A 52,347-nucleotide genomic window follows, 5' to 3' on the forward strand; every position below is an offset into this window, starting at 1 on the left:
GGCGTGGGAGGCACCACAGGCTTGAATTTCGGTGCGTTGAACTTTGGTACCGCCAACACCCTGTATACCGAGGCTGATGGGCAAGTGCTGGGCGGCGGCGGGGCGCCTTTGTCTATTCAATGCTCGGCGGGTACTTCGCCGGTATTGACCATCACGTCCGGCGCCAATGATGGCAAATCCACCGGTGGAACGCGTGCCCTGGCAGACGGTGCCGGCCACTTTGCGCCCTATGACATCTACACCGACGCCGCCCACACGCAAATTCTTGCCAACAACGGCACTATCAATCTCGCGGCCAGCACCGGGGTTGCGCAAACCGTGAATATTTACGGTAAATCCCCAGGTAAGGTGGGTTTGCCGGCCGGCACTTATACCGACACGATTGCGGTCACGCTGACGTTTTGAATATGAGGTATATCGCTTGCGGCAATCTTCAGATGCCAAGGGAAATGATTTATTTGCTGTTCCATTTTGAACTCCGTCTTCCATTTTTGAGCGGGAGACGGCATAGATTTATTGATTTTTAAATTGATCTCTACCTGTATCGCATTCACACCCCTAAAGACATCTACGGGATGACAGGAGTTGGATGATCAGGTGCATGCATCATGTTAATATCGCCACCCCTCGTGACCGAGGGGCCTCTGGCGGGCAGGCTGGTCGAGAGAAAATCCACTTGTTTCCTGAGATTTATAGCTTGATGTGCCATTTTTAACGTTCATGGCATGATTTCATGGGCGTTAATCAGCCGATATCCATTTTTCCATTTAAAGCTGCGCTTGCTATGGCAGCAGTTCAGAAACTATACGCCTCAAAAGGAAGAGTCATGGCCGTACCACGCATTATTTTCCCAATAGCCATTGCTGTTGTCGTGCTCGGAGCCGGCACGCTGATCTATCAGGGCCTCAACGGCACAAGCAGCTCGCTGAGCTGCGCAGATGATTTCTCGCAAGCCACGGTTATCGAGGGTGTTAAAGGTACAGTTGCCGGCGACACTACACTAGCCACCAGCCAGGCTGGTGAGTCTGGACATATTCCTTTTGCCAAGCCTTACCATTCGGTCTGGTGCAAATGGACTTCGCCAGAAGATGCAAGCTTCACATTTGATACCACAGGCTCAAAATTCGACACCGTGCTTGCCGTTTATAAAAGCACGAGCCTGAATTCGATGCCGGTGGCCGGCACGAACAATAACCAGTCGGAAAATGATGTAACCAGTGCTGTGACTTTTTCAGCCAAGAAGGGTGAAACCTATTCGATTGCCGTCGATGGGTTTGAAGGTGCTTACGGTAAGTACATCCTCAACTGGGCCAAGAAATAAGCGAACATGGCAGCTGTCGGCGGCCATTGGCTAAGGTGAAGGGGGACGACAATCCTCCACACCAGAAAACCCCGTAGATTAACGTCTACGGGGTTTTTTATTGTCTGCCGGTAAGTACGATGGGCGAAAAAACCGCAATCGCGGGCCTTCTCGCAGGGCAGCCCGACTTACTTGAACAAGCCGCCAATTGCGTTGATCGCATCCGCAGCCTTGTTCACGTTTTGCTGGCGCTGAGGGTTAGTGTCCACTTGTGCCTGGGTGTTGTAGGTGCTGTTGCTGCAGCTCTTGTTGGTTTGTGTCAGTGCTGCCTGGAACGCGGTCGCGCGCAACGTATCGCCCTTGGCATTGGCCGCATTGATATTGGTCTGCAGGTCGCGGATCTGTTGCTGGCAGGAGGCACTGTTGGCGTTGACGGTGTTGTTGCTGTTGCCGGCACCCCCCAAGGCAGATGACAGGGCACCGGCGAGGGCAGACAGGTCGGCGGCGTGGGCGGGCAAAGTGAACAGGCTGAACAGGGCGGCGGCTGGGGCGAGTTTGGAAAGACGCATGGCAAACCTCAATGTTTTATTGCCTGCGCATCTCCGGGGGCCCGAGCAGGCGCAGAACAATATCCGTATAGAGGTGAGCGCTCGGGTGGGGCGAAATATATTTGGTCAAATTTTGACCTTCAACCGTGAAACTCCATAAATGTGAGTTGTTTCACGTTGTTTGTCTGGCATTGACGACGTATCAAGGTGAGGGCACGAGCCCGAGTGATGCGCGATGCAAGCTGAAACGCCTGGGTGCTTCACTTGGCGCAACAAATACCCGATAGCTTCACCAGCAGTGTCAGCGCGACGATTGCCCAGCCAAAGTTGAGTGCGACAAACATCCATTCCGGCGGATTTGTACCCAGGGAAATCGTCGAGGTCACCGTCAAGAAAACCATCAAAAAACCAACCGGCACCCAGAACCAGAGGTGTTTCTGGCGCTGGCACACCTCTATGTGCAGTGGGCTATCTTCATGGAGCGTCATGTGTTGTCGGCCTCGGTAACCTGCTGCTTCCCTGCCGATGTTCAGCTCAAGAGCGCTATCCTGAGCAATGAGTCCAGGTGATGCAAGGCTCATTCGCCGTTAGTGTCAATATGAATGGACTCCGGTCCTGCGTATAAGCGTATGGTGGATGTTAAACACGGTTTGAGGTACCCACCATGGACGACAAGCTCGGCGCCCGCCTGAAAGAAGAACGCAAGGTCCTTGGGCTTTCCCAGCAGGAGTTTGGTGCGATTGGCGGTGTCGCCGCCAATGCCCAGGTGCATTACGAAAGTGGAGTGCGGCTGCCCAAGTCCGATTACCTGATTGCCCTGCGGCGCAAGGGGGTAGACGTGATTTACGTGCTGACGGGGGAGAGGGCGGCGATCAACCAGGACGACCTGAGTGAAAAGGAGACATCGATTATCAACCAATACCGCACGCTGGACTGCCTGGATCAGGAGGCGATTGCGCAAATCACTTCGTCGCTGTCCGCTGATTAATGGCACAGGGCAAGGAACCGCTTGGTGTATAGCTGGCAGTGCATGTGCGCTATTACTGTTTGTTGAATGCCCGGGCCTGATGAAGTGTATGCCCGTATCTCCCGGTAGCTGTACGGGGCGAATACCGACGCAACGTTCTACTGTCTTGGCCACAGTACTTCGTTCGGATGTTGCCCATGTTCATGTCTTCAAGCCTGTTGTCAGCCTTTGCGCTGTTCGCCTTTGTCTCCTCGATTACGCCCGGCCCCAATAACACCATGTTGCTGGCGTCCGGGGTGAACTTCGGTTTTATTCGCTCGATCCCCCATGCACTGGGGATCAGCATTGGCTTCATGTTGTTGGTGATCGCCGTGGGCCTGGGCCTGGGCGAAGTGTTCAAGGCGTTGCCGTGGGCCTACACCGTATTGCGTTATGTGGGGGCGGCGTATTTGCTGTACCTCGCCTGGAAAATCGCAACGTCCAGCGCGATGTCCGATGACACCGATAACAAGCGCAAACCCATGACGTTTCTCGGCGCGGCGGCCTTCCAGTGGGTCAACCCCAAGGCCTGGGTCATGGCGCTGGGCGCGATCACCACCTACACGCCTGCCGAGGGTTATGTCACCAACGTGCTGTTGATTGCTGCGGTGTTTGCCTTGGTAAACCTGCCCAGCGTTTGCGTATGGGCCGGCTGCGGCAGCGGCTTGCGCAATGTACTGCGCGAGCCACGCTGGTTGCGGATGTTCAACTGGTCGATGGCGGGGCTGTTGGTGCTGTCGTTGTATCCGATGTTTTTTGCCGGCTGACACGCCCTCTGACCTCCAGCGGGTTGCGTCAGCAGGCCATGGATCCTAGACCGGTGAGATGGTGGCCAGCAGACCAATTGCGATGGTCAGCGCAAGAAAACCGAACAGGAAAAATGCCATCTTAGCCATAAGGCCTCCGAAATGAACGGGCCGGCAGGACGGTTCCTGCCGGGCTCCACGGGCGTGTCGGGAGTGGGAGTATTGTCAGGGCAGGGCGGTTTTCGATACAGGGGCAGATGCAGTAGAAAAAAGCGTATCAGATGGGCCGGGGCGCCGCAGGAGCAGGAAAGCCGGGGATGATCATTTTGGGGTATCAGGGAATAAACAGCGGCTCAGTAACTTGTGGGCGGGACTGCTGAAGGAACTAACCTTTTGCGTGGAGTATCGTATCCACGATTTTCGTGGGAGGTTGAAGGCGAACTGCGTCGTGCGTGGCTATTCTCAAGCGGCGCTGGGAGGGTTCCTTGAAGTGATTTCATCGGGGCGAGTAGGCAAATGGGCAAGACATTGGCTGCGCTGTCGTTTTTGATGACCCTGGTTTGGGTTTCAGTGGTTATTGCGGTAATGACTTATTTTTCCTGATGCAGGTGGGGCACGGGTGCGGCACCTGGTGAAGCGGTCGGTATCGCCATTGCCCACTCCCGCCTGCAAAATCTGTAGATGACTGATCTGGCGAGCTTTTTTGTTTGCCAGGGCGCCGCTTGATTGTTTGAAAAAGCCCGCGCCCGACCTTGCATCGAGGGGGCTGGATCTATATATTCCCTAGCCTGCTGCAACGCTCAAGGGCTTTTAACGCTGCTTGGCCTGCTGCATAGCGCTACCGCCCGAATGGCGAAACTGGTAGACGCATGGGACTTAAAATCCCCCGCTCGTAAGGGCGTGCCGGTTCGATTCCGGCTTCGGGCACCATAATATTCAAGGGTTTGCGGGGTTTTAGGACCTGGCTGGCTCTTTGTGTTTTTCCGCAATATTCTTCTCCTTTCCGCAATTCACTTCGTCGGCGTAACTTTTTTGCCGATACGTTTGCGGATGTAGTTCTCTGTCATCACCACGGTCGTGTGTCCAAGCTGATCTCTGGCTTGCAGAATATCTCCGCTTGATTCCGCCTTATCGGTACCAGCTTTTGCGCGCAGGTCCCGCATCTGAAAGTCTGCCTTTTTTACGCCGGCAGCTTCTCTCGCAGCATCAAATCTCCCCCGTAACATACTGCTGGTCATGGGCTGCCCGTTGTCCATAACGATGAGTTTGCTGGACCGGATTTTATGACTGTCTTTCCTGGCCAGTATTCGGTCGATCACAACCTTCAACTCCCCAACGATTTCAATTCGTCGCTTGGCCTTGGTTTTTCCCTGCTGCACAGCAAGGCGATCCTCCCTGATATCGCGCTCATCCATTTTTAGGGTGTCAGCGATACGCTGACCTGTCAGGTAGAACAGATCGAGCGCGTCTTTTAGCGGCTGGTCTGCGTGCAAATACACCATCGCGAGCATTTCATCTTCGACGTAGATGTCACGTCCGCTTTCCTTATTGCCTTTAACACCGGCGCAGGGATTGGCCAAGGACGTGTAGCCGCTGGTCCTGGCGAAGTTCCAGATCGAGCTGAGCAATGCTTTCTCGCGATTTGCACGAACAGGTGCGGTCTTTCCTCGATGTCTCAAGTACTGAGCAACGTGCTGGGGCTCAATAGCTTCCAACGGGGCCGGAGGGTCATTGAAAAAGGCAAGTAGCTGCTTCAGCTCTCTGGCGTTGTCTTTCTGCGTCGCCGGCGCTTTAGTTGGAACAACTTCCAGCATGTATTTTTCAGCGACATAGGCGAAAGTCAGTACATCCTGCGCCATGGCCTGGGATACACGGCTTTTTTCGAGCTTTGCATACTCCAAAATTGCCAGCCCGTAGTCCTTGCCCAATGGTATTTCTTTGCGTGGTGTCCCGCCTGTGTCGTAAAGGTAATACGTCGTGTCGCCACGCTTCCTTTCGCGTAGCCGGGGAATGCTCCCAGGCCGGGTTGGTTTTCGTCCCATCTACCCCACCAGCCGCGGTTGCCATTTCGGTTTTTCCATCACGCCGGCAGCCTCGCCAGTGAGTGCAGATGCGATGACGCAAGGCCACCCGCTGCGTTTGATGGTGTGGCGAATGCCGTTTCTTTTGAGAACTTGCACCTGGCCTGCTTTCGTTTTCGCGCCGGTAAGCGTGCAAACCTCTTCATGCGACAGGAAGTGAATACCGTCCATAACTACCTCCCGCCGGCCGCCGTGGGCCGGGCTGTCTTGATGATGTGAATGACCAGGCTGAAGGTGATCAGCATCCAGCCGCAGGTGCCGGCGAAGGCGTAGAGGATGTCGGCCGTTTCGCCGTCGGCCAGAAGGCGTGGGCCGAGCCAAAAGAACCAGCAGCCGCTGCCGACCAGGTACAGCAAAGCGCCCAGCAGGATCAGGGTGAGTTTGATTGCGAACATGTGGTGTCCTTGCCGCGCTGGGCGGCAGAAGGTGGGTTAGGGTTATGCTCTTTCGCAGAGGTCCAGGCCGATCTGGCTTACGCGATCGACACAGGCGGGGTTAAGCCAGATGCATTCGGTTCGGTTGGCGGTGCCGCGCCCTGCGCTGATGCGGGCGGATGTGCTGTAGCTGGCCCAGCCGGGTAGCAGCTCCGCGTACAGGTCACTCGGGTAACCCGATAGCACGACCATTCCTTCTAGCTCGAGCAAAACGCCGAGTAGATCTCGATGTGCGGCGTCATCCATCTCGTGTCTGTAGTACCGTCCGCTCGACGCGCCCTTGTACCTGGTGTCATGCACATAGGGCGGGTCGACGTAGTGCAATGTCTGCGGCCCGTCATGCGCCTTGATCACCTCGATCGCGGGGCGGTTTTCGATTAGGACGCCGCTCAGCCTCTGGCCAACCTCGGCGAGCTGCTCTGGATAAGTTGCCCAAAGTGATTGCGCGGTGCCGTACTGGCGTTTGGTATCGATGCGAAAGCCGGTGGCGCCCTTGGTGGCACCGGCGGAGCCGAAGCCCATTTGCGCCCTGATGATTGTTCGTCTTGCACGCTCGATCGGCTCGGTGCTCGGTTCCCAAGACAGTTCGAACTCTTCGCGGGAATAGGGCGTGAATACCAGGCTCTCAACAAGTCCCGATCGCGAATCCTGATCCTGCAAAACCCTAAACAGATTCACGATGTCGCCATCGAGGTCGTTGTACACCTCGGCATACGACCGAGGCTTTTGCATCAGCACGCCAGCGGCGCCGCCGAACGACTCTACGTAGCAGGTGTGCGGTGGGAAGTGTTGCAACACCCACGGCGCAAGCCGGAACTTGGCGCCGTGGTACCGGATGACCGGGGCGGTGATGGTCATAAATATTTTCCAGGCGTGCGCCCGCCGCTCACCGGCAGGCATGTAGGGGAATGGAGTAATGGCTCTTTGCTCGGGTTTCTCAACCCTTTGGATGGGTGTACAACAGGTGTTCAAGTCGTTGCGACTGTGGGAGGACGCGTGTCACACAACCTCGATGTGCCGATCGCTCATGAGTACCGAGGTCACACGGTATTCCTCAAGTTCGTCTGGAAAAGACCTAACGATCGGGTGCCTGCATCCGCGACAATCATCGAGCCCGCGAACACGCACGGAATGGGTGAAGTCGCGGCTGAGCTGGCAGGGCCGTGGGCCGATTACCCGGCCGCCCTGGACGAAGCAATGTCAGCGGCAGAGCGCTGGGTTGATAGTCAGCTTCCGTAACGTCGTCCGCCAGTCACCGCGGGTGGCGATCATGGCGTCACCCGCTTGAACTCGACCACCCAGACCCACGGGTTGGCGTTCCAGCTGTGCGGTGATGCCTGGTATGCAGCTGCTCCCTTCGGGAATGATCCGCCGGCAACATGGCACCAGAGCGACTCGAACGACTCCTTAGGAGTGCGTACGCAGAACGTGCCGTCGCCGCTAAGGTGGTAGTTACGCCAGAACTGATGTGAGCCTTCCGTGGTTTTCGGTACCGGGATTATTCCCTCGGCCTGCGCCTGCTCGTCGCTGATGTCCTGCAGCCGCTCGCCGCGAACGGCGGTGACCTCCAGCAGAATGCGGCTGTCACGGCGTAACATGTGGATGCCCGGTTTCCAAGGGCCTCCGTAGTCCGTGCGGTTGTCGCACTCGCGGTACACAACCCACTCCTGGTCAGGCGCCTGGGCTACCCGGATGCGCGCCCAGGTCTCGCGCACCCAAAGCCGGTCGCCGGGCTTGCCGTAGGGGCAGCAGTCATTGACGAAGTGCTTGGTCACAGGTTTGCCGTAACCGTCCTGGCCGTAGTTGGAGCCGCCTACGCAGAAATTGCCACTGGCGTCGATATGTGGCTGAACCTTGATTGCCCGCCGCGTGACCGTCTTACGGCCTTCCAGGATGGCGCGCACCATCGGCGCCGAGAACAGGATGGGGCGTTCCTTTATTTCAGGCATGACTTCGTCCTAGGCCGCAATTCGGTTATGCGGCTGTGTGTATGTGGATTGATGTGGGTATGCGAGAATATCTGGCGTTATAAAAGACAAGGAACAGTGCTGTGAAATGGTCTGAAATGCTCAGTGTTGCGAGCTCAATCGCGACATTGACAGGGGTATCGCTTGTTTGGCTCAGCACGCAACAGGCGCTGCAGAACGTTTCCATTCTGAAAATGATGTTCCAAGGGGTTGTTGGTTTAATAGCCTCTCTCGTTACGATCGGATTATTTTTTCTCTTGGTAAGCGGATTCGTAGCTGTCCTAAATGATTGCAAGCAAAAGGACGTTGTTTACGTATGGACTTTTGGGCTGGCTCTATGGATCGCTGGGGGCGCTGCTGTAATCTGGTTTGTGTGGGGCGTAGCCGTTTTTCTCTGGTCGATCAACTAATTTGTTCTCGTTGCCAGATCATGGGCATTCACAACCGTCATGCCGAGGCGTTCGGCGATCAGGACTTCCAGGCGGGCACCCTTTGAATGCTCCCAGCCGGGCAGGGTGGCCACGGTGTCGCAGTCCATCAGGGCTGCAATGTCGCGGCGCATGCAGTCATTTCAGGTGCCGCCGTCGGCGTTGAGCTCGGCGGGGTTGGTGACGGTGTGGCCGCCGGCGCGCAGGTTGGTCGTCATTGCGTGGAAGGCGGCGAAGTTGAGGCCGGGCAGGCCGGTCATGGGGCCGCTCAGGTAGATGCGCTTCATGCTGCCTCCGCGATGGGTTGGCGAAACACTGGAAGGGCGCTGGCCTGTTCGCGTACAGCCTTCATGCCTTCCGCGTCGTAACCCCAAATGTTGCTGTCGTCGAACCGCTCAGGCCCGAGGTAACCAGGGTGCATTGGCTCCCCGGTGCGGATGTAGTCCCGGAACCCCTCAACGAGCGAACGAAGCGTGCCGCCATGGCTGAAGCCTCGCCACCGGCCACCCCAGGTTGTTTTGTGCGTGAAGATCCGCCGCGCGCTGTAGTCGTCAATGAACCAGACCTTGCCGCGCTGATCCACTTCCATGCTGGCGTAGCGATCAGCGGCCTGGTTGAAGAAGAAGCGCCGGCCGTGAGTGCCGATGATCCGGATCACCTGATTCACCTGCTCGGCTCGCTGTTGTTTCAGGGTGAGTTTGTTTTCTGTAGGCATGGGGAGTCCTTACCGGGCCATGCCCGGGTGATGTAGGAATATTTTATAAGGTGTTTACTTCAGATATGATTTCCGTCCCGACAGAGGACGTCCGATGAACCGATCCGATTTTGAAGCCGCTATCTCCCAGTTCAAACAGGGACACCGCCCCTGGACGTTTGTAAAGCCTGATTGGCATCTCGTTGCGGCCGATGGCGAAATTTATCCGTTGAAATACATCTATGCGATGGCCAGAGGTATTGATCCAGTTGAAACACATACTGATATGGCACAAGTTGCGGCTCTCGATGCGGGATACGAACTAACTAATTTAAAGAACTCTCAAAGCAAATCCCCGTTGCGTCGCCCCCCTAATTACTGGTGGGTCATCCACAAGCGTACATATAAGCTGGAGATACAGAGGGGGTTTATCTGGTCTCCAAAAACTAATAGGGACGGAGGCCGCAGTGAAGCTTATGAGAGTATGAAAAAGATTCGCAGAGGTGACGTAGTCATTTCCTACTCTAATACCAAGGTGCGAGCGATAGGTATTGCCAGAGGGGACTATACAGAGGCTCCAATTCCCGATGGTTACGAAAGTGAATCAGATTACTGGGATACGTTGGGTTGGCAGGTACCTATCCAGTGGGCACTATTGTCGGACGCCATTCGGCCAAAGCAATACTTAGATAGAATTGTGCCGCTGCTTCCAACGAAATACTCTCCCTTGCGGGATACAGGGGATGGAAACCAAGGGCGCTATTTGTCATCCATCTCAGAAGAGCTTGGTCTCGTGATACTGGATATTTCAAAAAATAAAAGTCCAGAGTCATTCAAATCTTTACCCATTCCTATCGAGCTCGAAGAGGAGATTGATCGACGAGTTGAGGATCGGCAGGAGAGCGCCATTAGTAATAACTCGGAACTACTAGAAACTGAAAAAAAGCAGCTTATTAACGCTCGCATAGGTCAGGGTAAGTTTCGGTCAAACACTTACGCTGTCGAGCCGAAATGTCGACTCACTGACGTCTCTGATTTGGATTTTTTAAATGCAAGCCACATTAAGCCCTGGAAGGACTGCAGCAATCAAGAGCGCCTGGACGGGAGCAATGGACTAATGCTTGCTCCACATGTTGATAGGCTTTTTGATCGCGGCTGGATATCGTTCGAGGACAATGGTGACGTGATTGTATCGAAACGTGCCATGCCAGTTTTCAGGGCTTGGGGTCTAAGTGAAACGAAAAATACCGGTGAATTTACTGCGCCTCAGCGCGTTTTTTTGTCATATCACCGTCGAGTTTTACTTAAAAGCTGATTGCTTTCGAATGGCGGTATTTGTTGATATGGGGTATTACGGGTGACCGGCATGGAGCCGAATAAAGGGGGTCGAGTTGGATACTAGTGGATGGGCTAACGTAATTTCTGTTGCTGCTTTTTTTGTTTCCGTTGCCGCTGGGGTGTTTGCTTGGAAATCTTCTAGTGAGGCGAGGATTGCAAACAAAATAGGCCTGCACCTGTATCAGCGTGAGTTATTAGAAGGGTTCTTGTCATCGCTTCGGCACTTGGAGCTTAAGCGGAGATATATTGATCGCGAAACCATTATTGTTTTCGAGTCTCAGGCTAGAACAGCGGGGCTATACGTTAGTAAAAACTTGGCAGCGCTAATAGGAAATTATTACGATAACTGTCTCAGTATAATCAGTTTGGAGGAGTCTTTCATAAACTATGCTGAGACATTGCGTCAGGCAGAGAGTGAGTACAAATCGATTTATGCTGGCGATGCGGCTAAATTAAAAGTGGAGAGTGCTAAAACTGCTTGCAATGGCGTGACTCAAGAGTTGGATAGGATGGTGGAAAGTACGCGAACGTTAGGCCAGCAAACAAGCGAAAAAATTATTGACGAAGCGAAGATACTATAAGAATAAAAAATTCTAGTTTTATTTTCTCCACTCCAGACTCTCTAAAACTTTTAAGTTGTCGCGGACGCTTTTCTGTTGTGAGAGTCTCAGGCCGTGACACCATGGCGAATAGGGCTGAACGATTGGGTCGGGTCAGGTCGCTTTGCGCTGGCCCAACACCTTCTGCCGCGCCGCTTCAAATTCGCTGCCGAGAATCTCGGTGGCGCCTTCAATCTGCTCGGCGTCATTTTCGAGCCGAATGCCCAAGTTCAAATAGACCGCGCCGTCCAGTTCGAAGAATACGCCGCCGCTCATCCATAAGGCGCCCGGGTTCAGGCCGATCGCCTCCCAGGCTTCGTCCATGTCGATGCTGGCCGGGCAATGCTCCTTCCACAGTGCCGACAGACGCTCATGCTCGGCGACCTGGGCGGCGCGTGCTTCCTTCGGCGATCCTTTCGCGTGCTTGGCGCTGGAGCGGAGCGAGCGGTACCCGTATTGGTCGGGGCGGCACCAGTGCACGTCCAGCTCGCGGCTATCACTGATTTTCACGCCGCCGACGTAGCTCCGATTGCCTGACCGCATCGGCGAGGCCGCACAACCAAACACCTGGCCAAGCTTGGCGCGCTGGGCGTCCCACTCTTTGCGTTTAGCCTCCCAGGCGATTACCGCGGCAACCACGGCCGGGGCAGTGGTCTTGTACATGTAGTTGCTCATGGATGATCTCCAGTCAGGCGCCGCCATCCGTGACCGGATGCGGAAGTGAATGTGAATGTGAATGTGAATGGTAGATTTTTGTATGCTGGCTATGCGACATTGCTCAACTTGGATCATGTCGCATGGAGCTGAAAATGAAGGTTTTTGTAAGCTGGTCTGGTCAGCGCAGTAAGGCAGTAGCTGAGTTAATTAGCGATTGGATAAAATGTGTTCTTCAGGCCTCCCATCCTTGGATATCCACTCGAGATATCGATAAAGGGGCTATTTGGTTCTCGGAAATATCCGATCAATTGAAGGACACGGCTGCAGGAATAGTCTGCTTAACGCACGAAAATAAAGATAAGCCATGGATTCTTTTTGAAACAGGTGCTTTGGCTAAAGGCTTGAACACTAATCGTGTGTGTACTTTTTTGATTGACCTTCTACCGAGTGATATAGAAGATCCTTTGGCGCAGTTTAATCATACGCAGCCAGACAAAACGAGTATGTGGGGGTTGATATGCTCTCTAAATGGATGCTTAGAAACTCAGAGATTAGAGGAAAAGATATTGCGGCAGGTATTTGATACTTACTGGCCTCAGTTCGAGCAGAAATTCGCCAAAGCCTTAAAGGACACGCCGCCAACTGAAGTGGCTGAACCGAGGAGCGAAGAAAGCATCCTTACGGAAATTCTTAAACATACACGTTCGCTCAGTAGTCGAGTGAGGGGGATTGAGGATCGATTCGAGTTTGATAAAGCACATGTTTCGTCAGGTGCATTTAGTTCGGATGCTATGTTTATGTCGAAAAATGGTGTTCTAGTAGATACTGATCCCTTAATTGATGCTTTGTTGGCGAGTGAGCAATCTCCCCTTGTTGTCGTTTCCGAGTTGGAGAAGCGCGGATACCCTCAAGAGTGGATTAAGGAACAGCTATTTAAGCGAGGTATTATTGTTAGCGAAAGAAGTCCATCGACTACATCTCTTGGAAAGAAAGGAAAGCTTTTCTCCTAATGTACGTAACGAGTGTAGATTTTGGCTGAATGAAATTTCATCGCATATTTAATCTGGATGAATAGTTTAATCGTCCGGATCACGCTTCAGCTCAGCCAAACTCTCATCTCGAAACATCCGCGCCACCTTTTCGCTAATAACGATCTCGTGGGGCGGATAACATAAGAAGGCCGCAAGCTCGTCATCGGTCATCAAGTCCATCTTCATGATGGCGATCTGCAGGACCTCGCTGATGATTGGCACCTGTCCTCGCAGCCGGATACGTTCCATGGCCTGCTCGATGCCGGGTCTGACCTTGTGTCGCAATTCCTTCTCGGCGACCGCCAGGCGCTTCTGCGCAGCCTTGGCCGACCGTTCCTGTACTGATTTGGCCATGTCCTACCTCTTCTATTCCGCTGGCCGGCAGTGCGAGCCAGGTTTGACGTTTGCGTTGCTGGGTGCGGGCTATGCGGCGCATCGAGTGGCCCTCCGGACCAGCTTTGGATAGTCGATCCCGTGCGCCGCGATGATCCGCTCGAATGCTTGTTGCCGATCGCCAGCTTCCCGCAGCACTGCCGGCGGGAGATCCCCAGCTCCTTGAAGGCCTTGATGCGCTCGGCGAACTTCGCGTCGCGCTCCTTATCGACCGTGTTGTGCACCAAGTTCCGGGCGCCGCCTCTCGTTGGCGCCTTGAACGTGATGTCGTACCGGGCGGCGTAGTTGTAGATGAGCCGACGGCTGACACCGAGTGCAGCAGCTACTTCGGTTTGGGTGTGCGTAACGCCGAGTTGACGTATTTGCTCAGCCAGCTTGAGTCGCTCCTGGGTGCGGATGTCGTCCTTATCGAGGGGCAGGGGAGCCGCTTCAACCCGACGCCGAACAAACGGCTTCGGCGCCGGCGGCATCTGGTTGCTGTAGGTGATGGGCTTCGGTTTGTAGCCGACGGGCGCCGCTTCTTCGATCTGGCCGCCGCTGGCCAGGAACTGGGCGACCTGGGCCGCCAGTTCATCCGAGGCCGGGCGTAGCGCCTCGACCAGGCTGAGGTAGTTGCTGATCATGAGGGCCTCACTTAATGCGGATTGAACTGTCGCCTCGCTCCAGGTGAGCCCAGGCTGGTTCGGGTAAAAGTTCGTGCTCCGCATCCTCACCGGCCGCCATACGCTTTCTTACGGCTGCGTTGTGATCTCGGATTTCCTTGAGCTTGGTCGCGATAGCACGCTTGTCGGGAGAGAACACGGTTTTGGTGTCGATGAAGTCATCCGGGATATCGTCTTCTTTATCGACGATGACCTTTTCGGGCGCCAAAGCCAGAGTGATCGTGAACAACGGTCGCCTGATCGTCTTGATATCGGAGGCCTCCATGTTATTGCGCAAGTACTCGTCGAGCTTGCCTACGGTATTCTTCCGGATGCGCTTGAGCTCATTCAGCCGGTCGACTTCTTTGTCTATTGCGTCGATGTCGCCTTGGATGTTCCGACTCAGCATGACGACGCTCTCAGCCTTATCGCCGAACTCGCCCTGGATCTCCTCCATGGCGTACTGCAGAGCCTCCTTCAACCCCTCGTGGTCGGTGTCAGCCATTGCTTGAAGTTCGGCCAGCTTGCCGGTGAGTGTGTAGAGCTGGGTCATGCTGCAGCCTCCTTATCGGCATCGGTGATTCGCTTCCATTCCAGCGAGATACGCTCGGCGCCCTTGGTGTCCTTGCGCAGAGTGAGTTTGCGTACCGCAACGTCATGGATCTTTTTCAGCTCTTGGGGGGACTGGGCTCCGGCCATCGTGTCGATAACCGATTTGATGTAGTCTAGGCGCTCCTGCTGCTGGCGAGCCCTTTCGGCCTCCTGGTCTTCGGCGTGTTCAATCAGCTCTTCGTCCTTCAGTTGATTGACGTACTCCGCGTCGTCAAACATCCCCAGGAACACGTCGGCGCTGAAGCCGAGCATAGATAGCGATTTCTTGATGGCATCGGTCAGCGATTTCTTCGGCGCCTCGCCATCGGTTGTCGTACCGAACTTCGATTTGTAGAGGTAGCGAGTGCAGCCGTACTGCTCGATCTCGCCGCGCTTGCCGTCCAGCTCGAACCAGAAGCGAATCTTGATGGTGTGGTTGAGCTCTCGACCCAGTACGAGGCGTTTGTCGCCTTCGCCGCTGGCCATTTCTGAGCCTTCGTCGAAGCGCTCCTCCATGACTGACCACCCAAACCCGATGCCGACAGGCCCGAATATCTCCGTGGCTTTCATGATCATCGCCGTGCCGTTCAGGCTGGTGATCTTCTGTCCGCCAACCTCGGCAGCTTTGGTGTAGCGGGTGTCGGTCGTGCTGACCTTTTCCCAGATGTGCATGTTTGTCGACATGGGGAATCCTTGCCGCGATGCTCGCAGCGATTGAAGGTGTTGGTTATTGAGTGATTCGGTCAGCGAGGGCGCTGAGCAACATCAGGAAGGTGAAGAGGGCGAGGACAGGGAAGGAACCGCGCCAGATGAGTAGGCGCCGGGTGCGCTGGTGGGTGGTCACGGCCGAACCCTCACCGCGATCCGCCCGCCCTTCATGGTTGCTGCAAGGCGCTTCGGCAAGGTGGCCACGGCACGCTCACGCGGCTGGCCGATCACTTCATTGAAGGGGAGGCCGAAGCCCAGCATGATCAGCTTTGACTCAACGTCGTCGAGCTGCTCGTCGATCAGCGATTTAACTGGTGCGGTGGTCATGCAGCCTCCTTGCGGTGCCTGGTGATTTTCAGCAGGCGCTGGCAATAGTGGTTGAATTCTTCGACGGTGATCGCGTCGCCGGTGAGCATGTTGGTGATCATCCGCACCACCACCGCCTGGGCGCCGGGCTCGCTGGCGGGATGCTGCAGGGCCTCCAGCGCCTCATCGATCAGGATGTGCGGGCTCATAGATCAGTATCCACGTCGTCTTCGCGCTCTTCCCGTTCCGCTGCTACCGCGTCTTCGGCGTAGGGTCTCAGCAGCGCCACAGCGATCTTCTCGACCGCCTCAATCGGACGCTGCTGGCCCAGCAAGTCGGCAGCGTGGGCGCGGGCATCGCTCTGGCTGCCGAGCATTGCCGACAGCAGCAGGCGGGCAAACGAATCGCGCTGGTCCAGACCGTCGATCTGGCGCTGGTTCAGGTGGCCCTGCAGAACAGTGCAGAACCGATCGAACGTCACCACTTGGGACTGGCCGTAGCGGCGCTTCCACTTGATGTCGACGCCGCACACCAGGCGCTCTGCGGAATGCTCAAGCCAGTCAGTCACCTCGTCGCCCTCGCTGACCTCTGGAGGCAACTGAGCGTCGTAACGCTCCTGGCAAATATTGAATGCTGCGTTCATGGTCGCCTCCAAGGTGGCGGGTTGTTCACCTGTATTCGTCAACACTCATGCCTCCCGCTGGTTGCCGATGGGCGCGGGGGAGGAGTGCTGACGGGTAGAGGTGGGAATCCGAAAAATCGGATTGATATGAGAGGACAGGGAGTCCTCAATGCATTGCTGTAGGAATGGTGGAGCTGAGGCCCTGTTCAGAGCAGTCAGCCACCACTAGGGGAGGTGCGATTACTGGTGAATGCTGGTCTTGCTAATGGCAATCCAAGAAATAGCGAATATGCCAGCAACAAATATCACCGGACTGCCGAAAACTTTGTAGTAAAGCCAAAGATCAAATGGCGTGGAAAAAGCGACCGCAACGTTCAACACAGCCATAGTTGCGAGAAGCAACGCCAGTGAAAGTGCACACATGCGCCATTGTGGTTTTGACAGATTTAAACGTTTTCCAAAAATGCATTGAAGTAGATTGAGCTTGAATCCGGCTTCAGCGATAACTACTACCAGAGCTAATGATCCGTACAAAATTGTAGGCTTAATCAATATGACGAATGAGCTCGGCAGTAGGAGTTTTCCAAGCAGTACACCAAATACCAAACCGAAAATTTGGAACAATAGAAACGCGCGCCACAAAAGCGCAAAGGACAGACTCAGCCAATTTTTTGTCACACTCATTCTACGAGACCTTAAGGTGTTCATCATGTAGCGGCGGTATGCCGTTTCACGTTTAGGATTTCAGTTCTAAGCTACTAGATTGTATTGGCTCCATAAAGTACGAAAATTTTGTCATGCAGGTGACCGGGCATTTAACGACAGGCTATCGTGGCGCTGGTTGTCAGGCTGCGGCCGGGATCACCACCAATACGGTGTTGGCCATCGTTCCTGCTTGCTTGAATGAGGCTTCTGGAAGAGTTTCGATACTCCCGCCGCGCTGCTCTACGATCCCGCGAAAGTCCCGGGTCAGAGCGTCATCGCGGAAGGTCACACCGGAAGGCATGATCGCCACCAGTCGGCCGCCGGGCTTCAGGAACTTCAGTGCGTGAACAACGTGGTGAATATCACTGCGCTTTTTGTCGAAGGGCGGGTTCATCAGCACTCGGTCATAGATGGGTTTAGGCTCGACCTGCAAGAAGTCGCCAGGTTCGGAAACACCCGACAGCGGCAGCTTCAGTTCGATCAGCGCTCTGTGGTTGTCCGGCAGTAATTCGTGCATGTCGACCATTACGCCTACCGCTGCGGAGTTGGCGGCCACCGCCAGTGCGCCACGCCCGGCGCTCGGCTCCAGCACCAACATCCCGTCGCTGATCATTGCGAGGTCCGCCGCCTGTTTTGCAACGTGTGGCGGAGTGGGGAAGAAGCCGAAGTCCTGAGGAACAGTAACCTCGCCGGTCATCAGGATGTTTTCGATTGCGTCGGCGGCGTCACCGGCAAACAAGTGCGCTTTTGCCTTGGTGTTCCACTTGCCGCCCGCAGCCTTCAGAGTTTTGTCGAGGCGCTGATACAGACTCTTATCGAGCTGCCCGGCGGTGATGAACAGCTTGTTGTCTTCGGTGCGCGAAGCGCTGAGCAGCGCCATCACTTCGTTATCGACTTTCATGTGTGACTCCCGGTTGTTTTCCCAATGCACCCGTCACCAGGTGCATCAGTGAAAATGTCCGTCATGCAGCAGTCAGTGCCTGTTGCGCACGCAGTTCAGTCACCGCCTCGCGTGGCATGCAGCCATCTGAATACAAATCGAAAAGGTCGCTTTCTTCCTGCGAGCCCTCAGCGACGTAATGCCCGAGCACATTTCCTGCCCTGTTCAGCCAGTCGCGATAAGCCAGTGCAGACGAGTCTTCGCGGCATTCCTCAGCCGCCATGGTTCCCATGTTGAACATCGTGTTGCCCTCCGTTGATTTCCAATGCCGCCTCATAGAAGCGGCATCAGTAAATCTGTGGCGCCGTGACCCGCTACTGGCGTCGGTCTCCGGCTTGAATCAAATGTTCTTCCAGCCGCGGGCCTTTCGGCTTGTTCTCCCGCTGGATAACTGTTCTTGGCGCTTTACGCTGCACGCCCGGGTCAGTTGCCAACCCTCTGAACCGTTTAGGCCGGTTCATCGCTGCCTTTGAATCTGGGCCGGTGGTGATCCGGCAAGGGGTAAAACCAAAGAGCGGCGGGTTGTGAGGCCCTTCGCAGTCCCTCGTAAGTCGCTGCGATGGGTGAACATTAGGCACTCCTTCTTTTATCGTCAATAGGTATGCCTAATTAATTTTTCAGGAACACAAAAAAGCCCGCGCTAAGGCGGGCTCATTTTTTGAGGTGGACGGCGGTCTAGGCCGCCTTCTCAAGGCCGATTATGTATCTCGCGCCCTGCTCAGGGGTTGGGACTGTCGAAAACGTGAATTTGTGTTTCTCGGTCAAGTCCTGGGCCATAACCAATTTTTCCTGGAGAAAGCGAATATTACTTTTGTCTGCAGATCTTTCGATAGCTTCCTCACTGGGAACAGCCAGCAGAATGTGTGGCTTTTGGTTGTGCTCGATCAAGGCATCATTACCCCTGAGCTGGTCAAGACGACAAACGCGAGAGAAGAACGCCTCGAACTGCTGCTGCAGGTTACGCCCCGGGCCCATGCTGCACATGTTTATCGCCAGGTTTGAAGAAAAGTAGTCACAGTAGACAGATGCCTGAGTGCTCCTGATTGTGACCGGCACCGGCACGTGAAACCGATCAGAAAGCTCAGGGGCAAGCACAACCATTGCTTTTCTCATGCTGGTAACAAGTCGATTTTGTTCGGACTTTTTCGCCTGTGTTCGGAAGGCCTCAGTCATAGCGCTAAGGCTTGCGGAAGCCCTCAAGGCTTGCTTTGCGATTTCTTCGACGCTGTCGCCCTGGCCCTCTTCAACGGGGCCCAGAGTGACTCCAGCTACTGGAGGAAGCCACGACACAAAGTCCCCAGTCTTCTGTAGGTGATCCAAAAGGCTGGCCGATGCAGTTCGAGCGATCCCCATGAGACTCATGCCGTGCACGCCAAAAACGGCAGTCATGACATCATCTGAAAGCGCTGAGATGATACGGGGCTTGGTGCCTGGCTCGCCGAGAATCGCAACCGCGACGGTAAGCAATTCGCCAGACATGGCAATTGGTTCAACTCGAACAGGCGCCCAGAATGCTGTCAATTCGGGGAACTCTGGGAATTGCTCGACGATATCGTTGCGTAGCCCATATCGGGCAAGCCAATCTTCTGACATATCTGCTCAACCGCGTGGGAGATTCTGGACTCGATCCAAACGTAGAGGTCGCGAAGCGCCTCTTCACTGATCATACGTTGTAGTCCAGCCTCGATGAAAAGACCTTCGACTTTACCTACCAATGGCGTAAAGCTTTTATTTGCTTTCTTGCGGAGGGCGTACCGAGCTATGTCATCAACCCCAAGGGTTGCGCCATAATCCGAACGCTCAAGCAGCCAATTGATAATGTCGATCTCGGGTGAGGGTAGGCCAAGATCAGCCCACGTCGATCCACCAAAGCTTTGAGCGTGATCAATCGCCCAATGTTCATTTCCATCATAAATCATCTGGCCAAGATGACGATCACCATTCGCGATCAGCTGGTCGAAGGCGGCAACGAGATCAATATTCTTGAGCGCAGTGTGTAGTTGGGAGAAGTTGCCCAATCGCGCGAACGAGTGACCAGCAACTGCAGCGGTGCCAAATCCAAACATTCGAGATTCAATCGGAATGGGTGGCTTCGCGCGAGGATCAATCAGAACCAGGTATGGATCTGGGACCTTGACCCCCAAAGCCTTTCCGATAACGGAAGAGACCAGCTCGGCCTGAAGCTGTGCTCGGTTGTGGCAAACCTTCACGAAGGCCCGGAGGCTCGCCACGGCCTTATCTGGCCGAATATCCCCTACGAGTAGAGCCAGGTTATCCCTTCCCTCATCCAGATACAGCTTGCTCCCCCGCTGAAGGATTGCATATTGGATTCCTTTCACTTCCTCGAAAGCTCCGTAAGCAAATCGTTAATAAGGTTCCATGCGCGATCATCTATTTCACCGCGCTCTGCCAGACCAACCATTCGACTGATGACGGCTTGGGATTTTGGGGACGCTTTGTTTTTTGCAGACTTGAGCTGATCAAGAAGCGCGGAAAACTCGGCCTCATCGACCCCAATTTGCTCACTACTTCCGTCCAAATCACCTTTTTCAGCCGCTTTACGCATCAGACCTCTTCCGGTGGCCAGCCACATTGGCGACACCTTCAGATATTCAGCGGCCAACAGGAGATTTTGCCCCTCAATGGTCTTTGTTTTCCCTGAGATCCAGTCATTTACCGACGGCGCACGTATCCCACAGGCTCGCGCGAGTGCCGCCTGGGAGATTTTTGGCGGCCCAGCCATAACCTTTTTTAAGCGTTCTTGAAGTGTACTCATTAGGCGAGCCTAACACTGAGCATCTAAGGTATCCCTATTGACCTGAATGAAAGGTATGCCTAATATCTGTACCTATGCGAATAGCCGGAGAAATCAGGCATGAACCCCAATGAAATTATCGACGCTCTGGGCGGCACTTTCCGTGTTGCCGAGTTGTGTGAAGTGCGCCCCCCATCGGTGAGCGATTGGAGGAAATACGGCATCCCTAGGGCGCGAATGATGTTTCTGCGTGTAGCCAGGCCCGAGGTTTTTAAGGCGCTGGAAGCAGATGACTCAAAAAAAAACGCCGCGTGACATCCCTGTCCGCCATCCATGTACAGATGATCGTCTCTGCGCCCGCAGGGCGCCACGTAAAGAATTTCGAGGTGTTACATGCAGGAATTGATGAAGGCGATCTATGACGTGGTGGACGACCACGGGGCAGGGCGGATTGCAGAGGGTGCCAGCTTCTCTTCGAAGACACTGCTTTCCCAGAAAGCGAACCCGGACTACGACAGCCACAAGCTGAACGTCCAGGAGTTGCACCGGATTATGAAGTTCACTCAGGACTTCCGCCCACTGAAGGCATGGGCTGAGGCTTTTGGCTTCGACTTGGTGCCGAAGGAAAAGCCCGAGGGCATCAACCTCAACACAGCACTGCTGCGCCTGCACGCCGACCTGGCCGATGTGACCCGCCTTGCGTTCGACGCCCAGGCCGATGGTCGCGTTTGCTCTCGCGAGAAATCCGAACTGCTCAAGGAGGCTGAGGAAGTGATCGTCAGCCTGGAAGTGTTCAAGCAGTCCGTGAAGGCGGCCTGAATTACAGACACAAAAAAGCCACCGGACGAGGGTGGCTTTTTCTACAGCGGTAAACAACTGGAGCGAATCATGCACCAACACACAGAATCGATCAATAGCCACAACAATCTCGCGCCACGATTTTCACAATCGCAAAACGTGGCGCGGACAATGTCATCTCGGGAAATCGCCGATCTGGTCGAGGCCCGGCACAACGATGTCATCACCACCATCGAGCGTCTTTTTGCCAAAGGGCTTTTACGATCAGGTCGTAAAACTCGGCGTGAAGCCACTGGCGGCCGCCCCATCGATGTCTACGACCTGACCGAGCGTGACACGCATCTGGTTGTGGCTGGCTACAGCGATGAGCACCGCGCACGAGTTATCGACCGCTGGCAGGAACTGGAAGGGCAGGTTGCGCAACCACAACAGCTTTCCACCATCGAAATCCTGCAGATCGCCATGGAGTCTGAAAAGGCCCGCTTGATGCTCACCGCCCAGGTTGAGCAGCAGGCGACCAAGATCCACTCCCTGGAGAACCTGTTCAAGGAAGGCATGACACACACCCAGTTCTGCAAGGGCCTCAATGGGGTCAATGTCATGCAGGTGGGCAAGTACCTGGAAGCGCGCAGTTGGCTCTACAACGAGAGCAAGTCCGGGCTTCGCCACCGCGTTGGCTCGTACGCCCGCGACAAGTACATGACCGAGCACCAGCACGAAGTCACCCCGCACGGCAAAGACCCCTTCATCTCCTACACGCCGATCCTGCTTAAGAAGGGCGCCGCACGCCTTTATGACCTGTACCTGTCCAACGAACTGCCTATGAAGAAGACCTGGGACGGTCTGTTTACCCATGACAAGGCTCTACGAGGTGCAGCGTGAGCGTTCAATCCATGACCTGGGCCCTTGATCAGCGAGATATTCGTGACGCTACTGCGCGTCATGTGCTGCTCTGCCTGGCGAACTATGCAGACAAGAATGGCAAGGCCGCTTTCCCTTCCGCAAACAGCCTGAGCGAAGACACGGGCCTTTCCGTTCGTACCGTTCGCTACAAGCTCGACCACCTTGAAGAGATCGGAGCAATTCGTCTCGGTAATCAATCCATTGCTGCTGCCTACATTGACCGTCACGACCGCCGCCCAGTTGTCTATGACCTGTGCATTGAACGGGGTGCATCTCCTGCACCCGGTGATAAACGGGGTGCAAATGAAGACACAGCGGGGTGCAACTCAGAACACAACGGGGTGCAGCTCACGACCGAGCGGGGTGCAGGGGCTGCAGCCAATCCACCCTCTAACCATCCATTAACCATCAATGAACCGAAAGAGCAGGGCGCTGACGCGCCGCGCAAGCCTGCCAGGTTCGATCCGCTGACTGCCAAGCCGGAAAACGTAACCGTCGAAACCTGGGCTGACTGGTGCCAACACCGCAAGGAAATCCGCAAGCCACTGACCGCCAAGAGCTGCGAGCAACAAGCCAAGGCGCTGGCGGGCCATCCGACACCAGACGCGGTGCTGTTCACTTCGATTTCCAACGGCTGGACCGGTATTTTTCCTGACAAGCCATCCGCACCGAACAACGTCCACCAACTCCCGATCAGCCGCCACACCCTGACCGCTCCCCGCGATTACAAAGCAGGCACCAAGGAGAACGCCAATGGCACGTTCCGTCTCTGAACTCGGCCCGCACCTGGACCGCAAGTTTGGTGTTATTAGCCGCCAGCCGGCGCGCTGTGACACCCACGGCGATTACTCGGCGGTGATGCTCAGGGGCGGCGGCGTGTCGGGCTGCCCGATCTGCGCGAGTGACAAGCGCGACATGGAAGAGCTTGAGCGCAAGCGCTTTCAGTTCAGGACGCTGCAGCACGACGCCGCCAAGATCCCCAGGCGCTTCGCTGACAAGTCCTTCGCCGACTTTGTCGTGTCGTTGCCGGCCCAGCAGGTCGCTCTGGATGCCTGCATGGAGTACGTCGACAACTTCTCGAAACACAAGCGGCAAGGGCGCTGCATGTTGCTACTGGGTAAGGTCGGTACCGGCAAGACGCACCTTGCCACATCCGCGGCGAGCTCACTGATCAACGAGCACATGGTCAAAGCGATCTACCGCACTGTCGGCTCCGTCATCGGCGATATCAAGGCGACCTTCAGCGACAAGTCTGGCGAAACCGAAGCTCACATCATGCGTGAGCTGATTGGTGCTGACCTGCTGGTACTGGACGAAGTGGGGGCCACCAAGCAAAGCGAGTTCGAGTTGGCCACGCTGTTCAGCATCATCAACGGCCGGTATGAGCAGGGGCGCCCGATGATCATAGTCAGCAACCTGTCGCCGGCCGAATTGAATGATGCCCTGGGCGTTCGCTGTGTCGACCGTATCCGCGAGAACGGCTGCATTGGTGTGGCGTTCGAGTGGGAATCGCAGCGCGGCAAGGAGGGCTTCTGATGTCCGACAAAATCTCAGTCAACTGCCAGGCCAAGCTCTCTGAGGCTATCACCAAGTTGAGCGCCATGTACCGCGACAAGAAGTTCGTGGTGGTCTCCTTGCGCCCGGGCAAGGACCGCACGCTTGACCAAAATCGGTTGTGGTTCGGGATGTACAAGCGAATCGCCGAGATGACCCATATAGGCGACGCGGCTGACGCCCGGCGCTACTGCAAGCTGCACTTTGGCGTGCAGATCCTGCTGAACGAGGATGCCGGGTTTCAGGCCGAGTGGTATCGCGTCATGCGCCATCTCCCCTATGAAACGAAGCTGGCCATGATGGGCGAGTGTCATTTGTTCGGACCTGACGGTTTCCCGGTGACCAGCCTGTTCAACCGCGCCCAGGGCATCAATTACACCGACCGCATCGCCGCCTATTTCACAGGCCAAGGTGTGGTTTTCACTGATCTACTCAGCAAGGAGGCTGCATGATCGCCAAGCAACCCAAACCGAAGAAATGCAAGAACCCGGCATGCGGCGTCAGCTTCCCGCCGCAGCGACTGGGGCAGGCCGTGTGCAGCCCGAAATGCGGCCTGGCCATCAAGGACGTGAACCAGGCGAAGGCGCGCAAGTCGCTGGCCCAGGTTGAGCGCCGCGAGATCAAGGCCCGTAAGGAGAAGCTGAAGAGCCGCGGCGAACACATGCGCGAGGCTCAGCAGGCGTTCAACGAATACATCCGCACCCGGGACCAGGCCGCCGGGCACCTCTGCATCTCCAGCGGCAAGCCGTTGGACTGGAGCGGTAACGCAGTAGATGCGGGTCATTACCGCAGCGTCGGCTCCGCGCCGCACCTGCGCTTCGATGAGCGCAACTGTCACGCACAGAGCAAGCAGGACAACCGATTCCTCTCCGGCAATGCCGTGGACTACAGGATCGGCCTGATCGCGCGCATCGGCCAGAAGGCCGTCGACGCCCTTGAAGCTGACCAGAGCGTGCGCAAGTACACCGTCGAGCAGATCAAGGGCATCAAGACCTACTACCGGGAAAAGACCAGAGAACTGAAGAAGGGGATCGCAGCATGAAACTGATCACCGCAAGGCAGGTGTGGACTGAGGCTCAGCACGAATCTAACGCGTCGATCAGCGCTGTAGCCATCGACAGGGCGGAGTCGGCGCCACTGAAGACTGGCGGTCGAATCGGCAAGCGTGACGCGAAGTTCCCTGCGATGGGCAGCGAGAAAGGCGAGGAGGCGGGATCCTTCTCGGTGCCGGGGCAGCGCATCAGCATCAGCGAAACGCGGCGCACGTCTGCCGGCCGATCAACCGCCCGGGCAGCTCACCTGGCCACGATTGGCAAGGTGCTGCGGGCCATCGACACGCTCCCGTTCCAGGTGCAGCAGTTCGGGCACTACCTGTACCACCCGGCTATGAACATGCGGCACCTGCTGAACGCGGTGCTGCTGATCACCGCCAAGGCGGCACTGCCAGACCTTACTTCGGCCAAGCGCGTGAAGGCGCAGTACCTGGTTACCCTGGCCCTGCAATCGTACAAGGGGGAGGTCGCCGGGTTGGCAGAGTGGGGGCCGGCGCGGGTAGCCGCCGAGATGAACACGTTCTTCGGCGTGACCATCGATCCGAAGAACTGGACACGTGACTGGCTCGACCTGTGGGAATCTCTGAAAGAAGTGATAAAGGAAGTGGATATCCAGGCTCAACAACCTCTATGGCAGGTGATTCACTCGGAAAAAGATCAAGAGGCGGCATAATTATATTGACATGACGGGGTTTTGCGCGTACTTTTCCCATAGTGCACAAGTAACGCGAAACGCACACGAAACCCTGAACCCGGCCGAGAGCCGGGTTTTTCGTTCTGGTAATATCGAATGCTGCCTAATTCATGGAGCTGGGTATGCCAAGAGCAATATTTATCGATAACTGCGCTTTCGATAGGCTTTTTGAACTAGGTCTCGATCTCGCCCAGATAGGCGGGGATGAGTTCCGGTTTTATGTCACCGGGGAAGTGTTGATTGAGATCGACGCGATACCCGACACCAAGGAAAAGGAAGAAAAGAAGCGTTGGATTTCTAGGGTTGCCAGGAGCGAAATTGTTGCAGAAACTGGGTATTTTGGATTTGCCGAGGATCCTAATGCATACGGATTTGACCAAGGCTTCCTCGCCGATCTTTCACAAGTCGAATATCTCACAGAAACAACAGCAGAGCTCGGTCCAGCGCGGCCAACGGGGCTTCCTCGAAATCATACTGATCGCCTCCTGCTTTCCCATGCCATTATTTGGGCTGTCCTCACCGACGAGGCTCGCCTTGGAAATGGAACACTGATGAGTCTAGCGCTTGAACGCGGAGCTACCGTGATTCGGATGCGTGATTTTGATTCCGAAAATGAATCATTCACCGAGTTTTTGAGGCGACACTTTCCTGCTGAAAATGCTCAATGACGCCCTGAACTCATTCGGGTTTTTATTACCTGAAATTTACCTGTCAACAGGGCAGCCCTCGGGAAGGCCTGGACGTCGATGGCCGGTAGTGCAACGTACGGAAATAACATCGGGATCCCGTGCATCCTGATCTCACTGTGCTTCCAGGGTGGCGCGAGACAGCACTAGCGAGGTCGATGCGGCGGGGCGTCGACGCTGGGAAAGTCTTTGGCGGAGGGGGGGGCTGGAATCACTCGCCATACACTTTCATGACCTGGACGCTAATCCAGGTCATCAAGAACGGTATTATGGATAGGGTTTAAAGGCCCATTCGGCGGGGTAATTGACTGCTTGCTCTGCCAGAAACACGTGAGTCATTACTTGTGGATTCCCACCTTCCTTTTTCTGGCGGAAATGGTACGGAGGGATGTTGTGCTTGATGCCTTGTGCATCAATTTGTCCGTAGCCTGTCATTTTGACTTTAGCTTCAACATCAGCGGGTGTGATGTCGACTTTAAATCGCTTGGAAATAGCCTCACTGATTTCTTCTATAGGTATAGGTTGATTCAACTTCCCAAACTTGGCTTCGTACCAAAGATGATCGTAGATCGCTCGATCCAGATCAAAATCATTTTCGCTCATAAATTTCCATTTTCCTCAATGCCCTAGCCGTCATGGCGAGGGTTTCGCGCTTTCAATATCCCACGAATACTTTTACGGAGTCGAGCGCATGGAGTATCTACAGCGCCTGCTCGACAAGATCGACAGGTTCGAATTGCTGATTGCTGGCCTGGTTGGGGCCGTGATCGCCAGTTGGTGGCACAAGGACGACCTGAACGACTGGCGCGCCTGGATGATCTTCCTCATCACGGGCATGGCCTGCTCGATCTACCTCACTAGCATGGTCAGCACCTACCTTGGCGTGACCGAGCCGAAGATCGTCGCCGGTATTGGCTTCCTGCTGGGCGCATTCGGCGGTTCGCTCCTGGCGGCCATCAATCGAGCCATTAAATCCGCTGACCTCTGGGCGCTTATCCGCCAGCGGTTCGGGGGAGGCAATCCACCATGAATCTTGAACTGATCAACTCCATCGCCTGCGGACTTATCGCGCTGTGGGCAGCCTGGTGCGTACTGAGCGGGAAGGTGAGGGACGGGATCCTCGGGAAGCTGATCTACTCGGCCATCGCCATCAGCGGCTTTGTCGTAATGGCGCGCAGCCAGAACATCTTCTTCGGCCCGACCAGTGCTGGACTGACGCTGCATGTGTCCCTGGCCCTGGCCGGTGCCCGGCACATCTTCATGGTCACTTACTGGCAGCGGGTGAAGGTCTGGCTATGCCGGACGCTGAACTGTGAGCACTGCCTGCACTATGACAAGGCGCCAGGTGGTGTCGAGCGCCGGGGTAAGTAATCCGCGCCACGTTTTCGAATGCGCCAAATCGTGGCGCGGCATTGGAGCGAAAGATGAAGCTGATACTCAAACGGATCGAGAAGACCGTGCCTATACAGGCCCTTTGCGATGCCGAGCCAAAGCATGTCGGTATCGGTGAGCTCGGACCATTTGCCCTCCACACTGAAGACGGTCAGATCCTCCCGTGCCAAGTATCCACCAGCATGGCTAGCGAGCGCTCCAAGTGTGAACTCACCGTTGTTTTCAAGCTGGATGGCGACAAGATAAAGGTAGAGGGCGACGAATGAACAAAGTCACCCGCCTGCGCCACGCGCTGCCGATGAGCCAGGACATCAATGCAGCGGTAAACGCGCTCGACAAGGCCATTGCCGATGCCGTGGACGCCGCCAAGGCTGCCGGGCTGCCCCAGGGCCTGATCGTTGGGTTGCTCCACGGCCACGCACACGCACAGACACACCAGATGGTGACCTAATGACCGCCACCATCCACGACATCGCCGACCAGCGCCCGCACCTGATGGTGGTAGCCAGTGATGGTGCCCACGTAATCCCGCACGCCCTGGTTCAATCGGTGATCGCTGGCGACAAGCCTTCCTCGATCCTGACTGAGCCGGTGGTGAAGCGGATCATTGAAGAGTGGCTGCAAAAGCTCACCGAATAAGGATTCCCGATGACTACCAAGCAACCCGACTGGGAGGCAATCGAACGTGCCTACCGGGCTGGTTCGCTTTCCCTGCGTGGAATCGCCGACAAGTACGACACGAACGAAGGAACGATACGCAGCAGAGCGAAGAAGCATGGATGGCTGCGAGACCTTACTGATCAGGTTCGAGCCGCAACCAGTGGCAAGCTTTCACGCAAAGCTTCACGCACGGACGTCACGCAGTTGGATGTGCGTGAAGATGCCCAGATAATCGAAGAGGCTTCCACTGAGGCGGCTTCGATCGTTATCGCTCACAGGGCAGATCTGTCTCAGTGGCGAGCCATTGCGAACAAGCTGCGCAATGCGCTGCAAGGCATCGAAGTAAATGAGGACAACCTCGGCGAATTTTCGCGATCTCTGAATGCTGGTGTGGATGCTCAACTGAAAGTTATCAAGGGAGAGCGCCAGGCCTATAACCTGGATACTGAGGGTGGTCCGACTGATGCTGACGAGTTCACCAAGCTATTGGATGAGTTAGAAAAGGAAGGCTGAAATGAATCCCGAGCACTTAAAGCTGCTCCGGGACAAGCGATGGCGGTTGAACAACCTCTACTTCATCACGGACAAGCAGGGCAAGAAGGTCCGCTTCCGGATGACGGACGAGCAGATCGAGTACTTCGACGGGATGCACACCCGCAACATCATCCTGAAGGCTCGGCAGCTTGGCTTTACCACTGAGTGCTGCATCATCCAGCTGGACGCGGCGCTGTTCGAGTCGGCCAAGTGTGCCTTGATCGCTCACACCCTGAACGATGCCAAGCGCCTGTTCCGGGAGAAGGTCAAGTATGCCTACGACAACCTACCGGCGTTCATTCGCAGCAAGAACCCAGCAAAGAATGACGCGGCGGGCGAGCTTGTATTCAGTAGGGGCGGGTCGCTCTATGTGTCCACGTCCTTCCGGGGCGGCACGCTGCGTTACCTGCACGTGTCCGAGTTCGGGAAGATCTGCGCCAAGTTTCCCCACAAGGCCAGAGAGATCGTCACCGGCGCCTTCGAGGCTGTCGCCACCGATTGCTTCGTAACGATTGAATCGACGGCGGAGGGCCGGGCGGGCTACTTTTTCGACTACTCGCAGAGTGCGGAGCGCCAGCAGCTAGCTGGCGTGACCCTGGGCTTGCTGGACTGGAAGTTTTTCTTCTTCTCCTGGTGGAAGAACAAAGCCTACTGGCTTGACCCGACCGACGTGGTCATCCCGCAGCGCTTGACCGACTACTTCAACGAACTGTTCGCGAAGCACGGCATTGACACGAACCCCGGCCAACGCGCCTGGTACGCGGCCAAAGAGAAGACGCTCGGCGCGGACATGAAGCGGGAATACCCGTCGATCCCTGCTGAAGCCTTCCAGCAGTCGATCGAGGGCGCCTATTACGCTCAACAGTTCACCAAGCTGTATGCCGCTCAGCGCATCGGCACTCTGCCAAACAACAGCCACTTGCCGGTGATGACCATTTGGGACATCGGCGTGAGCGACTCTACCGCCATTTGGTTTGTGCGCCAGGTCGGTGAGCAATACCACGTCATCGATTACTACGAGAACTCAGGCGAAGGCCTGCGGCACTACATGAAGGTGCTTAAGGACAAGGGTTACACGTACTCCGAGCACTGGGGCCCGCACGACATCGAGAATCGTGAGTTCGGTAGTGATGCGAAGACGCGCAAGGACATAGCCCGAGAGGGTTACGAGATCGATGGCCAGGTTTACCGGATGACGTTCCAGGTTGTCCCGAAGATCGGGGTGGACGACGGCATCGAGCAGGCCCGCGAAATTCTGTCCAAGTGCGCCTTCGACGAATCGAAGTGCGAAGAGGGCATTGCCTGCCTTGAGAACTATCGCAAGGAGTGGGACGACAAGAAGGGCTGCTGGAAAGACAAGCCGCTGCATGACTGGACGTCTCACGGCTCCGATGCATTCCGGTACTTCGCTGTCGCCAAGAGCGCAAAGAAGCCGGTCAAATCAATCAAAATGGGATTCGCACGCTAATGGCAGACGTCACATACACCCGCCCGGAATACGACGCGGCACAGTCCCGTTGGCGGCTGGTGCGCGACGTGTGCAAGGGCTCCGAGACGGTAAAGGGGCGCGGCGATGTGTATTTGCCCAAGCCCAATCATCACGACACCAGTCCTGAGAACATCGAGCGGTACAAGTCGTACAAGCAACGCGCCGTGTTCTACAACGCCACCGGACGGACCAAGCACAGCCTGGTGGGAGCCGTGTTCCGCACATGGCCAACGCTGACTGTTCCCGGTGCGCTCGATTACGTGGCCACCGACGTCGACGGGCAGGGCGTGAGCGTTTACCAGCAGTCGCAGTCGGTCATCGGGCACCTGCTCGAGGTTGGTCGGCACGGCTTGCTGGTGGACTATGCCGCGGTGCAGGCCGGCACGGTAAGCAAGGCAGATGAACAGGCTGGGCGTGCGCGTGCGAACGTTGCGAGCTACCCAGCCGAATCAATCAGGAACTGGAAGACCCGCAAGGTCGGTGGTCAGCACCTCCTGAGCCTGGTGGTGCTGCAAGAATCCGTGGACGTCGATACCGATGATGGCTTCGGCAGCGAAAAGGTTACCCAATACCGCGTGCTGCGCCTGGATGAGGCTGGCGTCTATACTCAGGAAGTGTGGCAGGAGAGCTCAAGCGAGACTTCGATGACCACTCCGCCATTCACACCACTGAACGGCACCGGTCAGCCCTGGCGCGTAATTCCCTTTCAATTTCTCGGCAGCGAGAACAACGACACCAGCATCGATGACTCGCCGCTGTACGACATGGCCGTGCTGAACATCGGCCATTACTGCAACAGTGCGGACTACGAGGACTCGGTGTGGTTTTCCGGGCAGCCACAGTTCTGGATATCCGGCCTGGACGAAGCCTGGCGCGATCACCTTGAAGCCAACGGCATCTATGTCGGCTCCAGGGCTCCGCTGACGCTTCCTGCCAATGGGTCGTGTGGATTTGCTCAGCCTGAGCCCAACACGCTTGTAAAAGAGGCGATGGACGCCAAGAAAGAGGACATGGTTTCGCTCGGCGCCCGACTGATCGAGCGTGGTAGCGCGGTGAAGACCGCAACCCAGGCCGACAACGACAGCGCCGCCGAACACAGCGTTCTCTCTCTGGTTGTGAGCAACGTCAGCGAAGCGTACAGCCAGTGCCTTGAGTGGATGGCTGAGTTCGTAAACGCTCCCGGTGAAGTGGTCTACAAGCTCAACCAAGACTTCAGCCAGATCACTCTGGATCCGACGATCCTGGTGGCACTGTTCAATGCGGTGCAGGGCGGGAAGTTACCGGAAGGCGACTTCTGGCAATACCTGCGCGATCGTGGCGTGATCAACCCGGAGAAGACGGACGACGAAATCCGGGGCGAACTGGAAGCGCAAAGCACTGGGCCTGACCTGGATGACGACGAGGTAATTCCGAATGGCGGCAAACCAAGCAATCCTTGACGCCACCATCCGACACGCCGTTTTCCTGGAGCAGCTGAAGTCGGGGGAGGTTGCGAAGTTCGCACCCTTCCTCAAGGAAATTGACCGTTCGATCCGCGAGCGACTGACCCGGGCGGACCTGACGGATTACACCGTCGCGCGGCTGGAGCGGTTGCTGGGCGAGGTTGATAGCCTGCTGCTGGGAATCTTCGACCGGTATAGCGAGAAGCTGAACCTCGACCTGGTGGACATCGCCAATTACGAGGCCGAGTTTGAAGCGACCAGCCTGACCCGGGCGGCACCGGTTGGCGTCACCTTCGACGCGGCGGTGCCAGGTGCGGCGGCAATCAGAGCGGCAATCCTCACCAATCCGCTCAGCGTGCGCGGTGCCGATGGCGGAAAGCTGCTCAAGTCGTTCATTGATGGCTTCACCGCAACGGAGCGGCAACGCCTCACAGGCGCGATCAGGCAGGGCTTCTTCGAGGGCCAGACGAACTTCCAGATCATCAAGAACATTCGCGGCACCAAGGCGCTCCAGTACAACGACGGCATCCTAGCCACGACCAACCGCAACGCCGGCGCCATCGTGCGGACGGCAGTGCAGCACGTTGCCACCCAGGCGCGCATGGAGACGCTGAAGGAAAACAGCGACGTCGTGCAATCGGTGGAGTGGGTCAGCACCTTGGATTCGAAGACCACCAGCCAGTGCCGGACGCTCGATAAGCGCCGATTCAAGCTGACTGAGGGGCCGAGGCCACCGATCCACATCAATTGCCGCTCGACGTTGGTGGCGGTGACGCGCTTCAGCGCTCTGTTTTCTAAGGATGCCACTCGGGCTTCCATCGGTGACGCCGGCGCCCAGCAGGTGAGGGCAGACCTCAGCTATTACGACTGGCTCCAGCAGCAGCCGGCAGCGTTTCAGGACAAGGCTATTGGCCCTGTTCGGGCGAAGCTTTTCCGTGACGGCGGCCTGAGTGTCGAGCGCTTTTCTGAGTTGCAGCTTGATCGCAACTTTTCACCGGTGACCCTTGCACAGATGAAAGCTCTTGAGCCTCTAGCGTTCGAGCGGGCCGGGCTTTAGAGTGCTGAATTGTCATCACTTCGGACCGTAGGCGCTTGCATGAAATGGATGTTTTGGGCTTTTGCGCTACTTGCGTGTGTGGTTTCGGGATTTCTAGGGCTGACAGCTGGCATCAACTTGAATCCACTGTCTACTGTTAAATTCGTGCCAAATTGGGGGAGTCTGGCCGATTGGATCTCCGGTTTCGGTTCTGTTTCGGCGGCAATCGTCGCGTTGTATTTAGCCGACCTTCAACGCAGAAACAATACCGCTAAAATCGAGATTAGCCAGTATTACAACACGGATAATTTTACGCTTGATATTGTATCTACAGGCGAAAAACCCGCGATTGTAAGAGGGGTGTTCATTCGATCCCCTCATCACAAGAAACAAATTTTATTTAATCGATCTCCTTTGACTGGGTACAAAGAGATCGTAGGGCGCTATGAGTACGGAGAGACAAAACGGCTCACCGTCGATAGTCATCTTTACTTTGGACTTGCACTGGAACTCAAGAGGGAAATCGGTAGCGACGATTTCGATGGCTTACAGCTCGTCGTAGGTATAGGAATCGCCGAGGTAGTAGTGGAACTAGATCAAAGCCTTGCTAGTCGGCTCCACGAGCGAATTCAACCCCCTCAGCTTTAAAGTACGGTCAATTCAAACAAGCCTCGCCAAGTGCGAGGTTTTTTTATGCCCGCAGGCAGGGCCTGCACCAACGTCTCTGGGAGACAACCAATGTTGAAATTCCAACTGGATACCCTGGAAGGGGTAGATGAAGCCGTGCGCGCTCTTTACACCGAGAAGGACGGCAAGTTCGTACTCGGCATTGAGGGGCTGCCGCAGCAAGAAGATGTATCCGGCCTGAAAGCCAAGGTTGATGAGTTGCTCGGAGAGAAAAAGCTGGCCGAGAAGAAAGCCCGCGAAGCCGAAGAGCTGGCCCGCACCGAGCGTGAAGAAGCCGCTCGCAAATCCGGCAACGTCGAAGAACTCGAGCGTTCCTGGTCTGAAAAATACACCCGCCGCGAAGCAGAGCTGAACGGCATGCTGGAACAGGAGCGTGGGACGCTGAGTACTCAGATCCGGGATCTGACCGTCGGCCGTACCGCTACTGACATCGCGTCCGCTCTGGCAATCCCAGGCAGCGCCAAAGCCCTGTTGCCGCATATCGAACGCCGCCTGAGCGTCGAGCAGCGCGACGGGAAGCCTGTTGTGGTCGTGCTCGACCAGCAGGGCAAGCTCTCGGCGGCAACGCTGGATGAGCTGAAAGCAGAATTCGCAAACGACACGGCCTTCGCGCCGTTGATCGCGGGTAGCAAGGCATCTGGCGGCGGGGCTGCTGGTGCTGGAGGTGGCGGCGGGGCCGCAAAAGGAAAAATCGGCGGCACCAAAGAGGAACGACAGGCCGCGATCGCGAGCCGGTTCCCGGATCTCCCACAATCGTAAGGAAATAACTCATGTCCCTGTCGCAAATGCAGGTTTTCAACGAATACATCATGCCAGCGACTCTCGAGACGCTGGATCAGTTTCTCGCCGCTTTCAACGCCGCCAGCCGCGGTGCAATCGTGCTGTCTCCGGATGGCTTCACTGGCGACTTCCTCCAAGAGTCGTTCTTCCAGACCCTGGCCGCAGCCCAGCGCCGCGTGGATCGCTACAGCGCGAACGCGGCGGTTGCTGCAACCGATCTGACTGAGCTGAAGAACACTTCGGTGAAGGTCGCCGGTGGCTTCGGTCCGATCCGCTACGAGCCATCGCAGATGACTTGGCTGGAGCGTCCAACCGCGCAAGGCATCGAAGTCGCCAGTCGCGCGTTCGCTGAAATCCTGCTGAAGGACCAGCTGAACACAGCGATCGCCGCCCTGGTTGCCGCGATCACCGCCCAGGCCGCCGCGGTCAACGATGTTTCGGCTACCGCTGGCATCACCTACGCTGGCCTGAACAACGCACACGCGAAGTTCGGCGACGCAAGCCAAAACCTGGTCACCCAGGTGATGCAGGGCACGAGCTATCACAAGTTGGTTGGCCAAAACCTGGCGAACCAGCAGCAGCTGTTCCAGGCCGGCAACGTCCGCGTGGTGGACATTCTCGGCAAGATCTCCGTTGTGACGGATGCCCCGGCGCTGATGCAGACCGGCACCCCGAACAAGGAAATCATCCTGTCCCTGGTGCAAGGCGCTGCGCTCGTTCACGACGGCCGCGACATCATCAGCAACGTCCAGACCGTTAACGGCAAGGAGCGTATCGAAACCACCCTCCAGACCGACTACACCTTCGGTTTGGGCCTGAAGGGCTACACCTGGGACACCACCACCGGCGGCAAGTCGCCTACCGACGCCGAACTGGCGACCGGTACCAACTGGGACAAGACTGCCACCAGCATCAAGCACACCGCCGGTGTGGCTCTGATCGGTGATGCCTCCAAGTAACCCCTGACAGTCAGGCTGGGCCCGGTGCCCAGCTTGGCGAGGAAACGATCATGAGCAACAAGAACATCTGGTATCTGCCTGGTCCGTTCCATCAGTACCAGCAAGACGTGAAGGCTCTGGCCAAGGCGAATGGCTTGCGCATCATCGATGCGAGCGCTACCGAAAGTCGTGAAGATGCTGCCGGCGAAGTGCCCGACGTGACCATCAAGGAACTGCCTACCGTGCTGCTGATCGGCGGCGGTAATTCCAGTGTCGATATCGACGCCTTCCGCGCCGAGCTTGAGTCTGTCGGCCTGATCGTCGAGTCATTCGCTGATCAAGAGCTGGCGCGGCCCGAAGGCGAGCTTGGTCCTATCGCTGGCCGCCTGTTCCAGGTTTTCGAGGCGGTAAACGCCGGCGTGGAAAGCCTCATCCGTGAGCGTGATGGCGAAGCTGAAAAGGTTAAGGCTCTGCAACTGCAGGTAGACGATCTTCTCCAGCAAGCCGCCAAGGCTCGCCTGGACGACCCGGACGCGAAGGAAATCGCCGACCTGAAGGCTAAGCTGGACGAAGCCAGGGTCCCATACCGGGCCAATGCCTCGAAAGAATCCTTGGAAAAGCTCGTCGCTGATCTGCCCAAGGCCTGATAATGCTGGCTGCCGGTGACCCGGTGGCCAATTTTCAAACCATTCCAGCGAGTTGACGCATGACACTCATCATCGAGGACGGCACCGGCAAGCCTGACGCCGAAAGCTACGCGAGCGCCGAGGACCTGGCCATGTATGCCGTGAAGTTCGGCACGGTCATCCCCGTAGGAGTTCCCGAGCAAGAAGCGCTGCTGCGCCGGGCCGCCTTGGCAATGGATGGCATGACCTGGAAGGGGCGCAAGACGAACAGCGAGCAGGCACTGTCTTGGCCGCGCCGGGAAGTACTGCTGGATCATGAGATCAAGCCGAACAACTACCTGCCGGCGCGCATCCAATACGGGCAGATGGCCCTAGCAGCAGAGATTCATCAGGACGACATCGACCCGGTGGAGAAGCGCAAGGGCGCAGTGCTGCTGGATCGTGTTGAGGGCGCGGTGACGCGGCAATATGCGGCTATCCCGTCCACCAGCAACCGGCTGTTGCCGGCGGCTCCAGATCGGCCGAGCGCAACGCAGTTCGCCGACTACCTACAAAAGCGCGGACTGTTCGCAATCCGCGCATAGGAGCAACGGAGACCACCATGGCCACCTTCTACGACGAAATGGCCGTGATGGCTCTGGAGATGATCACAGAGTTCGGCCAGCCCGTGACCATCAGCAAGACGGTGCCGGGCGAGTATGACCCGGAGACGGGCGGGGAAGCGCCAGGCGCCACTGTTGAGCAAATCGCCCAGGGCATCCTGCTCGACTTCACCGGCCAAGAATTTCAAACCAACAGCCTCATCAAGCAAGGCGACAAGAAGCTCAAGATCGCTGCGCAGGGCATGGCCTGGGTTCCGGGCTTGCTAGACAAGGTTGTCGCTCAGGGCCGCACCTGGTCAATCGTCCCGCCACTGAAAGAGGTAAATCCCGCCGGTACACCGATCCTGTATGAGCTGCAGGTGCGGTCGTGAGCCGGGCAGGCGCCGGACAGTCCGGCAGCTTCGCTCTGAGCCTGGCTGAGTTTGCCGCCCAGGCTACCGAAGCAATCGACGCAAGCCTGCGCGAGATCATCATCGAAGTCGGTAGCAGCCTGATCCGCATGTCGCCCGTGGGTAACCCGGAGATCTGGGCGCAGAACGCAGTGGCCACCCAGTACAACAAGGCCGTCGACGATCACAACAGCGCACTGCGCAGTGACCCGGCCAACCTCACGAAGGGTGGCAGGCTGAAGAAGGGCCGCAAGCTCAACGACGGCATGGACCTCAATGCGCCAGAAGGCTACGTCGGAGGCCGCTTCCGTGCGAACTGGCACATCTCGCTGGGGGTGGTCGAGAACGTAACCTTTGACGAGGTAGACCCAAGCGGCGCCGAGACTACCGCGGCACTGGTCGCAGCAATGAGCGACTTCACCGCCGGCCAGATGGCCTACATCATCAACAATTTGCCCTACGCGATTCCGCTGGAGTTTGGCCATTCGACCCAGGCCCCCGGCGGCATGGTCCGGGTAACTGTGGCTCGCTTTCAGCAGATCGTGCTGGAGGCCATCAGGAACAACCAGGTATGAGTCACGCAATCATCGCCTCGATCTACGAGGCAAAGCTGATCGCCTGGAACGCTGCCAGGTCGGAGAAGCTGAAGATCGTCTTCGAGAACACGGCCTACACGCCGGCGGCGGGCGAGACCTACTTGCAAGCCTTCACTATCCCGGGCGACACCGCGAGCAACACGCTCGGCGGTGATCACCGGCTGTTCACCGGCGTGTTCCAGGCCAGCATCATCGCACCGGCGGGCACGGGTAAGACCAAAACGAACCCTATAGCGGCTGAACTGACCGATCTGTTCCCGCTATACGCCAGGGACACGAAGGGCTCTGTCGTCGTGGTGACGATGTCGCCTGTCGACCAGGGCCCCGGCATCACCGGCGATTCCACCTACACCGTCCCGGTCTCGTTCTTGTACCGAGCCGACACGAACTGATCCCGCCCACTGGGCAAACCCACGAACCCGCCATTGAGCGGGTTTTTTCATATCTGCAAAGAGGAAATACCCATGGGCTACAAAATTCCGGACGGCGGCACCTTCCAGCACGGTGCCACCTATGGCCCGGACATCCCGTTTTCGGCACTGAGCAACGCGGCTGAGGCCGTGGCCACTGTGACTGGCGGCACACTGTCGGCTGGCGACATCGTGATCGTCACATCCGGCTGGACTCGCCTGGGCAACCGGGTTGTTCGTGTGAAAGCTGCCACTGCCACCGCCATCACCCTCGAAGGCATCGACACCACCGATGTGCAGGTCTACCCGGCCGGCTCCGGCATCGGTTCGCTGAAGAAGGTGCTGACCTGGGTGCAGATTCCGCAAATCACTGACGTGGCTTTCGCCGGTGGCACCCAGAACTATCTGGACGTGGTGTTCCTGGAAGACAAACAGGGCCGCCAGATGCCAACCGACAAAGCGGCGGCCAGCTTGGCACTGACCATTGCGGATGACCCGGGCCAGGCATTCAACGCCATCCTGCGTGCAGCGGATGCCAGCCAGACCATTCAGGCTGCGCGCCTGAACCTGCCGGGTAACGACACGCTGTTCTACGGCGCCTTCACCTCCTTCTCCAATCAGCCGACTGTGTCCCGCAGCAACTTGCTGACCCGCACCGTCAACCTGGCGCTGCAGGGCGAACCGACCCGTTACCTGACTGCGGTGGCGTAACCCATGGCAAAGATCAGAATCGCCCAAAACCCGACGTTCAAGGCCTTCGTGTCGATCCCTATCGTTGGTGGTGAGCCCGAGAAAATCGAGTTCACCTTTAAGTATCGGGATCGCCTGGGGCTTGCCGCTCTGTTTGATGAGTGGAACCTGAAGCGCGATGAAGCTCGGACCGCCCTGGGTGAAAGCCCAACGCTTTCCGAAATCGTTGCTGCCGACACTGAGCAGCAGTCGCAGCAGATCAAGGACCTGGTAGTCGGCTGGGGCTTCGACGACAAGTTCGACGACAAGAGCATTCGGGCGCTGGTGACCTCCTGCCAGGGCGCCGCTGAGGCGGTCGTGAATGCCTACCAGAGCGCATTCAATCAGGCCCGCTTGGGAAACTGACGGACGCCGCCCGCGCTCTCTACGCGCCGGCGGTACCTTCTGAGTTGATGGGCCTGTTCGGGCTCACCCCGAGTGACCTTGAAGAGGTGACCGAGGTCTGGCCCTGCAACTGGCCGGCGTTCTTCCTGTTCAACCGGATGTCGACTCAGTGGCGGGCGGGCGCCGGTGGCGCGATCGGTCTCGACTACACCTGCATCCGCGACGTGGCCGGGTTCCTCGGCATCAAGAAAAAGAAACTCGCTGAAATCTTCCCTGACCTTCAGGTGCTGGAAGGCGAAGCCCTGCGCGTTATGGCGGAGGAAAGGGAAAACAGCCCGTAACCACGGGCACTTATTCAAGGTGAGTCGATGAACATTGCAGAACTCGGCGTCAAGATCGACTCGGCCGATGCAATCCAGGCGAAAACCAGCCTGGATGAGATGGCGAAGGCCGGTGGCCGGGCCGAGCAATCCGCTGCCAGCCTGATGAACGAAATGCAGGCGCTGGAGAAATCGCTTTCCACCAGCGCCAAGACCACACAGGACCTGGCAAAGCAGCGTGATGCCCTGACGAAGCTGACCAAGACCGGCGCCTATGGCGAGGCCGAGGCGGCGAAGATATCGGCGCAGCTCGATAAGCAGCAAATCGCGCTGGCCAAGTCTGCGATGGATGAGCAGAAAGCGCTGAACAGCCTGTTGGGGGCGATTGACCCGGCTCGCGGCGCGCTGGCCAAGCTGGACACACAGGTCGAGCAACTGGGCAAACATCTGGACGCCGGCCGCATCAGCCAGGATCAGTACAACACTGCCCTGAGTAAGATCGACAAGGACTACGCCAAGCTCGAAAAGACAACCACCAGCTTCGACAAGCTGCGCCTCGGCACCCGCCAGGCGCAGGAAAACGTCGTGCAGTTGGGCAATGCGCTTTCCTCGGGCGACTGGGGGAGTGGTGTGCGTGCGGTTGCGCAACTGGGCGCCGGGGCCGGGGCAGGCGCTGCTGGGCTGCTTGCCATTCTAGGGCCGCTGGCCCTGGCCACCGCAGCCGTGGGCGGCTTGGCCGTTGGCTATTACAAGGGTAGCGAGGAGCAGGACAAATTCCGTGAGTCCCTGGTAACCACTGGGAATGCCGCTGGCACAACCTCGTCATCGCTTGCGGCCATGGCGAAGCAGGTCAGCACTACCATTGGCACTACTGGTTCGGCAGCGGCGGTTCTGGCGCAGTTGGCGGGCTCCGGGAAGATCGTCAGCGGTAGCTTCGAACAGATTGCTATTGCGGCCCTCTCGTTCGAGAAAGCCACCGGCAAAGCGGCATCTGAAACCGTTCAGGAATTTACTAAGCTGGCTGATGACCCGGTAAAGTCGGTCGTTGCGCTCAATGACAAGTACAACTTCCTCACAGCCGCTGTGTACACCCAGATTCGGGCCTTGCAGGAGCAGGGCGATACGCTGGGCGCCCAGCAGGTGGCAGAGGGGGCATACGCAGATGCGCTGATCGAGCGTGCTGGCACCATCACCGGCAACCTGGGCACGGTCGAAAGCGCATGGAATGCAGTTAAGGGGGCCGCCAAAGGTGCCTGGGACGCAGTGCTTGATATCGGGCGCGAAGATACCTTCGACGAGAAGTTCGAAAAGCTCGCCGACCGTCTGAATACGCTACGTAACGCTAAATCTAACCCGATGATCCTGGGCGACAACCCGGACATGATGATGCTCAGTGGCGGCGAGGCCGGAGCCCAGAGCGACATCACCTCCTTGTTGCAGAAGGAAGTGGATGATCAGGCGAAGGCCCGGCGTGAAATGTTCCAAGCGCAGGATATTCGTGAGGGCACGAAGGCCTATGAAACGCTGCAAAGCAACCTCGACGCGACGGCATCAAAGTCCACGAAGCTGACCAAAGCGCTTGAGGAAAATCAAAGGCGTATCGCTTCTGCGCGACAGGCAGGCTACACGTTCACCGCCGCGGAGGAAGCGGCTTTAGAAAAACAGACCCGCGACAAGTTCAAAGACCCAAAAGCTGCTGCCAATCAGGTCGACCTGACCGGTTTCAACAACGCCAAGAACAACCTGGCGGCCATCGTTGATGAGTACAAAAACACCCAGAAGCGACTGGACGCCGCGGAGAAGGCCGGGCTCATTTCTCAGGCCGATTACGCGCTGAAGCGTGAAGCCCTGATCGGCAACCAGCGCGACGAGGTGACCGCAGCCTATGAGGCCGAGATTGCCGCGCTGGAGGCCGTCAAGGGCAAGAAGGCGACAACGGCCGCCCAAAGCATCCAGCTGGACCAGAAGATCGCTGACGCGCGCGCAGGGATGGTCAAGGCGCAGAAAGAGGCCGACAGCCAGCTTGAGGTTTTGGCCACCAACGAGACCGGGCGCCTGGCCAAGCAGGAACGGTCGATCACCACCTACGTGCAGGCCCTGGCTCAGCAACAGCGAGCCTTGGAGCTTGCCGGCCAACGCGCAGTACTCGGCGTGGGCCAGGGAGATCGCCAGAACGCACTGAACGGCGAACTGAACAGCCAGCAAGACCGGTTTGCTCAGCAGTCGTTGGAGTTGGCCAACCAGAAGTCCGACCCGTCGCGCAACATGTCGGAGGAAGAGTTCACCCGCAAATCGCAGGCACTCGCCGATGCGAACAAGAAGGCCACCGACCAGATCCGGCAGAACTACGCGGATGTGGAGGCTGCCCAAGGAGACTGGACGAAGGGCGCTACTTCGGCCTGGGACAACTATCTGGATTCGGCGAAGAACATTGCCGGCCAGACCAAAAGCCTGTTCGGCAACGCCTTCAGCAGCATGGAGGACGCGGTCGTCAACTTCGCAATGACCGGTAAGGCATCGTTCTCGGACTTCGCTAAGTCGATCCTTGCGGACATGGCGCGCATTGCTACTCGTCAGGCGAGCTCGGCATTGCTGAGCAGCTTGGTGGGCGCAACAGCCAGCTACTTTGGTGGCGGCGCCGGGAACGGTCTAGCTGCTGGGTCTGCCGGTGCCGCTTCGTCAAATCTTGGCGCTTCAGCGGGTGGCTACTCAGGCTCGTATTTTCCGCAAGCCAAGGGCGGCGCATGGTCTGGCGGTGTGCAGATGTTCGCCGACGGCGGCGCATTCACCAACTCTGTCGTCAGCAAGCCCACGGCGTTCGGTATGGCCAACGGAAAAACCGGTGTCATGGGCGAGGCGGGCGATGAGGCAATTATGCCGCTCACTCGTACAGCCAACGGCAAGCTTGGTGTAATGGCCATGGGCGCCGGCGGTGCAGGCGCGACGCAGATCAATGTCGAGGTGCATATCGACGGTGACGGTAACGCATCTTCCTCGGCTGACGCTCCCGGCTACGACCTGTTTGGCAAAGAACTGGCTGCGTTCGTCGAGCAGAAATATCAGCAGCTGCGGAACAAAGACATGGGCCAGGGTGGCGTGATCAATAAAGCAATTAAGGGGCGCTGATGGCAATCGAACGATTTACCTGGGCGACGGAGAAGGGCGCGGAGGGTGATATCACTCAGCGCGTCCGCTCCAAGCAGTTCGGTGACGGCTACGAGCAGTCGGTCGAGGATGGTCTCAACAACCGGTCGCAATCCTGGCCGGTGACTTTCACCGGTTTGAAGGGGCGCATCAAAGACATCATGGCATTCCTCGACCGGCACAAGGGGGCAAAGGGCTTCCTTTGGGAGCCGCCCTTGGGCGAGCTGGGCCTCTACAAGTGCAAAGGCTACAAGCCAGTGCACCGCGGCGGACAGGTCTACGCCATCACCGCGACCTTCGAACAAACCTTTCACCCCTGAGAGAACCACCCATGGCACTGATCACGGACATCCAGAAACTGGAGCCCGGCGCCGAAATTCGCCTGTTCGAAATTGACGGGACCGAGTACGGCGCGGATTACCTGCGCTTTCACGGGCACGCCATTCCGCACACGCCCGAGGAGCTGCTGGCCTACGAGCATTCGGAGGAGGACCTGCCGGCCAAGTCGATTTGGTGGCAGGGCGCCGAGTACGCGGCTTGGCCGGTGCAGATCGAAGGAATCGGATCCAGCAGCGACGGCACAGCCACCAGGCCGACGTTTGCCGCCGGCAACATCAATGGGCGCGTCACTGCGTTGTGCCTGGCCTTCGAGGACATGCTGAAGTTCAAGCTGACCGTTCGCGAGACCCTGGCCCAGTACCTGGACGCGGCCAACTTTCCCGAAGGCAACCCAACGGCCGATCCGACACAGGAAGGGCTGGAGATCTGGTATATCGACCAGAAAACCAGCGAGGACGGCGAGGCGGTGGTCTGGGAGCTGTCTTCCCCGGGCGAGATCGATAACCACGGCCTTCCCGGGCGCCAGATGACCACGTTCTGCCACTGGGCCATGACCAATGGTTACCGAGGGCCGGACTGCGGATACACCGGCGCGTCCATGTTTGACGATGAGGACAATCCCACGGATGACCCGGCCAAGGACCAGTGCAAGGGTTGCTTGTCGTCCTGCAAGTTGCGCTTCGGCGAGAACAACGAACTTTCCTTCGGCGGATTCCCCGCCGTGTCCCTCATTGCCAGGAGCTGACCATGCGCAAGCACATCATTGCGGCGATCCAGGCGCATGCGGCGGCCCAGTACCCGAAAGAGTGTTGCGGCCTGCTGCTGGCCATCGGGCGCAAGCAGAAGTATTTCCCGTGCCGGAACATTGCCACCGAGCCGAGCGCAGAGTTCCGGCTTGATCCCGAGGACTACGCAGCTGCAGAGGACTTGGGCGAGGTGATCGGCATCGTTCACTCCCACCCGGACGCTACCAGCAGGCCGTCACCGCATGACTTGGCCATGTGCGAGGTTACGGCCTTGCCCTGGCACATTTTGTCGTGGCCCGAGGGCGACATGCGCACGATTACGCCAACGGGCAGCACGCCACTGCTCAGGCGGCCGTTCGTGCACGGTGCCTGGGACTGCTGGCAGGTCTGCGCTGACTGGTACCAATGGGAATGGGGGCTGGAGTTCGAAGCCTTCCAGCGCACTGATGGCTGGTGGGAGAGTGCGGAGAACGCCAGCCTGTACGAGCAGCACTACGAGGCCGCCGGCTTTGTTCGCGTTGACCGACCTCAGCGTGGCGACCTGATCGTCATGCACGTCGGGCGGACGGTTCACCCGAACCACGCCGGGATTTACCTGGGCAATGATCCAGCTCTTCCTGGTGAAGAGTCGAGCGCCTTTGGGCCTGGCCCATTCCTACTGCACCACCTGTACGGCAGGCCGTCCGAAATCATAGTTTTCGGCGGCCCGTGGCATGACAGAACGCGACTGGTTCTCAGGCATAAAGATGCAAAACAACCAACATGACGCGGCACGGCCGCAGGAAGGTCTATGACATTTCCGACTGATGCAGAAGTGGTGGAAAACGAAGATAGGCGAGATTGTGCTGATGCCTATCTGGCAGTTGCTGATGACGCAGCTGCTAGACAGGCACATTCAATTAGAATCGCCCTTCGGCAGCTGCTAGAAAGTTCCCAATCATCTTGTTGTAGTGCTCCTCATTGAGCGTCCCGTTTCCTCGATCGACATCGGAGAAAAATTGAAGTGCGTCTCGAAAGGCGGTGGTGTTGAGATCACCGGACTTCTTCAGGCTCAGAATTAGTGCGAGCAATGCGGATGTGTTGGCAAGGTGCCCGGCCGCTGCTGCGAACTCGTTTTCGCTCATTTGACCTCCAGGTCATAAACGCGCCGATATTGGCGCAACCCCAGTCCTCGGGCTTGCAGGCGTAGGACTGGGGAATCCTTGCGTGAAGGCAGGAGGCTACTATGGAGGGTGATGGGATGTTAGTGGGGATTCGTACAGTATCCGAGGGATACAACTTCCCTTCGGAAAGGGGCATGCTGTTCTAGGTCGTGAATTTTTTTGGGGGGGAAGGCTGAGTGAATCGGAAGCAATTCATAAAGTCGCATGGAGCTACTTGTGACAACTGGACGTGGAGTTGGTCGTTCGTTAATCACATGGATCGAATTGTAATATTTGGGGCTTGGGAGAACTGGGCAATTGGCAATGAGGTATTGATCCTGGATGAGGGGTGGGAGCGAAGTCATGCCGGCAGAAAGCAATCGGGCTATCCTCAGGCCAGGGAGCACATTCGCTTAGTTGAAGATGAAGGATATGCTTTAAAAACATTCAAAATGGTCAACTCCGACGCACGCAAAGATGATAGTGGGCGCGGGCCATCGAAAATTGCAAAAATTGATGAGAATCTAACATCGAGAAATCTCAAAAGGATCGGCAATCAGTGGTTCGGCATAAGCCAGAGTTCGCATGGTGATGCGATCTTAGTCGATGATACGTTTGATGATTTGCCGGGAGTAGACAGCACAGAGATTGGTAGCGACGGCGGGTTACGTCAGTTGGTGATGAGGTCTCTTGTAAAGCGCGATCCTAGAGTACGCAGGAAAGTCATTGAGCGCGCGATAGACGGTTGCGAACGTGAATCATGTCTGGACACCCGGCGGTACAGAGGGTTTCTGGACGTTCATCACATCCTGGGTGTAGAAACTAGCGACAGAGTCTGGAACTGTGTCGCCCTTTGCCCGAACTGTCATCGTGAAGCGCATTACTCTCCTGACAATGACAAAATTAATGCTGAACTACAGGCATTCGCGGCGAAGTATGCCAATTAGGCCAGTCAGAGTTGGGGATGGTGTTTGTTCGTGCGGACAATGCCGCGCGCGAGGCTTTTTGCGTCCACTCCCGCAGTGCTACAGTCCCGCCAAACCAACGAGGGAAACAAGCGTTCAATGAATCATGAACTCTGGCTTGAGCCCGACGGATGTCAAACATTTTGTCTTGCTGGCCCTTACGGAGAAGGTGCGCGCGGGCTGCTGGAACCAATGTCAAAACTCATTTGGCAGGTCGAAGCCTCCAGTTATTTTGAAGCAATGAGCAAATACTATTCGTACATGGACTGGGGAGATTACACGACCGAATTTCCTGAGCATGACAAGACCTCATATAAGGATCTTGGCTGGGAGTGAGAAAAGCTCAGCCGATCGCATTCCATCCACACTGGATGCCTGGACAGGGGCGGAATTGTGGTTTGTCCGTTCTTGGTCAAAAATGGTCATTCCACCTGCCTGCCAAATCAGGGACGATTCAGTATGAGTAGTTTAAAAAGCCCGAGATTCAAAAAAATGAGGTCTCTAATTGCGATAGTGTTGGTCGTCGTGATAGCAGGGTTTGTGCTGAGATACTACGAGGCAAAGGATGAGGCTAATATTGCGTTTCAGGAGTATTTACGTTCAAACCAACAGGTGATTACTCAGATAGGTAATGTCGCTTCCTTAACCTTGTTGAAGCGGTTTGTATACGATGAAAGTGACACTGGGCCAGGTTTTCATCTGTACCTTTACTTGGTCAAAGGCGAGCATGGGAGCATGACTGTAGAAGTCAAAAGGATCGAGGGGAACTCGCAGATTGTGATCAGTGATATACAGCAGTAGCTGAATCGCCCCGAATTTCGTAGGAATCCTGGTGGTCGGCTATTGGCCGATGGCTGTCCTTGGAGTAGCCCAGCCCCGCGCTGGGCTTTTTGCATCTCCCCCGCAGTGCTACAGTCCCGCCAAACCAAAGAGGGAACGACATGCGAGTTTTGATAGCGGCGGTCGCAGTGGCGATGTTGGCGGGGTGTGTGTCGCCCAGTGACCTGCGCACGAACACGCCTACCGTCAGTGCGACGACGAAAAAAGAACCGAAGAAGTATGCCCTGTGCGTATTCCCTCACTGGCAGGACGCAAGGTCTGAGGCGACGATGTCGGAAACTGAGAACGGATACCGCCTTGTGATTGGCGCGATGCAGTTAACGGACGAACTGCTTGAGATCAACAAGACCTCCAGCGGCAGCTCTGTTGTCTTTTATCAGCGATCCGCCTGGGCCCCAGGAGTTGGCCGCACAGCAATCGAAGCAGCGGTCCGCAACTGCCTGTAAATCAAATCAAATATACAGCCCGCTTCGGCGGGCTTTTTGTTGCCTGGAGAAAAGCATGTCAGCGCTCGCGATCAACTACCAACCCATGACCACGATTTTGCTTTACGGGCAGCTAAGGCAGTTCGGTAGATCGTTCCGACTGTCCGTGCGGTCGCCGGCGGAAGCGATAAAAGCGCTTTGTGTGCAAATCCCAGGCTTCGAGCGGTTTCTGTCCAATGCGAAGTCAAGAGGGATTGAGTTTGCGGTGTTCCGCGGCGTGAAGCCTTTGTCCGAGGGCGAGTTAGCGTTCACGGGGGCAGGAGAGATTCGTATAGCCCCAGTAATAACTGGCAGCAAGCGTGCGGGCCTACTGCAAACAATCATCGGTGCAATATTGATCGCCGTCTCGTTCATCCCTGGCTTTCAAGTGTTGATGCCCATAGGTATCAGCCTCGTTGCCGGCGGTGTAATCCAGATGCTGAGCCCTCAGGCCGGCGGCCTGAAGACCAGCGCTGCGCCCGAGAACACACCCGGCTACGCCTTCGGTAGCGCCAAGAACACCACCGCATCAGGCAACCCTGTTCCGCTTTGCTACGGCAAGCGACGGGTAGGAGGCGCGATCATCAGCGCCGCTATCTACGCCGAAGACCAGATGTAGCCAACACCTGAAGCACCGCAGCCGCCCATGAGGCGGTTTTTTATTGCCTGGAGAAAAGCATGGGCGCAGCACGCAAGATTGATATCCACGGCGCCAAGGGCGGCGAAGAGAAACCAAAAACGCCAACTGAAGCCCCGGACAGTCTCCGTTCTGTCGCCATCGCCAAGATGCTGATCGCCATCGGGGAGGGTGAGTTCGAAGGCACGCCAACCGCCAAGGACATCTATCTCGACAACACCCCTCTGCAAGACCCTCAGGGCAACATGAACTTCCCGAACGTTAAGTGGGAATGGCGCACCGGTGCGGTGGACCAGACCTATATCCAGGGCATCCCGTCGATCGAGAACGAAACCACCATCAGCACCGAACTGCGTAGTGGTACTCCTTGGGTTCGTGCAATCAACAACGTCCAGCTTTCGGCAGTGAGGGTTCGCTTCGCCTGGCCAGCGCTCCAGTCTGTGGACGCCGGCGGCAACATCAACGGGTACCGGATTGAGTACAAGGTTGAACTGGCAACCGACGGCGGCGCTTACCAGCAGGTGCTGAGCGAGGCTGTCGACGGTAAGACCACCAGCGTGTACGAGCGAACCCGCCGAATCGATTTGCCAAAGGCTACTTCTGGCTGGCTGATGCGTATCACGCGACTGACGATCAACCAGAACAACAACAAAATCTCCGACACTATGCAGATCGCCGGCTTCACTGAGGTGATCGACGCCAAGTTGCAGTACCCGAACACCGCGCTGCTCTACATTGAATTTTCCGCCGAGCAGTTCCGGAGCATTCCGGCGGTGACCGTCGAGACCAAGCTCAAGAAAATGCAGGTACCGAGCAATTACGACCCGGTGTCGCGTTCATACACTGGGATCTGGGACGGCACCTTCAAGCAGGCTTGGACCGATAACGCGGTTTGGATGACCTACGACATCACCACGGCCGATCGCTTCGGCCTGGGCCGCCGCATCAAACCGTGGATGGTCGATAAGTGGGAGCTCTACCGAATTTCCCAGTACGCGGATCAACTCGTGCCAGACGGTAAGGGCGGCATGGAGCCCCGCTTCATCTGCAACCTGAACCTGCAAAGCAAGGCAGACGCCTGGTCGCTGCTGCGCGACATCTCCGCGATTTACCGGGGCATGACTTATTGGGCCCAAGGCCAAGTATTCACGCTGTCGGATATGCCGCGCGCCACTGACTTCGACTTCGCCTATACCCGGGCGAACGTCATCGATGGCAAGTTCACCTATTCCAGCGCGTCGGAGCGCACCCGCTACAGTCGGGCCCTGGTCAGCTACGACAACCCGCTGAACAACTACGACACCGACGTCACGGCCGTGACCGACCAGAAGCTGCAGCGGCGCTACGGCGACAACCCGCTGGAGATCAGCGCGATCGGCTGCACGCGTGAGTCGGAGGCGCAGCGCCGCGGCAAGTGGGCTTTGCTCACCAACTCCAAGGACCGGGCTGTCACCTTTAAGGTGGGCCTGGACGGGCGTATCCCGCTTCCCGGCTACGTCGTTCCGATCGCGGACGAGCTGCTGGCTGGCCGGCCCGTGGGCGGGCGCATCTCGGCGGTGAACGGAAAGGTCATCACGCTCGACCGTGACACCCAGGCCAAGTCCGGTGACCGGCTGATTCTCAACCTGCCTGACGGTAAGTGCGAGGGGCGCACCGTGCAACTGGTCAGTGGTCGCCAGGTCACGGTCACCACGGCGTACTCCGTGGCACCTGAGCGGGAACTGGTGTGGGCTCTCGACGCTGACGACCTGGCCATCCCGCTGTACCGGGTTACCAGCGTTTCCCGGCCAGAGCCTGGCGTGTTCGAAATCTCGGCTGTGCAGTACGACCCGAGCAAGTTTGCGCACATCGATACCGGCGCCCGGCTGGAAGAACGGCCGATCAGCGTTATTCCGATCACCGTAGTTCCAGCACCGGCCAGCGTCACGCTGACGTCGAGCTATGCCGTAAACCAGGGCATCGCCATCAACACCATGAACATCTCGTGGCCCGCGGTGAGCGGTGCGGTCGCCTACGACGTGGAGTGGCGCAAGGACAGCGGCAACTGGATCAAGGTGCAGCGGACAGGTTCGACCAGTGTTGACGTCACCGGCATCTACTCGGGCGCCTATTTGGCCCGGGTCCGCTCGGTGAGCGCCTTCGAGATATCGTCGATCTGGAAAAGCTCAAACCTGACCAACCTGAAAGGGAAGGTCGGCCTGCCGCCGGCAGTGTCGTTCCTGACCACCACCAGTGAGCTGTTCGGCATCGGCATCAAGTGGGGCTTCCCTGCTGGTGCCGAGGATACCCAGCGCACCGAGCTGTGGTATGGCCCTGCAAACAATCTTGGAGCCGCTACCAAGCTGGCCGACCTGGCATATCCGCAGGCTGACTACCGCATGCAGTCGCTGTTGGCGGGCGCTCGGTTCTTCTTCTGGGCGCGCCTGGTGGACCGGACCGGAAACATCGGGCCGTTCTATCCGGTGGTGAACGGTGTGATTGGGCAGGCCAGTTCGCAGGCCGGCCCCATCCTGGACTTGATTGCCGGCCAGATTGGTAAAACCGAACTGGCTCAGGAGTTGGTCAAGGAGATCGAGTTGATCTCCGGCGACGGTCCGGGGTCTGTGAACGATCGCTTGGAGCAGGCCAAGCAGGAACTGGAAGACCTGATCGATCAGATCACGGACGCCCTGGTCTACGATCCGACCAAAACCTATGCCGCCGGCGACGTAGTGCGGCAGGGCCAGCACCTTTACCAAGCCATCGCACCGGTACCGAAAAACACTACGCCTCCCAATGCCCAGTACTGGTTCGATATCGGCACCATTGCCGAGACAACCCAGGCCATGGCGCTGCAGATCCAGCAGAACAAGGCATCCATCGACACCGTGGACGGCAAGGTAACGGCACAGGCATCTGCACTGCAATCGCTCCAGGCGAGCTGGAGGGAGGACAGCGGGGAGGGCGACCTGGCGGACGCCCTGAAAGGTTGGGATGCCACCGCCAAGTTCGCTGAGCAGGTCAAGGTTCAGGCCTCGGACAACCGAGCGCTGGTTGAGCGAACCACGTCGCTGGATGCGGCGGTAGGGCAGAACAGGGCCGGGCTTACCTCGCTTGAGCAGGTGGTGGCCACTGAAACCCTTGCAACGGCGACACGACTGGATCAGTTGAAAAGCAGCGTCGACGGCAACACTGCTGCGATTGGCGGTGAGGCATCGACAAGGGCTGATGCCGATAGTGCTCTTGGGACTCGCATCGATCAGGTGGGGGTCACCGTCGGCAATAACGGCGCGGCGATCAGCCAAGAGGCAACCGCCCGGGCGAATGCGGACACCGCGCTCGGCCAAAGAATCGATACGACACAGGCGAAGGTTGCAGAGAACTCGGCAGCCGTTCAAACGGTCACCGATTCCTTGGCCGACACCAACAAAGCCGTCGCCTCACAGTCCACCACGCTTCAAGCTGTTGTTGGCGGCGGGCGGGACGGTACGGACGAGGGAGACCTGGCCAGCGCTATCAGCGAGGTGAAGAACAAGGCCGCGATCCAAGTCACGGCCAGGGCCCAGGCTGACACCGCCGGCAAGCTGTCTACGATGTGGGCAGTCAAAATGCAGGTCAATGCCAACGGTCAGTATGTTGCCGCCGGGATTGGACTGGGTATCGAGCAGAACGCCGACGGATTGTTGCAGAGCCAGTTTTTGGTGAGCGCTGACAGGTTTGCCGTGGTGAACACCCTGGCCGGTGGCGGGTTCGTTACTCCGTTTGTGGTGCAGGACGGGCAGGTGGTTATCGACACCGCGCTGATCAGTCGGGCGTTTATTCAGGAAATTGTGCTGGGCATGACGCTGCGTTCTGAGACTGTCGATTCCAAGGGCCGGCCACTGCTGGAGATCAACGTGAAGGCAGGGACATTCACGCTCCGTGGTGAAGGTGCTGGCGGTTCAACTCTGCTTGATAGCACTGGGCTGGCTGTGTACGACGGAAACGAGAAGCGTCGCGGGAAATTCGGGAGACTGTCTTAATGGACGAATATGGCCTGGGAACGTGGGACGAAAACGAGGTCCAGCTGCTTGGGCCTGCGTCATTCACGATGAGGGTGGTGCTATCCACCCTTGTTACCTTCGCCAGCGGCGGGGGAGCTTCGACTCAGTCATTTAGTGTTCCTGGCTGCACGCCGGCAAACAGCTTTGCGGTAATCGTGCCTGTCGCTGCGTACAACGCAGGCAATCAATTGCACCAAGTTCAATTTGAGCCAGAGATGTTGGATGGCTCAGTGCGAGTTTGGCGGGGTCACCGAACGGCTGTTAATGGCCTTTATGCATTCGGAACTCAACGACTTATCGTCTCGAGGTTTAGGTGATGTCCTACGGGTTTGAGTTCATCAATAATTCGGATGTAGTAACGGTTGATTCGGAGTTTGCTCGTATTGTGGTTCTGTCGAAAGGGCGCTTTGTTCCAACCCAAGAGTCTGGAATGGGGTCGATGACATATTTCGATAAACCAGTAACCACTCAGGAGCCGCCGTTGGTTTTCGTAAAGCCCGATCGTGTTGCGGCCGTCGCTGGCCTTTGCAGGGTCCTGATTACGGGGTCACCTGGTAACTGGACGGGCTTCTACGTGAGGGCCTACAACAATGCTACCGCACAGCCAAATGGCAACTACTTTGTGGCCGCATTTCAGGTGAGCCCCAGTTCTGGATATGGAGCCCAGCTGTTTGATGGGAATGAAAGTTTGATTTTTGACGCGGGTAGCCCCGTCGCCGTATTCACGAAATCCTATCAGTCTTGGTCATACGTAACGTCTGGCACCGACTCTCAGGGATTGCCGATGGTTTATTTCAGCGTCCCGTTTGATTTTTCTTCGCCCGACTACATGCTGATTAACAACCTCGGCATGGATATGGCTGGAGCACAAACACGAGATGTCAGCCTTTATTGTT

Annotated in this window: 71 protein-coding genes, 1 tRNA gene and 1 pseudogene (2 of these 73 running past the window's edge); 49 read left to right on the plus strand and 24 right to left on the minus strand. The window is 57.1% G+C overall.

From position 1 onward, the window contains the following. Positions 1-405: the 3' portion of a spore coat protein U domain-containing protein gene (locus HX786_RS00605; protein WP_178911541.1), read on the plus strand. It extends 132 nt beyond the left edge of the window; 405 of the gene's 537 nt are visible here — the last part of the coding sequence; the start codon falls outside the window, past its left edge; it ends in the stop codon at positions 403-405. 421 nt (positions 406-826) lie between these two features. Continuing rightward, positions 827-1,321, plus strand: coding sequence for a hypothetical protein (locus tag HX786_RS00610; RefSeq protein WP_087693941.1), 495 nt, complete (start codon positions 827-829; stop codon positions 1,319-1,321). Positions 1,322-1,488: 167 nt separating this feature from the next. Here HX786_RS00610 and HX786_RS00615 read toward each other — a convergent pair whose 3' ends face one another. Continuing rightward, positions 1,489-1,869: a DUF1090 family protein gene (locus HX786_RS00615; RefSeq protein ID WP_178911542.1), complete on the minus strand. Its 381-nt coding sequence runs from the start codon at positions 1,867-1,869 to the stop codon at positions 1,489-1,491. Positions 1,870-2,108: 239 nt separating this feature from the next. Continuing rightward, positions 2,109-2,429: a hypothetical protein gene (locus HX786_RS00620; RefSeq protein ID WP_178911543.1), complete on the minus strand. Its 321-nt coding sequence runs from the start codon at positions 2,427-2,429 to the stop codon at positions 2,109-2,111. Positions 2,430-2,512: 83 nt separating this feature from the next. Here HX786_RS00620 and HX786_RS00625 point away from each other — a divergent pair, with 83 nt between their 5' ends. From HX786_RS00625 to HX786_RS00635, 3 genes are all read left to right on the plus strand, one after another. Then, a complete protein-coding gene (locus tag HX786_RS00625) occupies positions 2,513-2,836 on the plus strand; it encodes a helix-turn-helix domain-containing protein (RefSeq protein WP_177028201.1) in 324 nt (107 codons plus the stop codon). Between the two features lie 176 nt (positions 2,837-3,012). Next, positions 3,013-3,621, plus strand: coding sequence for a LysE family translocator (locus HX786_RS00630; protein ID WP_178911544.1), 609 nt, complete (start codon positions 3,013-3,015; stop codon positions 3,619-3,621). An 822-nt stretch (positions 3,622-4,443) separates the two neighbouring features. After that, positions 4,444-4,530: transfer RNA gene (locus HX786_RS00635), tRNA-Leu, on the plus strand. Between the two features lie 80 nt (positions 4,531-4,610). Here the strand turns inward: HX786_RS00635 and xerC are convergent. From xerC to HX786_RS00660, 5 genes are all read right to left on the minus strand, one after another. Further along, complete coding sequence (xerC, locus tag HX786_RS00640; protein ID WP_102368912.1) at positions 4,611-5,642, minus strand: tyrosine recombinase XerC; 1,032 nt, start codon at positions 5,640-5,642, stop codon at positions 4,611-4,613. Continuing rightward, positions 5,643-5,852, minus strand: coding sequence for a DUF4224 domain-containing protein (locus tag HX786_RS00645; RefSeq protein ID WP_177021937.1), 210 nt, complete (start codon positions 5,850-5,852; stop codon positions 5,643-5,645). A gap of 2 nt (positions 5,853-5,854) precedes the next feature. Then, entirely contained in the window at positions 5,855-6,076 is a 222-nt protein-coding gene (locus tag HX786_RS00650; RefSeq protein ID WP_178911545.1) for a hypothetical protein, read from the minus strand. Between the two features lie 42 nt (positions 6,077-6,118). Beyond that, positions 6,119-6,973 (minus strand): DNA adenine methylase, encoded by an 855-nt coding sequence (locus HX786_RS00655; RefSeq protein ID WP_178911546.1) that lies wholly within the window; start codon positions 6,971-6,973, stop codon positions 6,119-6,121. 410 nt (positions 6,974-7,383) lie between these two features. Further along, positions 7,384-8,064 carry a hypothetical protein gene (locus tag HX786_RS00660; RefSeq protein ID WP_178911547.1) on the minus strand — a complete coding sequence of 227 codons (681 nt, stop codon included), beginning with the start codon at positions 8,062-8,064 and terminating at the stop codon, positions 7,384-7,386. A gap of 101 nt (positions 8,065-8,165) precedes the next feature. On the opposite strand from HX786_RS00660, the gene HX786_RS00665 reads away from it, so the two are divergent. Beyond that, positions 8,166-8,492 (plus strand): hypothetical protein, encoded by a 327-nt coding sequence (locus HX786_RS00665; RefSeq protein ID WP_178911548.1) that lies wholly within the window; start codon positions 8,166-8,168, stop codon positions 8,490-8,492. Here the strand turns inward: HX786_RS00665 and HX786_RS00670 are convergent. Both HX786_RS00670 and HX786_RS00675 read right to left on the minus strand, forming a co-directional pair. Further along, a pseudogene (locus HX786_RS00670) lies at positions 8,489-8,797 on the minus strand (DUF4406 domain-containing protein). The gene HX786_RS00665 and the pseudogene HX786_RS00670 overlap by 4 nt on opposite strands. Further along, positions 8,794-9,225 carry a hypothetical protein gene (locus tag HX786_RS00675; RefSeq protein WP_178911549.1) on the minus strand — a complete coding sequence of 144 codons (432 nt, stop codon included), beginning with the start codon at positions 9,223-9,225 and terminating at the stop codon, positions 8,794-8,796. The pseudogene HX786_RS00670 and the gene HX786_RS00675 overlap by 4 nt, the downstream one beginning before the upstream one ends. Positions 9,226-9,319: 94 nt before the next feature. On the opposite strand from HX786_RS00675, the gene HX786_RS00680 reads away from it, so the two are divergent. Both HX786_RS00680 and HX786_RS00685 read left to right on the plus strand, forming a co-directional pair. Continuing rightward, positions 9,320-10,519, plus strand: coding sequence for an HNH endonuclease (locus tag HX786_RS00680; protein ID WP_178911550.1), 1,200 nt, complete (start codon positions 9,320-9,322; stop codon positions 10,517-10,519). A 76-nt stretch (positions 10,520-10,595) separates the two neighbouring features. Next, a complete protein-coding gene (locus HX786_RS00685) occupies positions 10,596-11,123 on the plus strand; it encodes a hypothetical protein (RefSeq protein ID WP_178911551.1) in 528 nt (175 codons plus the stop codon). Positions 11,124-11,255: 132 nt separating this feature from the next. Here HX786_RS00685 and HX786_RS00690 read toward each other — a convergent pair whose 3' ends face one another. Continuing rightward, positions 11,256-11,816, minus strand: a complete 561-nt coding sequence (locus tag HX786_RS00690; RefSeq protein ID WP_178911552.1) for a hypothetical protein — start codon at positions 11,814-11,816, stop codon at positions 11,256-11,258. A gap of 134 nt (positions 11,817-11,950) precedes the next feature. Between HX786_RS00690 and HX786_RS00695 the strand changes: the two genes are divergently transcribed. Continuing rightward, positions 11,951-12,808: a TIR domain-containing protein gene (locus HX786_RS00695; protein WP_178911553.1), complete on the plus strand. Its 858-nt coding sequence runs from the start codon at positions 11,951-11,953 to the stop codon at positions 12,806-12,808. Between the two features lie 66 nt (positions 12,809-12,874). Here the strand turns inward: HX786_RS00695 and HX786_RS00700 are convergent, their stop codons facing one another. Continuing rightward, positions 12,875-13,183, minus strand: coding sequence for a hypothetical protein (locus HX786_RS00700; protein WP_178911554.1), 309 nt, complete (start codon positions 13,181-13,183; stop codon positions 12,875-12,877). A gap of 143 nt (positions 13,184-13,326) precedes the next feature. Here HX786_RS00700 and HX786_RS00705 point away from each other — a divergent pair, with 143 nt between their 5' ends. Continuing rightward, positions 13,327-13,812: a hypothetical protein gene (locus HX786_RS00705; protein WP_178911555.1), complete on the plus strand. Its 486-nt coding sequence runs from the start codon at positions 13,327-13,329 to the stop codon at positions 13,810-13,812. Between the two features lie 40 nt (positions 13,813-13,852). Here the strand turns inward: HX786_RS00705 and HX786_RS00710 are convergent, their stop codons facing one another. The 11 genes from HX786_RS00710 to HX786_RS31785 all read right to left on the minus strand — a co-directional run bounded on the left by HX786_RS00710 (position 13,853) and on the right by HX786_RS31785 (position 20,511). Next, positions 13,853-14,416 carry a siphovirus Gp157 family protein gene (locus HX786_RS00710; RefSeq protein ID WP_178911556.1) on the minus strand — a complete coding sequence of 188 codons (564 nt, stop codon included), beginning with the start codon at positions 14,414-14,416 and terminating at the stop codon, positions 13,853-13,855. Continuing rightward, positions 14,413-15,138, minus strand: a complete 726-nt coding sequence (locus HX786_RS00715) for a hypothetical protein (RefSeq protein ID WP_178911557.1) — start codon at positions 15,136-15,138, stop codon at positions 14,413-14,415. The genes HX786_RS00710 and HX786_RS00715 overlap by 4 nt, the downstream gene beginning before the upstream one ends. A 156-nt stretch (positions 15,139-15,294) precedes the next feature. Further along, positions 15,295-15,489: a hypothetical protein gene (locus HX786_RS00720; protein WP_124378401.1), complete on the minus strand. Its 195-nt coding sequence runs from the start codon at positions 15,487-15,489 to the stop codon at positions 15,295-15,297. Further along, complete coding sequence (locus HX786_RS00725; RefSeq protein WP_178911558.1) at positions 15,486-15,677, minus strand: hypothetical protein; 192 nt, start codon at positions 15,675-15,677, stop codon at positions 15,486-15,488. The genes HX786_RS00720 and HX786_RS00725 overlap by 4 nt, the downstream gene beginning before the upstream one ends. After that, on the minus strand, positions 15,674-16,111 hold the full coding sequence (locus HX786_RS00730; RefSeq protein WP_178911559.1) for a hypothetical protein: 438 nt from the start codon (positions 16,109-16,111) through the stop codon (positions 15,674-15,676). Before HX786_RS00730 ends, HX786_RS00725 begins: the two co-directional genes overlap by 4 nt. A 219-nt stretch (positions 16,112-16,330) precedes the next feature. Then, positions 16,331-16,774 (minus strand): septation protein IspZ, encoded by a 444-nt coding sequence (locus HX786_RS00735; RefSeq protein WP_178911560.1) that lies wholly within the window; start codon positions 16,772-16,774, stop codon positions 16,331-16,333. 160 nt (positions 16,775-16,934) lie between these two features. After that, positions 16,935-17,696: an SAM-dependent methyltransferase gene (locus HX786_RS00740; protein WP_178911561.1), complete on the minus strand. Its 762-nt coding sequence runs from the start codon at positions 17,694-17,696 to the stop codon at positions 16,935-16,937. A 61-nt stretch (positions 17,697-17,757) separates the two neighbouring features. Then, on the minus strand, positions 17,758-17,976 hold the full coding sequence (locus tag HX786_RS00745) for a hypothetical protein (protein ID WP_178911562.1): 219 nt from the start codon (positions 17,974-17,976) through the stop codon (positions 17,758-17,760). 434 nt (positions 17,977-18,410) lie between these two features. Then, positions 18,411-19,328, minus strand: a complete 918-nt coding sequence (locus HX786_RS00750) for a hypothetical protein (RefSeq protein WP_178911563.1) — start codon at positions 19,326-19,328, stop codon at positions 18,411-18,413. Next, on the minus strand, positions 19,253-20,074 hold the full coding sequence (locus HX786_RS00755) for a HipA family kinase (RefSeq protein WP_178911564.1): 822 nt from the start codon (positions 20,072-20,074) through the stop codon (positions 19,253-19,255). The genes HX786_RS00750 and HX786_RS00755 overlap by 76 nt, the downstream gene beginning before the upstream one ends. Continuing rightward, positions 20,071-20,511 (minus strand): helix-turn-helix domain-containing protein, encoded by a 441-nt coding sequence (locus HX786_RS31785; RefSeq protein ID WP_256734768.1) that lies wholly within the window; start codon positions 20,509-20,511, stop codon positions 20,071-20,073. Before HX786_RS31785 ends, HX786_RS00755 begins: the two co-directional genes overlap by 4 nt. Before the next feature lie 99 nt (positions 20,512-20,610). Between HX786_RS31785 and HX786_RS00765 the strand changes: the two genes are divergently transcribed. The 9 genes from HX786_RS00765 (at position 20,611) to HX786_RS00805 (ending at position 26,159) form a co-directional block, all read left to right on the plus strand. After that, positions 20,611-20,805 (plus strand): hypothetical protein, encoded by a 195-nt coding sequence (locus tag HX786_RS00765; RefSeq protein ID WP_178911565.1) that lies wholly within the window; start codon positions 20,611-20,613, stop codon positions 20,803-20,805. A gap of 90 nt (positions 20,806-20,895) precedes the next feature. Then, a complete protein-coding gene (locus HX786_RS00770) occupies positions 20,896-21,309 on the plus strand; it encodes a phage regulatory CII family protein (RefSeq protein WP_256734769.1) in 414 nt (137 codons plus the stop codon). A gap of 69 nt (positions 21,310-21,378) precedes the next feature. Next, a complete protein-coding gene (locus HX786_RS00775; RefSeq protein ID WP_372846091.1) occupies positions 21,379-22,170 on the plus strand; it encodes a Rha family transcriptional regulator in 792 nt (263 codons plus the stop codon). Then, a complete protein-coding gene (locus tag HX786_RS00780; RefSeq protein WP_178911566.1) occupies positions 22,167-22,964 on the plus strand; it encodes a helix-turn-helix domain-containing protein in 798 nt (265 codons plus the stop codon). The genes HX786_RS00775 and HX786_RS00780 overlap by 4 nt, the downstream gene beginning before the upstream one ends. After that, entirely contained in the window at positions 22,945-23,727 is a 783-nt protein-coding gene (locus HX786_RS00785) for an ATP-binding protein (RefSeq protein WP_178911567.1), read from the plus strand. The genes HX786_RS00780 and HX786_RS00785 overlap by 20 nt, the downstream gene beginning before the upstream one ends. Then, on the plus strand, positions 23,727-24,197 hold the full coding sequence (locus tag HX786_RS00790; RefSeq protein ID WP_178911568.1) for a hypothetical protein: 471 nt from the start codon (positions 23,727-23,729) through the stop codon (positions 24,195-24,197). The genes HX786_RS00785 and HX786_RS00790 overlap by 1 nt, the downstream gene beginning before the upstream one ends. Then, positions 24,194-24,787 (plus strand): recombination protein NinG, encoded by a 594-nt coding sequence (locus HX786_RS00795; RefSeq protein WP_178911569.1) that lies wholly within the window; start codon positions 24,194-24,196, stop codon positions 24,785-24,787. Before HX786_RS00790 ends, HX786_RS00795 begins: the two co-directional genes overlap by 4 nt. Further along, positions 24,784-25,470, plus strand: a complete 687-nt coding sequence (locus tag HX786_RS00800; protein ID WP_178911570.1) for a hypothetical protein — start codon at positions 24,784-24,786, stop codon at positions 25,468-25,470. Before HX786_RS00795 ends, HX786_RS00800 begins: the two co-directional genes overlap by 4 nt. 143 nt (positions 25,471-25,613) lie before the next feature. Continuing rightward, positions 25,614-26,159, plus strand: a complete 546-nt coding sequence (locus HX786_RS00805) for a hypothetical protein (RefSeq protein WP_178911571.1) — start codon at positions 25,614-25,616, stop codon at positions 26,157-26,159. 285 nt (positions 26,160-26,444) lie between these two features. On the opposite strand, the gene HX786_RS00810 is transcribed toward HX786_RS00805, so the two are convergent. Further along, positions 26,445-26,780 carry a hypothetical protein gene (locus HX786_RS00810; RefSeq protein WP_178911572.1) on the minus strand — a complete coding sequence of 112 codons (336 nt, stop codon included), beginning with the start codon at positions 26,778-26,780 and terminating at the stop codon, positions 26,445-26,447. Between the two features lie 88 nt (positions 26,781-26,868). Between HX786_RS00810 and HX786_RS00815 the strand changes: the two genes are divergently transcribed. From HX786_RS00815 to HX786_RS00930, 24 genes are all read left to right on the plus strand, one after another. Further along, positions 26,869-27,207 carry a hypothetical protein gene (locus tag HX786_RS00815; RefSeq protein WP_003218335.1) on the plus strand — a complete coding sequence of 113 codons (339 nt, stop codon included), beginning with the start codon at positions 26,869-26,871 and terminating at the stop codon, positions 27,205-27,207. Further along, the gene (locus HX786_RS00820; RefSeq protein WP_178911573.1) at positions 27,204-27,548 is read left to right on the plus strand and encodes a hypothetical protein; all 345 of its coding nucleotides are present in this window, start codon (positions 27,204-27,206) and stop codon (positions 27,546-27,548) included. The genes HX786_RS00815 and HX786_RS00820 overlap by 4 nt, the downstream gene beginning before the upstream one ends. 53 nt (positions 27,549-27,601) lie before the next feature. After that, a complete protein-coding gene (locus HX786_RS00825; protein WP_178911574.1) occupies positions 27,602-27,835 on the plus strand; it encodes a hypothetical protein in 234 nt (77 codons plus the stop codon). Further along, positions 27,832-28,020, plus strand: a complete 189-nt coding sequence (locus HX786_RS00830; protein ID WP_178911575.1) for a hypothetical protein — start codon at positions 27,832-27,834, stop codon at positions 28,018-28,020. Before HX786_RS00825 ends, HX786_RS00830 begins: the two co-directional genes overlap by 4 nt. Beyond that, a complete protein-coding gene (locus tag HX786_RS00835; protein WP_178911576.1) occupies positions 28,020-28,208 on the plus strand; it encodes a hypothetical protein in 189 nt (62 codons plus the stop codon). Before HX786_RS00830 ends, HX786_RS00835 begins: the two co-directional genes overlap by 1 nt. Before the next feature lie 9 nt (positions 28,209-28,217). Beyond that, on the plus strand, positions 28,218-28,742 hold the full coding sequence (locus HX786_RS00840; protein WP_178911577.1) for a hypothetical protein: 525 nt from the start codon (positions 28,218-28,220) through the stop codon (positions 28,740-28,742). A 1-nt stretch (position 28,743) separates the two neighbouring features. Further along, positions 28,744-30,231, plus strand: coding sequence for a terminase (locus HX786_RS00845; protein WP_178911578.1), 1,488 nt, complete (start codon positions 28,744-28,746; stop codon positions 30,229-30,231). Next, positions 30,231-31,691, plus strand: a complete 1,461-nt coding sequence (locus HX786_RS00850) for a DUF4055 domain-containing protein (RefSeq protein WP_178911579.1) — start codon at positions 30,231-30,233, stop codon at positions 31,689-31,691. The genes HX786_RS00845 and HX786_RS00850 overlap by 1 nt, the downstream gene beginning before the upstream one ends. After that, positions 31,666-32,751, plus strand: a complete 1,086-nt coding sequence (locus tag HX786_RS00855) for a minor capsid protein (RefSeq protein ID WP_178911580.1) — start codon at positions 31,666-31,668, stop codon at positions 32,749-32,751. Before HX786_RS00850 ends, HX786_RS00855 begins: the two co-directional genes overlap by 26 nt. A gap of 39 nt (positions 32,752-32,790) precedes the next feature. Next, positions 32,791-33,378 (plus strand): hypothetical protein, encoded by a 588-nt coding sequence (locus HX786_RS00860; protein WP_143495478.1) that lies wholly within the window; start codon positions 32,791-32,793, stop codon positions 33,376-33,378. Positions 33,379-33,468: 90 nt separating this feature from the next. Continuing rightward, positions 33,469-34,176, plus strand: coding sequence for a hypothetical protein (locus HX786_RS00865; protein WP_087694007.1), 708 nt, complete (start codon positions 33,469-33,471; stop codon positions 34,174-34,176). An 11-nt stretch (positions 34,177-34,187) separates the two neighbouring features. Beyond that, complete coding sequence (locus HX786_RS00870) at positions 34,188-35,156, plus strand: major capsid protein (protein WP_178911581.1); 969 nt, start codon at positions 34,188-34,190, stop codon at positions 35,154-35,156. A 50-nt stretch (positions 35,157-35,206) separates the two neighbouring features. Further along, positions 35,207-35,782 (plus strand): hypothetical protein, encoded by a 576-nt coding sequence (locus HX786_RS00875; RefSeq protein ID WP_178911582.1) that lies wholly within the window; start codon positions 35,207-35,209, stop codon positions 35,780-35,782. A 59-nt stretch (positions 35,783-35,841) separates the two neighbouring features. Beyond that, entirely contained in the window at positions 35,842-36,345 is a 504-nt protein-coding gene (locus HX786_RS00880) for a DnaT-like ssDNA-binding protein (protein ID WP_178911583.1), read from the plus strand. Between the two features lie 17 nt (positions 36,346-36,362). Then, positions 36,363-36,734, plus strand: coding sequence for a hypothetical protein (locus HX786_RS00885; RefSeq protein ID WP_178911584.1), 372 nt, complete (start codon positions 36,363-36,365; stop codon positions 36,732-36,734). Next, positions 36,731-37,327, plus strand: coding sequence for a hypothetical protein (locus HX786_RS00890; protein WP_178911585.1), 597 nt, complete (start codon positions 36,731-36,733; stop codon positions 37,325-37,327). The genes HX786_RS00885 and HX786_RS00890 overlap by 4 nt, the downstream gene beginning before the upstream one ends. Next, positions 37,324-37,740 carry a phage tail terminator-like protein gene (locus HX786_RS00895; protein ID WP_178911586.1) on the plus strand — a complete coding sequence of 139 codons (417 nt, stop codon included), beginning with the start codon at positions 37,324-37,326 and terminating at the stop codon, positions 37,738-37,740. Before HX786_RS00890 ends, HX786_RS00895 begins: the two co-directional genes overlap by 4 nt. Positions 37,741-37,812: 72 nt before the next feature. Beyond that, positions 37,813-38,469, plus strand: coding sequence for a phage tail protein (locus tag HX786_RS00900; RefSeq protein WP_010211415.1), 657 nt, complete (start codon positions 37,813-37,815; stop codon positions 38,467-38,469). Positions 38,470-38,472: 3 nt separating this feature from the next. Then, complete coding sequence (locus HX786_RS00905; protein ID WP_178911587.1) at positions 38,473-38,853, plus strand: phage tail assembly chaperone; 381 nt, start codon at positions 38,473-38,475, stop codon at positions 38,851-38,853. A gap of 47 nt (positions 38,854-38,900) precedes the next feature. Next, positions 38,901-39,173: a DUF1799 domain-containing protein gene (locus HX786_RS00910; protein ID WP_177054260.1), complete on the plus strand. Its 273-nt coding sequence runs from the start codon at positions 38,901-38,903 to the stop codon at positions 39,171-39,173. A 27-nt stretch (positions 39,174-39,200) separates the two neighbouring features. Beyond that, on the plus strand, positions 39,201-42,278 hold the full coding sequence (locus tag HX786_RS00915) for a phage tail tape measure protein (RefSeq protein WP_178911588.1): 3,078 nt from the start codon (positions 39,201-39,203) through the stop codon (positions 42,276-42,278). Then, entirely contained in the window at positions 42,278-42,616 is a 339-nt protein-coding gene (locus HX786_RS00920) for a phage tail protein (protein WP_178911589.1), read from the plus strand. Before HX786_RS00915 ends, HX786_RS00920 begins: the two co-directional genes overlap by 1 nt. An 11-nt stretch (positions 42,617-42,627) precedes the next feature. Beyond that, positions 42,628-43,380, plus strand: a complete 753-nt coding sequence (locus HX786_RS00925) for a phage minor tail protein L (RefSeq protein ID WP_178911590.1) — start codon at positions 42,628-42,630, stop codon at positions 43,378-43,380. 2 nt (positions 43,381-43,382) lie between these two features. Next, the gene (locus HX786_RS00930; RefSeq protein WP_178911591.1) at positions 43,383-44,147 is read left to right on the plus strand and encodes a C40 family peptidase; all 765 of its coding nucleotides are present in this window, start codon (positions 43,383-43,385) and stop codon (positions 44,145-44,147) included. A 133-nt stretch (positions 44,148-44,280) separates the two neighbouring features. Here HX786_RS00930 and HX786_RS00935 read toward each other — a convergent pair whose 3' ends face one another. Beyond that, the gene (locus HX786_RS00935) at positions 44,281-44,505 is read right to left on the minus strand and encodes a hypothetical protein (protein ID WP_178911592.1); all 225 of its coding nucleotides are present in this window, start codon (positions 44,503-44,505) and stop codon (positions 44,281-44,283) included. Between the two features lie 293 nt (positions 44,506-44,798). On the opposite strand from HX786_RS00935, the gene HX786_RS32155 reads away from it, so the two are divergent. The 6 genes from HX786_RS32155 to HX786_RS00965 all read left to right on the plus strand — a co-directional run. Next, positions 44,799-45,470: an HNH endonuclease gene (locus tag HX786_RS32155; RefSeq protein WP_178911593.1), complete on the plus strand. Its 672-nt coding sequence runs from the start codon at positions 44,799-44,801 to the stop codon at positions 45,468-45,470. 117 nt (positions 45,471-45,587) lie between these two features. Continuing rightward, positions 45,588-45,824 (plus strand): hypothetical protein, encoded by a 237-nt coding sequence (locus HX786_RS00945; protein ID WP_178911594.1) that lies wholly within the window; start codon positions 45,588-45,590, stop codon positions 45,822-45,824. A 605-nt stretch (positions 45,825-46,429) separates the two neighbouring features. Continuing rightward, a complete protein-coding gene (locus HX786_RS00950) occupies positions 46,430-46,774 on the plus strand; it encodes a hypothetical protein (protein WP_178911595.1) in 345 nt (114 codons plus the stop codon). A gap of 55 nt (positions 46,775-46,829) precedes the next feature. Beyond that, complete coding sequence (locus HX786_RS00955; protein WP_178911596.1) at positions 46,830-47,411, plus strand: tail assembly protein; 582 nt, start codon at positions 46,830-46,832, stop codon at positions 47,409-47,411. Between the two features lie 59 nt (positions 47,412-47,470). Further along, positions 47,471-51,430 carry a phage tail protein gene (locus HX786_RS00960; RefSeq protein WP_178911597.1) on the plus strand — a complete coding sequence of 1,320 codons (3,960 nt, stop codon included), beginning with the start codon at positions 47,471-47,473 and terminating at the stop codon, positions 51,428-51,430. A 337-nt stretch (positions 51,431-51,767) separates the two neighbouring features. Beyond that, positions 51,768-52,347 carry the 5' portion of a hypothetical protein gene (locus HX786_RS00965; protein ID WP_177039615.1) on the plus strand. The gene runs 101 nt beyond the window's last position, so the window shows 580 of its 681 coding nt (coding positions 1-580); it begins with the start codon at positions 51,768-51,770; the stop codon falls past the right edge of the window.

It is taken from the genome of Pseudomonas sp. 21615526, from assembly GCF_013386245.1.
Classification (GTDB): Bacteria; Pseudomonadota; Gammaproteobacteria; order Pseudomonadales; family Pseudomonadaceae; genus Aquipseudomonas.

Excerpts from the sequence above, each read along its gene's own strand:
- HX786_RS00610 (WP_087693941.1), top strand. The coding sequence starts at position 827 with ATGGCCGTACCACGCATTATTTTCCCAATAGCCATTGCTGTTGTCGTG.
- HX786_RS00615 (WP_178911542.1), bottom strand. The coding sequence starts at position 1,869 with ATGCGTCTTTCCAAACTCGCCCCAGCCGCCGCCCTGTTCAGCCTGTTC.
- HX786_RS00620 (WP_178911543.1), bottom strand. The coding sequence starts at position 2,429 with ATGAGCCTTGCATCACCTGGACTCATTGCTCAGGATAGCGCTCTTGAG.
- HX786_RS00625 (WP_177028201.1), top strand. The coding sequence starts at position 2,513 with ATGGACGACAAGCTCGGCGCCCGCCTGAAAGAAGAACGCAAGGTCCTT.
- HX786_RS00630 (WP_178911544.1), top strand. The coding sequence starts at position 3,013 with ATGTTCATGTCTTCAAGCCTGTTGTCAGCCTTTGCGCTGTTCGCCTTT.
- xerC (WP_102368912.1), bottom strand. The coding sequence starts at position 5,642 with ATGGGACGAAAACCAACCCGGCCTGGGAGCATTCCCCGGCTACGCGAA.
- HX786_RS00645 (WP_177021937.1), bottom strand. The coding sequence starts at position 5,852 with ATGGACGGTATTCACTTCCTGTCGCATGAAGAGGTTTGCACGCTTACC.
- HX786_RS00650 (WP_178911545.1), bottom strand. The coding sequence starts at position 6,076 with ATGTTCGCAATCAAACTCACCCTGATCCTGCTGGGCGCTTTGCTGTAC.
- HX786_RS00655 (WP_178911546.1), bottom strand. The coding sequence starts at position 6,973 with ATGACCATCACCGCCCCGGTCATCCGGTACCACGGCGCCAAGTTCCGG.
- HX786_RS00660 (WP_178911547.1), bottom strand. The coding sequence starts at position 8,064 with ATGCCTGAAATAAAGGAACGCCCCATCCTGTTCTCGGCGCCGATGGTG.
- HX786_RS00675 (WP_178911549.1), bottom strand. The coding sequence starts at position 9,225 with ATGCCTACAGAAAACAAACTCACCCTGAAACAACAGCGAGCCGAGCAG.
- HX786_RS00680 (WP_178911550.1), top strand. The coding sequence starts at position 9,320 with ATGAACCGATCCGATTTTGAAGCCGCTATCTCCCAGTTCAAACAGGGA.
- HX786_RS00690 (WP_178911552.1), bottom strand. The coding sequence starts at position 11,816 with ATGAGCAACTACATGTACAAGACCACTGCCCCGGCCGTGGTTGCCGCG.
- HX786_RS00695 (WP_178911553.1), top strand. The coding sequence starts at position 11,951 with ATGAAGGTTTTTGTAAGCTGGTCTGGTCAGCGCAGTAAGGCAGTAGCT.
- HX786_RS00700 (WP_178911554.1), bottom strand. The coding sequence starts at position 13,183 with ATGGCCAAATCAGTACAGGAACGGTCGGCCAAGGCTGCGCAGAAGCGC.
- HX786_RS00705 (WP_178911555.1), top strand. The coding sequence starts at position 13,327 with ATGCTTGTTGCCGATCGCCAGCTTCCCGCAGCACTGCCGGCGGGAGAT.
- HX786_RS00710 (WP_178911556.1), bottom strand. The coding sequence starts at position 14,416 with ATGACCCAGCTCTACACACTCACCGGCAAGCTGGCCGAACTTCAAGCA.
- HX786_RS00715 (WP_178911557.1), bottom strand. The coding sequence starts at position 15,138 with ATGTCGACAAACATGCACATCTGGGAAAAGGTCAGCACGACCGACACC.
- HX786_RS00720 (WP_124378401.1), bottom strand. The coding sequence starts at position 15,489 with ATGACCACCGCACCAGTTAAATCGCTGATCGACGAGCAGCTCGACGAC.
- HX786_RS00725 (WP_178911558.1), bottom strand. The coding sequence starts at position 15,677 with ATGAGCCCGCACATCCTGATCGATGAGGCGCTGGAGGCCCTGCAGCAT.
- HX786_RS00730 (WP_178911559.1), bottom strand. The coding sequence starts at position 16,111 with ATGAACGCAGCATTCAATATTTGCCAGGAGCGTTACGACGCTCAGTTG.
- HX786_RS00735 (WP_178911560.1), bottom strand. The coding sequence starts at position 16,774 with ATGAGTGTGACAAAAAATTGGCTGAGTCTGTCCTTTGCGCTTTTGTGG.
- HX786_RS00740 (WP_178911561.1), bottom strand. The coding sequence starts at position 17,696 with ATGAAAGTCGATAACGAAGTGATGGCGCTGCTCAGCGCTTCGCGCACC.
- HX786_RS00745 (WP_178911562.1), bottom strand. The coding sequence starts at position 17,976 with ATGTTCAACATGGGAACCATGGCGGCTGAGGAATGCCGCGAAGACTCG.
- HX786_RS00750 (WP_178911563.1), bottom strand. The coding sequence starts at position 19,328 with ATGTCAGAAGATTGGCTTGCCCGATATGGGCTACGCAACGATATCGTC.
- HX786_RS31785 (WP_256734768.1), bottom strand. The coding sequence starts at position 20,511 with ATGAGTACACTTCAAGAACGCTTAAAAAAGGTTATGGCTGGGCCGCCA.
- HX786_RS00765 (WP_178911565.1), top strand. The coding sequence starts at position 20,611 with ATGAACCCCAATGAAATTATCGACGCTCTGGGCGGCACTTTCCGTGTT.
- HX786_RS00770 (WP_256734769.1), top strand. The coding sequence starts at position 20,896 with ATGAAGGCGATCTATGACGTGGTGGACGACCACGGGGCAGGGCGGATT.
- HX786_RS00775 (WP_372846091.1), top strand. The coding sequence starts at position 21,379 with ATGCACCAACACACAGAATCGATCAATAGCCACAACAATCTCGCGCCA.
- HX786_RS00785 (WP_178911567.1), top strand. The coding sequence starts at position 22,945 with ATGGCACGTTCCGTCTCTGAACTCGGCCCGCACCTGGACCGCAAGTTT.
- HX786_RS00790 (WP_178911568.1), top strand. The coding sequence starts at position 23,727 with ATGTCCGACAAAATCTCAGTCAACTGCCAGGCCAAGCTCTCTGAGGCT.
- HX786_RS00795 (WP_178911569.1), top strand. The coding sequence starts at position 24,194 with ATGATCGCCAAGCAACCCAAACCGAAGAAATGCAAGAACCCGGCATGC.
- HX786_RS00800 (WP_178911570.1), top strand. The coding sequence starts at position 24,784 with ATGAAACTGATCACCGCAAGGCAGGTGTGGACTGAGGCTCAGCACGAA.
- HX786_RS00805 (WP_178911571.1), top strand. The coding sequence starts at position 25,614 with ATGCCAAGAGCAATATTTATCGATAACTGCGCTTTCGATAGGCTTTTT.
- HX786_RS00810 (WP_178911572.1), bottom strand. The coding sequence starts at position 26,780 with ATGAGCGAAAATGATTTTGATCTGGATCGAGCGATCTACGATCATCTT.
- HX786_RS00815 (WP_003218335.1), top strand. The coding sequence starts at position 26,869 with ATGGAGTATCTACAGCGCCTGCTCGACAAGATCGACAGGTTCGAATTG.
- HX786_RS00820 (WP_178911573.1), top strand. The coding sequence starts at position 27,204 with ATGAATCTTGAACTGATCAACTCCATCGCCTGCGGACTTATCGCGCTG.
- HX786_RS00825 (WP_178911574.1), top strand. The coding sequence starts at position 27,602 with ATGAAGCTGATACTCAAACGGATCGAGAAGACCGTGCCTATACAGGCC.
- HX786_RS00830 (WP_178911575.1), top strand. The coding sequence starts at position 27,832 with ATGAACAAAGTCACCCGCCTGCGCCACGCGCTGCCGATGAGCCAGGAC.
- HX786_RS00835 (WP_178911576.1), top strand. The coding sequence starts at position 28,020 with ATGACCGCCACCATCCACGACATCGCCGACCAGCGCCCGCACCTGATG.
- HX786_RS00840 (WP_178911577.1), top strand. The coding sequence starts at position 28,218 with ATGACTACCAAGCAACCCGACTGGGAGGCAATCGAACGTGCCTACCGG.
- HX786_RS00845 (WP_178911578.1), top strand. The coding sequence starts at position 28,744 with ATGAATCCCGAGCACTTAAAGCTGCTCCGGGACAAGCGATGGCGGTTG.
- HX786_RS00850 (WP_178911579.1), top strand. The coding sequence starts at position 30,231 with ATGGCAGACGTCACATACACCCGCCCGGAATACGACGCGGCACAGTCC.
- HX786_RS00855 (WP_178911580.1), top strand. The coding sequence starts at position 31,666 with ATGGCGGCAAACCAAGCAATCCTTGACGCCACCATCCGACACGCCGTT.
- HX786_RS00860 (WP_143495478.1), top strand. The coding sequence starts at position 32,791 with ATGAAATGGATGTTTTGGGCTTTTGCGCTACTTGCGTGTGTGGTTTCG.
- HX786_RS00865 (WP_087694007.1), top strand. The coding sequence starts at position 33,469 with ATGTTGAAATTCCAACTGGATACCCTGGAAGGGGTAGATGAAGCCGTG.
- HX786_RS00870 (WP_178911581.1), top strand. The coding sequence starts at position 34,188 with ATGTCCCTGTCGCAAATGCAGGTTTTCAACGAATACATCATGCCAGCG.
- HX786_RS00875 (WP_178911582.1), top strand. The coding sequence starts at position 35,207 with ATGAGCAACAAGAACATCTGGTATCTGCCTGGTCCGTTCCATCAGTAC.
- HX786_RS00880 (WP_178911583.1), top strand. The coding sequence starts at position 35,842 with ATGACACTCATCATCGAGGACGGCACCGGCAAGCCTGACGCCGAAAGC.
- HX786_RS00885 (WP_178911584.1), top strand. The coding sequence starts at position 36,363 with ATGGCCACCTTCTACGACGAAATGGCCGTGATGGCTCTGGAGATGATC.
- HX786_RS00895 (WP_178911586.1), top strand. The coding sequence starts at position 37,324 with ATGAGTCACGCAATCATCGCCTCGATCTACGAGGCAAAGCTGATCGCC.
- HX786_RS00900 (WP_010211415.1), top strand. The coding sequence starts at position 37,813 with ATGGGCTACAAAATTCCGGACGGCGGCACCTTCCAGCACGGTGCCACC.
- HX786_RS00905 (WP_178911587.1), top strand. The coding sequence starts at position 38,473 with ATGGCAAAGATCAGAATCGCCCAAAACCCGACGTTCAAGGCCTTCGTG.
- HX786_RS00910 (WP_177054260.1), top strand. The coding sequence starts at position 38,901 with ATGGGCCTGTTCGGGCTCACCCCGAGTGACCTTGAAGAGGTGACCGAG.
- HX786_RS00915 (WP_178911588.1), top strand. The coding sequence starts at position 39,201 with ATGAACATTGCAGAACTCGGCGTCAAGATCGACTCGGCCGATGCAATC.
- HX786_RS00920 (WP_178911589.1), top strand. The coding sequence starts at position 42,278 with ATGGCAATCGAACGATTTACCTGGGCGACGGAGAAGGGCGCGGAGGGT.
- HX786_RS00925 (WP_178911590.1), top strand. The coding sequence starts at position 42,628 with ATGGCACTGATCACGGACATCCAGAAACTGGAGCCCGGCGCCGAAATT.
- HX786_RS00930 (WP_178911591.1), top strand. The coding sequence starts at position 43,383 with ATGCGCAAGCACATCATTGCGGCGATCCAGGCGCATGCGGCGGCCCAG.
- HX786_RS00935 (WP_178911592.1), bottom strand. The coding sequence starts at position 44,505 with ATGAGCGAAAACGAGTTCGCAGCAGCGGCCGGGCACCTTGCCAACACA.
- HX786_RS32155 (WP_178911593.1), top strand. The coding sequence starts at position 44,799 with ATGGATCGAATTGTAATATTTGGGGCTTGGGAGAACTGGGCAATTGGC.
- HX786_RS00945 (WP_178911594.1), top strand. The coding sequence starts at position 45,588 with ATGAATCATGAACTCTGGCTTGAGCCCGACGGATGTCAAACATTTTGT.
- HX786_RS00950 (WP_178911595.1), top strand. The coding sequence starts at position 46,430 with ATGCGAGTTTTGATAGCGGCGGTCGCAGTGGCGATGTTGGCGGGGTGT.
- HX786_RS00955 (WP_178911596.1), top strand. The coding sequence starts at position 46,830 with ATGTCAGCGCTCGCGATCAACTACCAACCCATGACCACGATTTTGCTT.
- HX786_RS00960 (WP_178911597.1), top strand. The coding sequence starts at position 47,471 with ATGGGCGCAGCACGCAAGATTGATATCCACGGCGCCAAGGGCGGCGAA.